The organism is Streptomyces sp. NPDC006430, from assembly GCF_040612395.1.
GTDB lineage: Bacteria > Actinomycetota > Actinomycetes > Streptomycetales > Streptomycetaceae > Streptomyces.
In genome coordinates this window covers 1-43,835 of sequence record NZ_JBEXQA010000042.1, presented here as the reverse complement: position 1 = coordinate 43,835, position 43,835 = coordinate 1, and the positions used below count along the sequence as shown (strand labels likewise).

33 protein-coding genes, 1 tRNA gene and 11 pseudogenes are annotated in these 43,835 nt (G+C 70.5%); 27 read left to right on the top strand and 18 right to left on the bottom strand.

All coding sequences use genetic code 11. The annotated features are described in order from the left end of the window. Positions 1-114: 114 nt before the first annotated feature. The gene (locus ABZZ20_RS33445; protein WP_356876182.1) at positions 115-471 is read right to left on the bottom strand and encodes a RacP protein; all 357 of its coding nucleotides are present in this window, start codon (positions 469-471) and stop codon (positions 115-117) included. On the opposite strand from ABZZ20_RS33445, the gene ABZZ20_RS33440 reads away from it, so the two are divergent. Next, entirely contained in the window at positions 443-898 is a 456-nt protein-coding gene (locus ABZZ20_RS33440) for a Tn3 family transposase (protein WP_356876180.1), read from the top strand. The genes ABZZ20_RS33445 and ABZZ20_RS33440 overlap by 29 nt on opposite strands. A 108-nt stretch (positions 899-1,006) precedes the next feature. On the opposite strand, the gene ABZZ20_RS33435 is transcribed toward ABZZ20_RS33440, so the two are convergent. The 3 genes from ABZZ20_RS33435 to ABZZ20_RS33425 are packed head-to-tail and all read right to left on the bottom strand — an operon-like array spanning position 1,007 to position 4,346. Then, positions 1,007-1,843 carry an ABC transporter permease subunit gene (locus tag ABZZ20_RS33435; protein WP_356876178.1) on the bottom strand — a complete coding sequence of 279 codons (837 nt, stop codon included), beginning with the start codon at positions 1,841-1,843 and terminating at the stop codon, positions 1,007-1,009. Next, positions 1,840-3,402, bottom strand: a complete 1,563-nt coding sequence (locus tag ABZZ20_RS33430) for a hypothetical protein (protein WP_356876176.1) — start codon at positions 3,400-3,402, stop codon at positions 1,840-1,842. Before ABZZ20_RS33430 ends, ABZZ20_RS33435 begins: the two co-directional genes overlap by 4 nt. Further along, complete coding sequence (locus tag ABZZ20_RS33425; protein ID WP_356876174.1) at positions 3,399-4,346, bottom strand: ATP-binding cassette domain-containing protein; 948 nt, start codon at positions 4,344-4,346, stop codon at positions 3,399-3,401. Before ABZZ20_RS33425 ends, ABZZ20_RS33430 begins: the two co-directional genes overlap by 4 nt. A gap of 125 nt (positions 4,347-4,471) precedes the next feature. Here ABZZ20_RS33425 and ABZZ20_RS33420 point away from each other — a divergent pair, with 125 nt between their 5' ends. The 3 genes from ABZZ20_RS33420 (at position 4,472) to ABZZ20_RS33410 (ending at position 7,793) form a co-directional block, all read left to right on the top strand. Then, a complete protein-coding gene (locus ABZZ20_RS33420) occupies positions 4,472-5,725 on the top strand; it encodes a HAMP domain-containing sensor histidine kinase (protein ID WP_356876172.1) in 1,254 nt (417 codons plus the stop codon). After that, positions 5,722-6,399, top strand: a complete 678-nt coding sequence (locus ABZZ20_RS33415; protein WP_356876170.1) for a response regulator transcription factor — start codon at positions 5,722-5,724, stop codon at positions 6,397-6,399. The genes ABZZ20_RS33420 and ABZZ20_RS33415 overlap by 4 nt, the downstream gene beginning before the upstream one ends. A gap of 143 nt (positions 6,400-6,542) precedes the next feature. Further along, a complete protein-coding gene (locus ABZZ20_RS33410; RefSeq protein ID WP_356876168.1) occupies positions 6,543-7,793 on the top strand; it encodes an MFS transporter in 1,251 nt (416 codons plus the stop codon). A 180-nt stretch (positions 7,794-7,973) separates the two neighbouring features. On the opposite strand, the pseudogene ABZZ20_RS33405 reads toward ABZZ20_RS33410, so the two are convergent. Beyond that, positions 7,974-8,669, bottom strand: a pseudogene (locus ABZZ20_RS33405) (Tn3 family transposase); the annotation flags it as partial. A gap of 430 nt (positions 8,670-9,099) precedes the next feature. Next, complete coding sequence (locus ABZZ20_RS33400) at positions 9,100-12,138, bottom strand: BTAD domain-containing putative transcriptional regulator (protein ID WP_356876166.1); 3,039 nt, start codon at positions 12,136-12,138, stop codon at positions 9,100-9,102. 30 nt (positions 12,139-12,168) lie between these two features. Here ABZZ20_RS33400 and ABZZ20_RS33395 point away from each other — a divergent pair. Both ABZZ20_RS33395 and ABZZ20_RS33390 read left to right on the top strand, forming a co-directional pair. Next, positions 12,169-12,912 (top strand): annotated as a pseudogene (locus ABZZ20_RS33395) (transposase); the annotation flags it as partial. 227 nt (positions 12,913-13,139) lie between these two features. Next, positions 13,140-13,952, top strand: a complete 813-nt coding sequence (locus tag ABZZ20_RS33390) for a hypothetical protein (protein WP_356876164.1) — start codon at positions 13,140-13,142, stop codon at positions 13,950-13,952. 178 nt (positions 13,953-14,130) lie between these two features. Here the strand turns inward: ABZZ20_RS33390 and ABZZ20_RS33385 are convergent. Both ABZZ20_RS33385 and ABZZ20_RS33380 read right to left on the bottom strand, forming a co-directional pair. Beyond that, positions 14,131-14,319 (bottom strand): annotated as a pseudogene (locus tag ABZZ20_RS33385) (hydrolase); the annotation flags it as partial. 74 nt (positions 14,320-14,393) lie between these two features. Next, positions 14,394-14,636 (bottom strand): hypothetical protein, encoded by a 243-nt coding sequence (locus ABZZ20_RS33380; protein WP_356876162.1) that lies wholly within the window; start codon positions 14,634-14,636, stop codon positions 14,394-14,396. A gap of 56 nt (positions 14,637-14,692) precedes the next feature. Here ABZZ20_RS33380 and ABZZ20_RS33375 point away from each other — a divergent pair, with 56 nt between their 5' ends. Beyond that, positions 14,693-14,845, top strand: a complete 153-nt coding sequence (locus tag ABZZ20_RS33375; RefSeq protein WP_356876160.1) for a hypothetical protein — start codon at positions 14,693-14,695, stop codon at positions 14,843-14,845. Positions 14,846-15,000: 155 nt separating this feature from the next. Here ABZZ20_RS33375 and ABZZ20_RS33370 read toward each other — a convergent pair whose 3' ends face one another. The 5 genes from ABZZ20_RS33370 to ABZZ20_RS33350 all read right to left on the bottom strand — a co-directional run bounded on the left by ABZZ20_RS33370 (position 15,001) and on the right by ABZZ20_RS33350 (position 20,563). Further along, entirely contained in the window at positions 15,001-15,375 is a 375-nt protein-coding gene (locus ABZZ20_RS33370) for an MFS transporter (RefSeq protein ID WP_356876158.1), read from the bottom strand. Further along, positions 15,359-16,405, bottom strand: coding sequence for a phosphotransferase (locus ABZZ20_RS33365; protein WP_356876156.1), 1,047 nt, complete (start codon positions 16,403-16,405; stop codon positions 15,359-15,361). Before ABZZ20_RS33365 ends, ABZZ20_RS33370 begins: the two co-directional genes overlap by 17 nt. Before the next feature lie 76 nt (positions 16,406-16,481). Then, complete coding sequence (locus ABZZ20_RS33360; RefSeq protein ID WP_356876154.1) at positions 16,482-17,951, bottom strand: NUDIX domain-containing protein; 1,470 nt, start codon at positions 17,949-17,951, stop codon at positions 16,482-16,484. A 71-nt stretch (positions 17,952-18,022) separates the two neighbouring features. Further along, entirely contained in the window at positions 18,023-20,050 is a 2,028-nt protein-coding gene (locus ABZZ20_RS33355; protein WP_356876190.1) for an ABC transporter ATP-binding protein, read from the bottom strand. A gap of 285 nt (positions 20,051-20,335) precedes the next feature. Then, complete coding sequence (locus ABZZ20_RS33350) at positions 20,336-20,563, bottom strand: hypothetical protein (RefSeq protein WP_356876152.1); 228 nt, start codon at positions 20,561-20,563, stop codon at positions 20,336-20,338. Between the two features lie 2 nt (positions 20,564-20,565). Here ABZZ20_RS33350 and ABZZ20_RS33345 point away from each other — a divergent pair. From ABZZ20_RS33345 to ABZZ20_RS33315, 7 genes and pseudogenes are all read left to right on the top strand, one after another. Continuing rightward, positions 20,566-20,664: pseudogene (locus ABZZ20_RS33345) on the top strand (hypothetical protein); the annotation flags it as partial. Positions 20,665-20,721: 57 nt separating this feature from the next. Continuing rightward, the gene (locus ABZZ20_RS33340) at positions 20,722-20,946 is read left to right on the top strand and encodes an RHS repeat domain-containing protein (protein WP_356876188.1); all 225 of its coding nucleotides are present in this window, start codon (positions 20,722-20,724) and stop codon (positions 20,944-20,946) included. Further along, positions 20,943-21,890 carry a hypothetical protein gene (locus tag ABZZ20_RS33335; protein WP_356876150.1) on the top strand — a complete coding sequence of 316 codons (948 nt, stop codon included), beginning with the start codon at positions 20,943-20,945 and terminating at the stop codon, positions 21,888-21,890. The genes ABZZ20_RS33340 and ABZZ20_RS33335 overlap by 4 nt, the downstream gene beginning before the upstream one ends. After that, positions 21,842-22,522, top strand: a complete 681-nt coding sequence (locus tag ABZZ20_RS33330; protein WP_356876148.1) for an RHS repeat-associated core domain-containing protein — start codon at positions 21,842-21,844, stop codon at positions 22,520-22,522. Before ABZZ20_RS33335 ends, ABZZ20_RS33330 begins: the two co-directional genes overlap by 49 nt. 625 nt (positions 22,523-23,147) lie before the next feature. Then, on the top strand, positions 23,148-23,576 hold the full coding sequence (locus tag ABZZ20_RS33325; protein ID WP_356876146.1) for a hypothetical protein: 429 nt from the start codon (positions 23,148-23,150) through the stop codon (positions 23,574-23,576). A gap of 13 nt (positions 23,577-23,589) precedes the next feature. Then, positions 23,590-25,866 carry a hypothetical protein gene (locus ABZZ20_RS33320; RefSeq protein ID WP_356876144.1) on the top strand — a complete coding sequence of 759 codons (2,277 nt, stop codon included), beginning with the start codon at positions 23,590-23,592 and terminating at the stop codon, positions 25,864-25,866. A gap of 182 nt (positions 25,867-26,048) precedes the next feature. Further along, on the top strand, positions 26,049-26,867 hold the full coding sequence (locus ABZZ20_RS33315) for a hypothetical protein (protein ID WP_356876142.1): 819 nt from the start codon (positions 26,049-26,051) through the stop codon (positions 26,865-26,867). Positions 26,868-26,940: 73 nt separating this feature from the next. Here ABZZ20_RS33315 and ABZZ20_RS33310 read toward each other — a convergent pair. Beyond that, positions 26,941-27,619 (bottom strand): annotated as a pseudogene (locus ABZZ20_RS33310) (IS630 family transposase). Between the two features lie 315 nt (positions 27,620-27,934). Between ABZZ20_RS33310 and ABZZ20_RS33305 the strand changes: the two are divergent. The 3 genes from ABZZ20_RS33305 (at position 27,935) to ABZZ20_RS33295 (ending at position 33,505) form a co-directional block, all read left to right on the top strand. Then, positions 27,935-28,408, top strand: a complete 474-nt coding sequence (locus ABZZ20_RS33305; protein WP_356876140.1) for a hypothetical protein — start codon at positions 27,935-27,937, stop codon at positions 28,406-28,408. Positions 28,409-30,059: 1,651 nt separating this feature from the next. Then, positions 30,060-32,261 carry a hypothetical protein gene (locus ABZZ20_RS33300; RefSeq protein WP_356876138.1) on the top strand — a complete coding sequence of 734 codons (2,202 nt, stop codon included), beginning with the start codon at positions 30,060-30,062 and terminating at the stop codon, positions 32,259-32,261. Positions 32,262-32,293: 32 nt separating this feature from the next. Next, the gene (locus ABZZ20_RS33295; RefSeq protein WP_356876136.1) at positions 32,294-33,505 is read left to right on the top strand and encodes a tetratricopeptide repeat protein; all 1,212 of its coding nucleotides are present in this window, start codon (positions 32,294-32,296) and stop codon (positions 33,503-33,505) included. A gap of 150 nt (positions 33,506-33,655) precedes the next feature. Here ABZZ20_RS33295 and ABZZ20_RS33290 read toward each other — a convergent pair. Beyond that, positions 33,656-34,111: pseudogene (locus ABZZ20_RS33290) on the bottom strand (transposase); the annotation flags it as partial. A gap of 324 nt (positions 34,112-34,435) precedes the next feature. Here ABZZ20_RS33290 and ABZZ20_RS33285 point away from each other — a divergent pair. From ABZZ20_RS33285 to ABZZ20_RS33255, 7 genes and pseudogenes are all read left to right on the top strand, one after another. Beyond that, a pseudogene (locus tag ABZZ20_RS33285) lies at positions 34,436-34,525 on the top strand (transposase); the annotation flags it as partial. A gap of 145 nt (positions 34,526-34,670) precedes the next feature. Further along, entirely contained in the window at positions 34,671-34,799 is a 129-nt protein-coding gene (locus tag ABZZ20_RS33280) for a hypothetical protein (RefSeq protein WP_356876192.1), read from the top strand. Continuing rightward, positions 34,796-35,095, top strand: coding sequence for an IS3 family transposase (locus ABZZ20_RS33275; RefSeq protein WP_356876186.1), 300 nt, complete (start codon positions 34,796-34,798; stop codon positions 35,093-35,095). The genes ABZZ20_RS33280 and ABZZ20_RS33275 overlap by 4 nt, the downstream gene beginning before the upstream one ends. A gap of 78 nt (positions 35,096-35,173) precedes the next feature. Further along, positions 35,174-35,371 (top strand): annotated as a pseudogene (locus tag ABZZ20_RS33270) (DDE-type integrase/transposase/recombinase); the annotation flags it as partial. Positions 35,372-35,510: 139 nt separating this feature from the next. Beyond that, on the top strand, positions 35,511-35,963 hold the full coding sequence (locus tag ABZZ20_RS33265; RefSeq protein WP_356876134.1) for a YbhB/YbcL family Raf kinase inhibitor-like protein: 453 nt from the start codon (positions 35,511-35,513) through the stop codon (positions 35,961-35,963). A 324-nt stretch (positions 35,964-36,287) separates the two neighbouring features. Further along, on the top strand, positions 36,288-37,109 hold the full coding sequence (locus tag ABZZ20_RS33260) for a hypothetical protein (protein WP_356876132.1): 822 nt from the start codon (positions 36,288-36,290) through the stop codon (positions 37,107-37,109). Positions 37,110-37,360: 251 nt separating this feature from the next. Continuing rightward, positions 37,361-37,434 (top strand) — tRNA-Met (locus ABZZ20_RS33255). 209 nt (positions 37,435-37,643) lie between these two features. On the opposite strand, the pseudogene ABZZ20_RS33250 reads toward ABZZ20_RS33255, so the two are convergent. Next, positions 37,644-38,678: pseudogene (locus ABZZ20_RS33250) on the bottom strand (CorA family divalent cation transporter). A gap of 82 nt (positions 38,679-38,760) precedes the next feature. Continuing rightward, a pseudogene (locus ABZZ20_RS33245) lies at positions 38,761-40,436 on the bottom strand (ISAzo13 family transposase). Between the two features lie 114 nt (positions 40,437-40,550). Here ABZZ20_RS33245 and ABZZ20_RS33240 point away from each other — a divergent pair. From ABZZ20_RS33240 to narI, 3 genes are read left to right on the top strand one after another with little or no spacing between them, the layout of a single operon-like run. After that, positions 40,551-42,254, top strand: coding sequence for a 4Fe-4S dicluster domain-containing protein (locus ABZZ20_RS33240; RefSeq protein ID WP_356876184.1), 1,704 nt, complete (start codon positions 40,551-40,553; stop codon positions 42,252-42,254). Between the two features lie 15 nt (positions 42,255-42,269). Continuing rightward, complete coding sequence (locus ABZZ20_RS33235; protein WP_356876130.1) at positions 42,270-42,626, top strand: molecular chaperone TorD family protein; 357 nt, start codon at positions 42,270-42,272, stop codon at positions 42,624-42,626. Next, entirely contained in the window at positions 42,623-43,390 is a 768-nt protein-coding gene (narI, locus tag ABZZ20_RS33230; protein WP_356876128.1) for a respiratory nitrate reductase subunit gamma, read from the top strand. Before ABZZ20_RS33235 ends, narI begins: the two co-directional genes overlap by 4 nt. 84 nt (positions 43,391-43,474) lie before the next feature. Here the strand turns inward: narI and ABZZ20_RS33225 are convergent. Beyond that, positions 43,475-43,666: pseudogene (locus tag ABZZ20_RS33225) on the bottom strand (helix-turn-helix domain-containing protein); the annotation flags it as partial. Positions 43,667-43,835: the final 169 nt, after the last annotated feature.

Genomic DNA, 43,835 nt, shown 5'->3' with positions numbered 1-43,835 from the left:
TGTTTTGGGTGGTTGTGGGGGTTGTCCCTTTCTTCCTGTCGTCCGTCTTCTTCCTCTTCGGGGGGGGGGCCCCCCCCCCCCCCCCCCCCCCCCGCCGCCCCCTTCGGGAATTGATCAGGCGATTGCGATGAGGTCGAGGGTGGATTCGATGGAATTGAGCTGGGCAACGATGTGCTTGACCCACTTGTCGCCCGGGCGGGCAGCGGCGTGAGGTGCGACGGTGCCGGTGATGAACCGCCGGAACGCGGTGAGCTTCTCGTTGATCACGGCTCGTTCGTAGGCTTCCAGGGCGGATCGTTCGGCTCCGAGCTGGTAGCCGTCGGCCCTGGTCCAGATCAGGGGTGGCCAGCCGTTGGCGGCGATGATGTCCCGCAGGCTGGCCAGGCCGGCTCGTACTTGGCTGGGTGAGAGTTCGTCCTGCTCGGCCTCCGAGGTCGCCGCGATGATCGAGGGCGTGCTGCGGCATTGCACGGACGTAGAGATCGACCGGCAGTACACCGGCACGCACGGCGCCTCCATCGTCGGGTTCGCCTTCGCCCACATGCTCGGCTTCAACCTGCTGCCCAGGCTGAAGAACGTCGGCTCGGCGCGGCTGTACCGGCCGGCGGCCGGGGAGGACGAGAAGTGGCCGAACCTGGCGCCGGTGCTCGCGACCGACGACCTGTTCTACGGCAAGGACGGCGACCTGACCGGCTCCGACAAGGAGTCCCAGGAGGACCGGCGGGCCCTGTCCCCGCTGTTCTGGACCCACGTGAACCCCTACGGCCGGTTCGAGCTGGACATGAACTCACACCTCGCCCTCGCCACCACGGCGTCCATGGTGCCTGGCCCTCGCACCGTGCCCGAGGCGGAAGCCGCCCGATCGGCGGCGGACAGTGGGTCCGGGTCGGCATCCTGAAGCCCCACCCGCCCGGCATCGCTCCCGATCGGCTGGATCGTTGACCGGGTGAGGCGCCGGGCCGGGGAGGGGCCTGAAGCCAACGTGCTCGCGGACCGCTCGATTCGGCTACGCGTCGCGCCTGTGCAGCAGCAGGCTGCCGACCAGCAACGCGGCCGCGGCCCACGTGGCGAGCACGCCCAAACCGGCCCATGGGCCGATGGGCAGCTCGTGCAGATGGACGGTGGCTTGGACCGCGAGTCCGGCGGTCATGGGCGAGATCTGCTGGAGGTGGCGCTGCCACTCCGGGTCGTTGACCACCTGGGCGACGACCGGGAAGAGGTAGAGCAGCCCGAGCACGATCCCGATGGCGGTCGCCGCCTCCCGTACCGCCGTCGCCACGCCGAGGCCGATCAGGGCGATCAGGACGAGGTAGAGGACCGAGCCCACGGCCGCGCGCAGGATCGGGCCGTCGGCCAGGGACAGCGGGGCATAGCCATGCGCCTCGGTGAATCCGTTGCCGGGCAGGATGTAGCGGCCGACGAGGAGGGAGGCCAGGACGGCAACCGTCCCGGTGGCCAGGACGACCGTGGTGAGAACCGTCGCCTTGGCGGTGAGGACGGTGAGCCGGTTCGGCACCGCCGTAAACGTGGTGCGGATCATGCCGGTGCCGTACTCGCCGCTGACGGCCAGCACCGCGAAGACGGCGATGACCGCCTGCCCGACGGTGACGCCGGTCAGGGCGAGCTTGACGGCGTCCTGGCCGCACCCCGCGTCCGGGCACTTCACGGCCTTGGCGGTGCCGCAGCCGACGGCCACGGTCAGTGCGACGGCGAGCAGGAGCAACCTGCCCATGTCTCCTGCGGTGCGCAGCTTCGTCCACTCCGCGTGCAGGGCGCGGCCGATGTCCCCTCGCCGCGCATCGTCCGCCGTGCTCGTGAGTCGTGGACCGCTCAGGAGACTCATACGTCCCTCCCGCGCAGCCGCACCACGGCCAGACCGAAGGCGAGCGCGGCGTATCCGCACAGCACGGCGAGGCCGGCCCATGGCGCCAGCGGGTAGTAGCCGGTCGACGGCTCGTACACGCTGAGCACCTGCGTGTACTGGGGCAGGGTCTGCTGGATGGCGAAGCTCGCAGCCGGGGTCACCCGCAGCAGCCACTCCGAGACGCCTGGGGGCAGTACGCCGGAGGTGGCAAGCAGGAAGGGCAGCACGATCGATGCGGTGACCAGGGTGACAGCCGTGCCGCTGCGCCGCAGCAGGGCACCGACGCCGAGGGCGAGCACGGTGGCGGCCGCGCAGAGCAGGCCGGTGCCGACCATGACGCGCACTTCGGTTGCCGATGTGGCGGGGAAAACGTGGAAGCCTCTGCCACGCGCGCTGTGTTCCCCGATGGGAACGGTGATCGCGGCGGCCACCAGGCCCAAGGCGAACGCGACGCCCCCAGCCACCAGCGCCTTGGCACCAAGCACCCGGCCCCGCAGGGGAGTTGCCGCCATGGTCGTACGCAGCAGACCGCGCCGGTACTCGCCAGTGATGAACACCGTGCCCACGGTGATCACCACGATCAGCCCGGCGAAGGTGCCGACGAGGAAGTTCTCGACGGAGAAGCCGACGCCCATGACGGGCCCGCCGACGACCGGTGCGATGTCACCGGCCCCGGTCACGGTGAACTCGCCGCCGTCGGTCTGGGTGAAGCCGCCCTCGGTGGTGTTCGTGTAGCTGCCGGAGGTGCCTGCGTCGCCGCCCACCTGTGTGCCGCTCCACGCCCCCTGGGACCAGTCGCCGGTGAGGGCGGGGCGGCCGAAGGTGCCGGTGGCTACGGCAGGGCTGAAGCCCGCGCCCGCCGCCGTGTCCTGCTTCGCCTCCGGTGACGTCGCGAAAAGCCCGGCCTGCACGGTGCGCGCAAGCCCAGGCAGCTTCGCATGGCCGACCTTGGTCCAGTGGGAGCCGTCGGTGGAGGTGGAACCGGTGAGACTGTCACCGGAGCGGACCAGGCGCAGCCAGCGCGGGGACTCCTGGGAGACCTTGCCGGAAGGGCCCGCCGTGTCGTGCGTGTAGTCGTACTGCATGCGTACGCCGTGGCCGCCGGTGGCCATCACCGCCGCGTACCGGGATCCCTGGGTGAGGTTCTCCTTCACGATGATCCCGGCCTTCGCCCAGGGCTGGGCGCCCTGGGCCGTCTTGCCGGTCCCGGTGTCGGCCACACCAGTCAGCGACAGCAGGGGAACGGTGAGGGCGCCGTCGCCGGTGAGTGTCTTGTGGATGAAGTAGAAGCTGTCGTTGACGGCCTCGCCGCCGGGGCCCTTCGGATACGCGACGGAGTCGGCGCCGCGACCGCCAGGGGCGGGGGCGGCCGTGCCGAGCAGGCCGACCACGATCGTCACCAGGAGCGCCCCCGCCATGGCGAGGACCCAGCCGCGTACCGTACGGAACTTCGTCCACTCGGCGTGCAGCGTCCTGAGGAACCCGCTCCGCTCAGCGCGCCTCGTGGCCGGGGGGCGAGGGGCGAGGGCGGCTGTCATCGCGTGCCCTCCCCCGCCGGGATGCCCCGGTACTCCACCGCGTCCCGGGTGAGCTCCATGTACGCCTCTTCGAGCGTCGCCCGGTGCGCGGACACCTGGGAGAACGGCACCCCGTTCCGGGCAAGCAGGGCCACGATCTCCTCGTCGGGCAGGCCCGTGACGCCGAGGGCATCGGGGCCGGTGGCGAGAACGGTGGCGCCCGCGCCGTGCAGGACCTCGGCGGCGCGCGGAGGCGCGGAGGTACGCAGGGTGACCCGGCCACTGGACGCCTCGGCGAGCAGCTCGGACACGCTGGTGTCCGCGAGGACCCGGCCGCGACCGATCACCACGAGATGATCCGCGGTGTCTTCGAGTTCGCTCATCAGGTGACTGGAGACCAGGACGGCGCGGCCCTGCTGGGCCAGCTCCGCCAGGAAGCCGCGCATCCACACGATGCCGTCGGGGTCGAGGCCGTTGAACGGCTCGTCCAGCATTACCACCGGCGGGTCACCGAGCAGCGCCGCCGCGATCCCCAGGCGCTGGCGCATGCCCAGCGAGAAGCCGCCGGCCTTGCGCCGGGCCGCCGTGCCCAGGCCGGCCTGTTCGATGACCTCGTCCACGCGCCGGGGCGGCACGCCCTGTGAGTGGGCCAGCCACAGCAGGTGGTTACGGGCGGTGCGGCTCGGCTGCAGCGCGGAGGCGTCGAGCAGTGCCCCCAGATGCCGAAGCGGGCGACGCAAGGTGCGGTACGGCACCCCGCCGACCAGGGCCTTTCCCTTCTCAGCTGCGTCAAGGCCCAAGATCACGCGCATGGTGGTGGACTTGCCCGCGCCGTTCGGGCCGACGAAGCCGGTCACCCGCCCGGGCCGCACGGTGAACGTCATCCCGTCCAGAGCCAGCTGGGGCCCGAAGCGTTTACGCAAACCGATGACCTCGATCGTCGCCTTCGTACTCTCATCGCTCATGGGCCCCACCCTGTGACGGAGCGAGTGACAGGGGCCGAACGGCCACTGTCATCTCGCTGTTAGGCGCCTCGGCTTAGCCTGGCCTGGTACGTGTCCTGGTGCGGTGGCGAGAGGGGAGCATGCGGATGAAATGGGGTCCGCCCCGACGGCTCGCGGGCCTGACCGCCCGGCTCGGCCTGCGCCGTGGCACAGTCCGTACCCGCTTCACCGCCTTGTACGTGACTCTGTTCCTGCTGTCGGGAACGGCGCTGCTGGCCATCGTGGCCGTGGTGGCATCCGGCGGATCGCGTTCCAGCCAGATCGCCCCCGATGGCGGCGCCGATCAGCCCGCCACGGGGGCACAGGCCCAGGGCCGCATCGACGAGTTGGAGCAGCAGCTGGCCCAGGCGCACGACGCCCAGTCCCGACAGATTCTGCTCGGCTCCGCCATCGCCCTCGGCGTCATGGCGGTGATCTCGGTCGGGCTCGGCTGGTTCGTCGCCGGCCGGGTGCTGCGCCCGCTGCGCGTGATGACAGCGGCCACCCGCCGGATCACCGTCGACAGTCTGCACGAACGCCTGGCCATAGGAGGCCCCGGCGACGAGGTGAAGGACCTCGCCGACACCATCGACGACCTCCTCGGCCGCCTGGAGCACTCCTTCGACACCCAGCGCCTCTTCGTCGCCAACGCCTCCCACGAGTTGCGCACCCCACTCACCACGATGCGGGCTTCCCTGGACGTGGCCCTCGCCAAGCCGGGCCCCGTACCCGAGACCACGGCCACGCTGGCCGCCCGGATGCGCGCCGAACTCGACCAGATGGACCGGCTGCTGGAGAGTTTCCTCGTCCTGGCTCGCACCCAGCACGGCGAGTTCACCGACTCGGCGCGCCTCGCCCTCGGCCAACTCGCGCTGACCGCCCTCACCGGACGAGCAAAGGAGATTGCTGCCAAGGGCCTGACTGTGCGTGAAAACCGGATCGACGACTCCGCGTGGGTGTGGGGCAGCCAGACGCTGCTGCGCCGCGTGGCCGACAACCTGGTCGACAACGCGATCGCGCACAACGACCCCGGGGGCTGGATCAGTGTCGCGGTACGGGCCGAAGGAGACGACGCAGGCGCAGTGTCCCTCGTCGTCGAGTCCAGTGGACCCTTCCTCGACCAGCGGCGGGTGGCGGACCTCGCGCGGCCCTTCCGCCGCCTTGGCGCCGACCGGACCAACACCGGCCAGGGCAGCGGCCTCGGCCTCTCCATCGTCGCGGCCATCACCCAGGCCCACCACGGCACCCTTGACCTGCGCGCCCGCCCCGACGGCGGCCTGCGCGTCACCGTCGCCCTCCCCCGCACGGACGGCAGGGCGACGGCGGAAGCCCCCGGCACAGAGACGGGCGCGGCGCGTTGAGAGTCCTGGTGGTCGAGGACGCCCGTCCCCTCGCCGAAGTCATCGCCGAGGGACTGCGCGACCAGGGCATGGCCGTGGACGTGGCCCACGACGGGCTCGACGCCGCGGCCAAGCTGGACGTCAACACGTACGACGTCATCGTGCTCGACCGCGACCTGCCAGGCATCCACGGCGACACCCTCTGCCAGATGATCACCGAGCGGGACGACCGCGTGATGGTCCTCATGCTGACCGCCGCCGTTTCGCCCGGGGACCGCGTCAGCGGCCTGACCCTGGGCGCCGACGACTACCTTGCCAAGCCCTTCCACTTTCCCGAACTCGTCCTACGCATCCGCGCCCTGGCCCGTCGCCGTCCCGCCGCCCGGTCCCGCACCCTGCGCGCTGCGGGCATCGAACTCGACCCGATGCGCCGCACCGCCAGCCGCGACGGTAACCAACTCGACCTCTCCGGCAAGGAATTCGCGGTACTCGAAGCCTTCCTGAACGCGAGCCCCGCCTTCCTCAGTGCGGAGGACCTTCTCGAACAGGTATGGGACGAACACGCCGACCCGTTCACCAACACCGTCACGGTGACCATCAGTCGCCTGCGACGCAAACTCGGCGCCCCCCCGGTCATCGCCACCACACCAGGCGTGGGGTATCGGATCATCGACGCAGGCGCCCCATCCCACTGAGCATGGTGCCAGGGGCCGACGGCCCGCGAGCGGAGGCCGCACTCAGCACCAAAAAGGATCGGCTCGGCAACACGCCTGCTCAGGCGGCCAGTGCATAGACCCTACGAACTCGTGGATCAGCGACCGCTGTTAGCCTGCCGTCCATGATCAAGGGCGGCGTGGCAGGCCGGATAGGCCGCATAGCGGGGGACAACGGGCCGGAGCGCGTGCTGATTGCCGCCAGTTTCATCAACCGTGTCGGTAATGGTCTGTTCAACGCGGCGTCGGCGCTCTATTTCACTTTGGTCATGGGCCTGCCTGCGGTGCAGGTCGGCGCCGCGCTCACCATTGCCGGAGTGATCGGCCTGTGTGCGGGGATACCAGGCGGGCATCTCGCCGACCGGCGAGGAGCGCGCACGATCATGATGTTGGCCCTCATGGTCCAGGCGGTGTCGATGGCGGCCCTCGTCCTCGTCGAGAGCTGGGCCGCGCTCACGGTCATCGCGACGGTCGACCAGATCGCCGCGGCGGTCGGAGGGGCGGCGTGGGGGGCTCTGGTGGTCAGGGTCGGGGGTGAGCGCCCGGCCCTCTTCCGTGCCAAGCTGCGCACGTTCGTCAACCTGGGCGTCGTCCTGGGAACGGTGGGTGCGGGGCTGGCGCTGGCCGCGAACACCCGCAGCGCCTATGTCACGCTGATCCTCGGCAACGCGGCGAGCTTCGCCCTGTGCGCGGTGCTTCTGCTCCTACTGCCCCGCTATCCGATACTGGCAGCGCCGCCGCAGCAGCGGCGCTGGCTCGTCTTCGCGGATCGTCCCTTCCTGGCGTTCACCGCCCTCTACGGGGCCATGGGACTGCAGTATCCCGTGGTCTCGCTGCTCCTGCCGATCTGGATCTCTGAGCACACCGAAACGCCACGCTGGACGGTGGCCGCGCTGTTCGCCGTCAACTCTCTCTTCTGTGTGCTGATGCAGACCAGGATCGGCTCGCGTATCGAGACCCCGCACGACGGCGGCCGGGCGTTTCGCACAGCGGGGCTGCTCTTCCTCGTCAGCTGCCCGATGATGGCGCTGGCGGCGTACGCCCCAGTCTGGGCCGCGGTAGGACTGGTCCTGGCTGCGATCTTCGTCCATAGCCTGGGAGAGGTCTGGGAGTCATCGGCGGGCTTCGCCCTGGGCTTCGGTCTGGCCCCCGACCACGCCCAGGGCCAGTACCAAGGTGTCCTCGGGCTCGGCTTCAGCGCGGGCCAGGCTCTCGCCCCCGCGATCCTCACCACGGTGGTGCTCGGACTCGGCACGACAGGCTGGCTGCTACTGGCGTTGTTCTTCGCGGCACTGGGCGCTGTCGGCCCGTCTCTTGCCCGCTGGGGCATGCGTACCCGGCCGCAGCCAGGCGTTGCCGCAGAAGTGACGGGATGACCAGCGAGTAGGTGTCAGGAGCCTTCTTCCTCGTCGTTCTCGTCCAGCTCCGGCGCGTCCGGGTCGCGCAGCGGGCGCAGGGCGCCGGCGGCCGGTGTCGAAGCGGTGAAGCTGTAGCGGCCCAACAGGTTCAGGTTCCGGTGCTTGAGCGGGGAGAGCCGGGCGATGTCCTCCTCGCGGATCACCCAGCAGCGCGAGGAACGGACGCACCGTGGCGTACCGGGTCGCCAGCGCGGCCCGCATCGCGACGTCGGCCGTGTTCTCGTCCTCGGGCACCAGGGTCACCACGGTGGCCGCGGCGCTCAGCACGGCGGCGCGCGGAGCGATCTCCTCCATCGCCGCCCATAGCGCGGCCACGTCCAGGTCCGTGTCGTGCTCCTCGACCAGCTCCAGTTCCAGCCGGGTGGCCATCAGGACCTGGAACAGGTCCAGGGCCTCGTCGATCGCCTTCGCCTCCAGGTGCCGCATCACCGCGGTCAGCATCGCTGTGCGCTTGAGCTCCGCCGCCCGCTCCAGCAGCGGCGCCTTCGACCCCAGCGCGTACCGGGCCAACGCCGCCATCCGGTTCGGCGGGATCTGCGACAGCTTCAGCCGTCCCAGCTGGTACGCGCCGATCTCGTCCACCCGCTCCAGCGCGCGGGCGAACGCCATCCCCGTCGGCGGCCGGCGCAGCCGCTCCAGCTCCGAGAACCGCGACCCCTCCGGCGTCTTCAACGTCGCCACCAACTCGCCCGGCAACGCCGGATCGGCGCGGCGGGCGGCACCCGCGACCGTGGTGTGCAGCCGCTTCTCCGCGGTCTTCCGGGCCTCCGACACCTGCCGGGCCAGCACGCTCACCCCCGGCAGCAGCACCCGGTGACGGCGCAGCCAGCCCACCCCGCGACACCCGGCGCGGGCGGCGGCGAGTTCGGCGCGGACATCCGTCCCGGGCCGGGCGTCGGCGGCGGCCGAGGCCCTGGCGACCGCCGTGCGCAGTTCCGCGCGCGGCGGCGCTGTCGCCGGGGAGGACGGTGACCTCGGAGGCGTCGGCCGCAGCGGCGACCAGGCGCGCCGTCTCGGCGGGGCCGGACACCGCCGAAGGGGTGTGGACGCCGAGGAGCCGGGGCGCCCATCCGGCGACGAAACCCCGGCTCCCCGCGCTACGCCACCTGGATGTCCCGCCGACGCGCCGCTCGCCGCCTGCCTCGTCGGCGGCCTGGGCCCCGTCTGACCGGCTCGACGCGACGAACGACGGGATCGCGGCAGCGGTACGAACTCCGCCCAAGACGCACTCTCGGTCGCCGGTTTGGGCCTGCCCCCTCGCAACTTAGGCAGTCGCACCCGGCTCGAGTGCATAGCAGATGGCTTGTTCGGTGGTCATGGCAGCACCACGCTTCTGCGCCTCGGCGAGGACGGATTCGTCCAGTTCGCTCTGGGCTCTCCGTTCGAGGGCATCCAGCAGCGGCTGTTCCACCGCGGCGGGTTTACGCCCCGTGGAGGTGCGGAGAGTTCCTACTGCGGCCAGAAGGGTGGCCGCCCTCTGTGAGCGTGCGGCGTCGGCCTCCTGGCGTGCTGCGGTCGTCAAGGCGTCCACGGCTGGCATCCACAGACCCTTGTCGGCGCAGTCACGCAGGACGGCGGCCAGGCCCTCGGCAGCGGACCGCCGTTCGCCGGCCGCGTGCAGGTTGCGGGCGTGCTGCGCCTGTCGGCAGACCGTTGCGAACAGGTCGTCGCCGAGGGCCGTGTCACGCAGGGCGGCGGCGGACAGCGCGGCGGCGCGTTCCGAGTCACCCGCGTGGTACGCGACCTCGGCCTGTGCCCAGCGTGTGGTGGCCAACCCCTCGCGCAGGCCGGTGCGTACGAAGACTTCCTCGGCCTGTGCCAGTTGTTCCGCGGCTCCCGCCAGCTCGCCGAGGCCGCACCGTGCGATGGCGACGGCGACCCGCGCCTCGGCCACTGACCATTCGGTTCCGTACGCGAGGACCGGTGTCAGTACGGCTTCGGCGATCCCTGCGGCCTCGGCCGCGCGGCCCTGCAGGCATCGGACGACCGACAGCTGGGCAAAGGCCTCCAACTGCAGCTTGACGTCTCCGCATTCCTCTGCAAGACGGGCCGCCTCCTGAAAGTTGCCTGCTGCCTCGTCGAGATCGAGGCTGAAGGAAATCAGTCCGGCGGCGTACAGCACGCGGCGGCGCGCCGCAGGCGGTTCCGGTTCCAGTCGGGCGAGGGCCCGGCGTACCCAGTCCAGTCCCTCGCGGGGCAGGCCGGCCCAGAGCCATGACAGGGCACCGACCAGATCGACTCCCAGGCAGGGGTCTACGGAGCCGAATGACCAGTCGAGGACGGCCCGGAGGTTGGCCATCTCCCGGCGCAGCTCCCTCTTCATGGACACAGTGTCGCCCGGGGGAACGCTCGTCCGGATGCGCGCGGCGAGCGACCGGTAGTACACGGCATGCCGCTGCCGAGTGGCGTCGGCAGAGCCGGTGAGCACCGTCTGCTCTGCCGCGAACTCCCTTACCGCACCCAGGAGCCGGTACCGGGCGGGCCGGGCGTCAGGGTCTGCCACGACGAGCGAACGGTCGACGAGGTCGCGCACGATGTCCCGCACCCCGCCGGCCGACGGGTCCGGCCCACGGTCGGCGGGTCTGCCGGGTGAATCACCGGACGGTTCGTCAGAGGGTACGTCCGCCTCGTCCGCCGCACCGGCCCCGACGGCCACAACCGCCTCTGCGGCAGACAGGGTGAATCCCCCGGCGAACACGGACAGCTCGGCGAGCACCCGTCGTTCGCGTCCGGTCAGCAGCTGGTGACTCCAGTCGATCGCCGCCCTCAACGAACTGTGGCGCGCGGGCCTGGCGCGCCGCCGCACCAGTAGGTCCAGCTGTCGGTCGATCCGGTCCGCGACCTCGTTGAGGGGCAGTGCGCGCAGTTGTGCGGCAACCAGCTCCAGGGCGAGCGGCACACCTTCAGTGGCCCGGCACACGGAGGCAGCCAGCGGCGCCACCTCGTCGGTCATCGTGAAGGCGGGCAGTCGGGCCGCGGCCCTGTCCATCAGCATGCGGCCTGATGCCGAGCCGAGCAACGCCTCGGCGGAGTCCCCCGGTGGCAGGTCCAGGGGCCCCACGGTGCGGACAGTCTCACCGGCCACGGCCAAAGGCTCCCGACTGGTCGCCAGGAGATGCAGACCCTCGCACCGGGCGAGCAGGGTGTCGGCAAGGTCGGCGCACGCGTCGAGAACGTGCTCGCAGTTGTCCAGGACGAGCAGAGCGACCCGCGGGCCCAGGCCGGCGGTCAGCGCCTCAGTGAGGGTCTTGCCCGGGCCTGCGGCCACGCCAAGAGCGGCCGCCACGGCCGCCGGGACGAGATCGGGCCTGCTCACGCCCTCCAGCTCAACGACCCATGTGCCGTCCGGCATGTCGGCACCCAACCGTTGGGCGACCACCAGCGACACGCTCGTCTTGCCGATGCCGGGCGGGCCGACCAGAGTCACGAGCCGCCGGGTGGCCACGAGCGCCACGAGCTCCTCCACGTCCCGATCCCGGCCGAACAGCGGCGCCCGCGCCGCCGGAATCCGACCCGGTGAACCCGGTCGTGCATCGGGAGCGGGCGGTTCCGGCCAGGGAGCGGCTGAACCGTCGGCCAAGATCTCCTGGTACAGGGTGCGGAGAGCCGGGCCGGGCTCGACTCCGAGTTCGTCCACCAGGACCCGCCGGGCATCCTGGTACGCGGTCAACGCCTCCGCGTGGCGGCCCGCATGGCGCAACGCCGTCATGAGCAGCCGGTGCCCGGTCTCCCGCAGGGGGTGGGAGGTGGCCAATAGGCGGATCTCCGCGATGAGATCCGGCCGTGCTCCCAAAGAGAGTTCGAGGCCGATGCACTCCTCGAGCACCCCCAGCCTGGTCTCGTCGAGGCGTGCGGCCTCGGCCTCCAAGTACGCGGAGGGCAACCCGTCGAACGCGGGGCCCCGCCATTGGCCCAGCGCCGTCCGCAGCAGGCGCGCCGCTTCGGTCGGGTCTCCTTCGGCGGCCTCCCGGCGGCCTTCGGCGACCCACCGTACGAAGATGTCCAGATCGGTACGCACCGCGTCGGCGGACAGCGCGTAGCCGGGCTGCCGGGTTCGTATCGCCTGCGGCCGCAGGGTACCGCCGAGGGCCCGGCGCAGCGCCGAGACCATCGCCTGGACCTGGGCCCGGGCCGTCACTGGCGCGTCGTCTCCCCAGGCGGCAGCCACCAGCCGCTCTACGGACACGGCGTGCCCGTGGTGCAGTGCGAGAGCGGCAAGCACCGTACGTGCCCTTCCGCCGGGCAGAGGGACCGCCTCGCCCTGGTCCGTCACCTCGATTGGCCCGAGCACCTTCAACTCCACTGCCACACGATGCCAGAGGCTGTACCGCCCCAGTTCCACCCCAGCCTGGAACGCGTCCTCGGCCCACGCCTGGACCACCAGGCCGTCACCTGGCTGCTCGAACGCTACGGCTCCCCGGCCGCCCTGCGGAAAGCCGGCCGCCGCAGACTCGTCGAACTGATCCGTCCCAAGGCCCCGCGCATGGCCGCCCGGCTCATCGACGACGTCTTCGACGCGCTCGACGAACAGACCGTCGTCGTCCCCGGCACCGGCACCCTCGACATCGTCATCCCCACCCTGGCCCGCTCCCTGGCCCGCTCCCTGGCCACCGTCCACGCCCAGCGCCGGACCCTGGAAGCCCAGATCAACACCCTGCTGGACGCCCACCCTCTTTCCCAGGTCCTGACGTCGATGCCGGGCGTCGGCGTCAGGACCGCCGCAGTCCTGCTGGTCACCGTCGGCGACGGCACCAACTTCCCCACCGCCGCCCACCTCGCCTCCTACGCCGGACTCGCCCCCACCACAAAGCAGTCCGGGACCTCAATCCACGGCGAACACGCACCACGAGGCGGAAACCGGCAGCTCAAACGCGCCATGTTTCTCTCCGCCTTCGCCTGCATGAACGCCGACCCGGCCTCCCGCACCTACTACGACAAGCAACGCGCCCGCGGCAAGACCCACACCCAGGCCCTCCTCCGCCTCGCCCGCCAACGCATCAGCGTCCTGCTCGCCATGCTCCGCGACGGCACCTTCTACGAACCCCGCACCCCCAACGACGTCGAACTCGCCGCATGACCCCACGCAGCCAAACCACCCCAAACCCAACCCGGACGCCTTGACGAAAGACAATAGAGGCACCCCCCGTCGGCCGCTCCTGGAACGCGGCTCACCGCGGACCCGACGCCGACCCGCCCGGGCCCCCAGGCCCCCGCACCGGGCTGACACCACCACCCGCTCGGTGGGGCGGGCCGTGTTCCACGCCGAACCGTGGTTCCGGGAGGTGCCCGACGTGGCGCGGGGGCATGCTGGATTCCACGGTGCGGACCATCCCGAGCGAGGTGACCGCCATGATCGACCTGGCGTCGCGACTGTCCGGCCTGCCGGAATCCCGCGGACAAGCACCCTGGCCGGGCCACGAGTACGTCAAGGGCTGGGGCGTGTTCGGCCAGCCCTTCGACTCCGGGCACGTCCTCGCGCTGCGGGTCTTCCCGGAGAGCTCCTTCGGCCCCTACCGGACGGTGTGGCACCGCACCCCCGACGGCGACTGGTCCATCCACGTAGACGGGCAGGGCCTGGACACCTCCTGTCCCCGCTACTACGGGCCGGCCTGTCAGCACACCGGCTTCGCCCGCATCCAGCTCGCCTGGACCGGGCCCGCCTCGCTGCGGGTGACGATGGACTCGCCCTCCCTGGACTGGACACTCACCGCGCGCTCCACGCCCGTCCTCACCGTGATGAACGCCGTCAGCTCGGCCCTGCCCCTCGCGACCTGGCGCCCGCGACTTCTGCTACGAAGCCGAGAGCTGATGGCCCGCGCGCTCGGACTGGGCAGCGTGCAGATGGCTGGCGTGATGCCCAGTGGGCACACAGGCACCCTGATGCCCGAGCGGATGTACTACATCGCCGACGCCCGAGCCGTTCTCGACGGCGTGGACCTCGGACGCCCGGTCCGGCTGAATCGCAATCCCCGCATCGGCGAGGTGCCGCTCCCGGCCCGCGGCATCTTGGCCATCGGCCAGGCGGCCTGGCAGATCCGGGATCGCGCCGAGTACGAGCGTACCCGGGCCCAGTCTGCCCACCCGGATCCGAAGACCGATGATCCGGGGCCGGGCTGACATCGCGTCTTCTACTGACCGGTATCCTTCGCCTGCCGACGGCTCGCGCAGCGGCCGACGGCCAGCCTCGGTCCGGGGGCCTCCAGGGCGCTGATCAGTTCGCCGGGAGCAGGGCGGTCCGGACGCTGCGGTCCAGGTACAGGCTGAACGGTGCCATCAACCCCTCGCCTGGTCTCGGTCAGCCGTACATCGCCACGCGGCACAGAGTCGCCACTGCGTCGTCGATGGGATGGGGCTGTGGCTTGCCAGAGGAGTCGAGCCTGTTCCACCTCTGGAGGTTCAGCGCGACGGCCATCTGCCGCATGCCGTCGGCGCGGGTCATGGCCAGCGCTCCGCCACCCCAGACCATGCCTCCGCGGCCCCAGAACTCCGGCCGGCCGCCCGTCGTGAGGGGCACTGGCCGACAGAACGGGCCCGCGGTCAAAGTTCGCTGGCACACGCTCAAGACACAGGACACGGCGGCTGGACGAGTACGCGGCCGGGGCGCGGAAGGCCGGAGACGAGCAGCTCGCCGCGCGGATCGCGGCATTGCGCAGGCCAGCGCTCCCGGCGTGGGCGGCCGCGCTGCTGGCCCGCAGCCGGCCCAAGGAAGCGCATGGCCTGGCCGAGCTTGGTGAGGCGCTCCGTGCGGCGCACCAGACGCTGCACGCCGGGCAGCTGCGGAAGCTCTCGCATAATCAGCATGTGGTGATCGGACGCCTCGCGCGTACGGCGCGAGGCGCCCCCGGTCGGCCGCCGGAATGGGATCACCTGGCTCGGACGCCTCGCGCGTACGGCGCGAGGCGTCCGAGGCCGGGCAGGCGGTGAGTGAGCCGGTGCTGCCCGAGGTCCTGGAGATGACGGGCGTGCTGGTCCTCTTCACGATCTGCGACGGTCAGACCCCGACAGCCTGACCGCCCTGAAGGCCGGCCTCCCCGTCTCAGGAGGTCTCGGCTGCCCGGTGGAGGACGACCGGCAGCCATTCGTCGCCCCGCACCTCCACGGTCAGGCCGGCTGCGCGGAGTGCTGCCGCCATGGCCAGTGCGAAGGCGTACGCAGCCCCGGCAAATCAGCAGGGGCTGGCCGGCGGCCGCGGCAGGGTCAGCGTGCCCAGCGCGGCCGCAACCGGCACCGTGGTGAGCACGGCGGCGCTGACCAGGTCACCGGTGATCATCTGCCGGCGCTTGGAGTACCGGTCGGCGAGCCCGCCGGCGTGCAGGGCGAGCAGCGCGGGCGGGAGCTGCCCAAGGAACGCCAGCGACGCGACCTGGGCGGTCGTGGCGTCCAGGTGGAGCACGGCCAGAACCGGCAGCGCCATCTGGGTGATCGAGCTGCCGGCCACGCTCGCGGCCTGGCCGGTCAGATACCGGCGGAAGTTCCGGTGCCGCCACAGCGAGTCGCCGGAGGGAGCGGCTGTGGCAGGGGGCTCAGAGCAGGACGTCACGGAGCACCCCCTCGGCTTCCTCCAGGCGCTCCCACAGCACGCCCACGGCCTCATGCCGAGCGCGCCCGTACGCCTCCAGGGCCGGAGTGACCGAGGCAGGGTCGTCCAGCGGCTCGGACAGGGGATAGACCGAGCAGGCCAGGTACCCGGCGGCGACGCGCGGCACGGCAAGGAGGTCCTCGGCCGCAAGCTCCGGGTTCGCCGCACGGTAGGCGCCAACGGCGCGGGCCAGGCCCGGGATCCATTCGTCCGGGCGGGCCAGCACGGTGCGCGGGTCCAGCACGATCCGGCCGAGCTCCCAGACGGCACTACGATGCCCCGGGGGCCGGAAGTCGATCACCGCGGCGACCGCCTCGCCGCGCAGCAACAGGTTGGGAGAGGCCAGGTCCCCGTGCACGACCTGCGCCGTCAGCGTGACCGGCAGCTTCTCCAGGCGGGCCGCCACCTCGGGAAGGGCGGCAAGCCGCTGTTTCGCGGTCTGGGCGCACCAGGCGGCGAACCCTGCCGCTGCCGGTGCAGGCGGAACGGCGGCCCAACGGGCGAGCAGTTCCTCCAGCCTCCGCCCGGCCCGCGCGACGTCGCACACCTCGCGAGTCGCCACCGGGCGCGGGGGTCCGACGGGGTGCCGGGCGAGGACCCGGTGCAGGCGGCCGACGGCCTCGCCGACCGCATCCCACCGGCCGCCGGACAGCCCGCCCTCGGCCGTCTCCGCGCCCGCGACGTACTCCGTCACGGATACCGACAGCCCGCCGGCCGACGCGATCACCTCACCCGTCACCGTCCGCCGCACGGCCGGCACCGGAACCCCGGCCGCCCTGGCCGCCTCGCCCAGGGCCAAGGCCTGCCGCTCCGCCTCCATGTCGGTCCCATGGGGGTACGCCTTCACGAACCACCGTCGGCCCTCGCGGTCCTCGGCCAGGTAGTTGCAGGTCGCCGTTCCCGCCGGGCCCTCGCTCACGTCGGTCGGCGTGATCCGGTACAGCAGCGCCAGGATCCCGGCCACGACCATGACGTCGGACTCGGCACTCATCTCGCTGCCCGCGACGGTGCCGGCCTGCGGACGGACGGGACTCGCCGCCCGTCCCCGGTAGATGTGCTCATGCCGTTCACCAGCCCAACTGGGAGTAGGTGCGGCCTTCGGAGATCGCGGCGATGGCCGTTCGGGTGTAGGGGACGATCCGGTCCGGCAGCTCATGCCGCGGCCACCACTTCCAGGTCAGGCACTTGTCGGGCTCAAGGACCTTCGGTACCCCCTCCCACCGGCGGGCCTTGAAGACCAGCTGCATCAACGGCAGCGCGCCTGCGGCGTCGACAACGTGGACGACGTGCGCGAGCTCCACGTCCGCGGGGTCGATGACGAGACCGGCCTCCTCCCTCGCCTCGCGGACCAGGCAGGCGAGGGCGGACTCCTGCTCGCACCGACCGGCGAGGTAGTGCCAGGTGTCGCCCGCGTACTTCGAGTCGGGGTGACGCAGCCCGAGAAGCACCCGGCCTTCGGCGTCTTCGAGGTGGAGGTGGACTCCGATGCCGTTCAGCACCGTCCGGCTGCCCCCGTCCCACACGGCAGGAGCCGCGACCTGCTTGTTGTCCGGAGGGTTCTCGGCCGCGTGCCGGCGAATCAGGTCCCGGGTGGCGGAGCTCAGGCGCAGCCGGTCCAGGTCATCGGGGGCGAACCAGCGCAGCAGCACACCCTCGTGCAATGCGAGGCGGTCAGCGTTGCCGCGCCACCGGGCGGCGAAGACCTGGACGGGGACGCTGAGGCCGTCGATGCTTGTGGCGGCCTCCACGGCGTAGGGCTTCAAGTCCTCGAGGCGGAGGTCGGGCACCTCCTCGGACAGCTCCCGCAGCAGCGTGCCCTCCAGGCTCTGGTCGTCGTGCGTGCGGCCGCCTCCGAGAAGAGCGAACGCCCCCGACTGCCAGATGAGGCCAGGCTTGTGGTCGCGCAGATGGAGCAGGTAGCGGCCGTGCCCGTCGTGGACGAGCGCGGAAGCGTTCACCGGCTCCGGCCGGCCGTCCAGCCGCGCCGCGAGGAGTTTCGCGCGCAGTGTCGGCGAGGTGACCTCCGGCTGCGGGAGCCACTGGGCTCCGGACACCTCCTCGTCCTGCAACGCGATCGCGGGCGGCTCCTCACCGGCGAGGTAGAAGACGTAGCGGACGTCGTAGTCGCGGTGGGCCGGTTCTCCTTTCGCCGGGTTGGCGTCGATGTCGTGGACGTCGATGTCGATCGGAGAGCCGAGCAGCTGCCGGGTCAGGCACAGGGCACCCGGCGCGATCCCAGCCTCCTCCGACACCTCCCGCAGCGCCGCGGCGAGCAGCGTGCGGTCCCGAGGCTCGATGTGGCCGCCGGGAGTGAGCACGAGGCCGCCGGTAGCCCGGTGCCGGATGTGCAGGACCCGGCCCTGCCGGTCGATGACGACAGCGCTGCACGTGACGTGCCCGGGAAGCGTCGTCCGGGCGGTCGCGTCGACGGGCCGGTCCAGCGCGGCGAAGAGCCCGGCCAGGGCGTCACGCTCGCCGGGGTGCCGGCCGAGGTACGTCTCGACGGACTTGCGGATCGCGGTGGAACTGGGTGACATGGGCGTCGTCTCGCCTTCGAGGGAGTGGGGACGGGGTGGCAGGCCGGGCTGGAGGTAGTCGCTCCGGTGGATCAGCTTGCTGTTTCGTGGCCGGACGGCTGGGCGCCGCGGGGGCCGGGAACGCCGCCGGGTGCCGGCGCGATCCCGTACTGGGCGGCCTGGGCGGTGAACATGCCCTGATACAGGCCGCCCTCGCAGGCCATCAGGTCCTCGTGGGTGCCGTCCTCGACGACGCTTCCCTTGTCGAGGACGTAGATGTGGTCGGCGTGCATGGTCGCGGCGAGCCGGTGGGTGACGAGCACGACCGCGTGCCCCTCCTCGGCCAGGGACCACAGCCTCTCGAACGCGGCGATTTCCGCATGGGGGTCCAGCGCACTGGTCGGCTCGTCGACCAGCAGGAACGGCGCCTGCCTGTACCTCGTTCGAGCTGTCCCCAGCTTCTGCCACTGGCCTCCCGAGAGCTGGACGCCCCGCTCGTAGCCCTTGAAAACGATCGAGTCCCAGCCGTGCGGCAGGCCCTCGACCAGCTCGAGCACGTCCGCCTCGCCGGCGGCCTTGCGGACGCGGTCCATGTCCCGGGGACGGTCGCCGGCACCGATGGCCACGTTCGCGGCCGCCGTCATCTCCCAGCGCGGGAAGTCCTGCGCCAACAACCCGACTTCGGCGAAGACCTCGGCGCGGTCCGCCTCACGCAGCTCGACCCGCTCGCCCGATTCACCCACCCACCACACGTCTCCCTCAGACGGCAGCAGTAGCCCGGCCAGCACCTTCGTCAGTGTGGTCTTCCCCGACCCGTTCGCACCCACCAGGGCCGTCACCTTCCCCCGTGGTACGCGCACGCTCACACCCTTCAGGGAGGGGCCGTCGGCACCCGGATAGGTGAAGGACACCGCCTCCGTCCGCACCTCCCGGACCGGCACGGGCAGCGGCGTGCCGGTGAGCGGGATCGCGTTCTCGCCCGCCACCGCGATGGCATCCTCGGTGTCGGTAAGGAACAGCAGCTCTTCGTACAGCCGGTTGACCTGCTGCACCAGCGACGTAAGCCGCGCCGTCGACGTACGGATGGCGATCACCGCGGTCCCGCCGACGGCGAGCGGCAGACCGCCGGTCGACAGCAGCCACCACAGCACTCCGTAGCAGGCCAGCGACGCCACGCCGGCGAACGCTCCCGCGATCAGGTCCGTCGATGCCTGGGCCCGGGCCAGGCGCCGCTGCTCTGCCTCCGTCTGCCGGGACATCTCCTCGTAGCTGGAGAGCAGTTTCGTGCCGGCGGCGTGCACGCGGAGCTCACCGGCGGCGTGCGGGCGGGTCAGGTAGGCCAGCAGGGAAGCGATCGCCCTGCGGTGGTCAACCCAGTTCATCCGGGAGAGGTAGTCGCGGCGGGCCGAGCGGACCGCGCCCCACCCCTTGGGCAGGGCGATCGCCAGCAGCATCGGCAGCAGAGCCCAGTGCAGCGCCGCGAGCACGACCGCGGCTGCCGCCATGCCGATCACCACATTGCCGACGCCGACCGACAGCCGCAGCATGCTGCGGGCCGAGTCCGTGCCGAACTTCCCCGCTTCCAGGATCCGCTGGACCTCCGGCCGTTCGGTCGCCTCCACCTCCACCCCGGTGACGGCCGTGTAGTAACGGGCGGAGACCGCCCGCTCCACCTGCGGCTCCAGCCGGCCCGACATGGCCGTCGACCATGCCGACAGGACGGCGCCTGCGACCGCTGCGATCGCGAGTGCCACCAAGGACGGCAGAGCGTCGCGGAGCTTGTCCACGGTCGGGCCGTCGGCGAACAACCGCGCGAGAACGCCGTTGACCGCCACCAGCCCCCACCCAGCCGTCACGCCCTGCCCGAGCTCGGCCGCAACAACCCCCATCAGCGCGCGCCGGTCCGCCCTCCAGCCGGTGCGCAGCACCATGCCCACCATCCGCGGCAGCGCGGCCGCCATGTGCCCGAACTTCAGCCGGGTCAGCGGACCTTCGTGGCGGACATAGGCCTGGTCGTAACGCAGCCGGCCCCCGTACAGCTCTCGCTCGGCGTCCGAGATGTTGTCCGTGGCTGCGGCCTTCGGGCCGCTCCCGGTCTTATCGCTGTCTGGTTCGACCAGCGTCAATGTGTTCCCCCTCGTGGACGGGATGGTGGAGTCGACGTACTCAACGACGCCGCGCGATTTCGAGCACCTGTTCCTTTCGGACGGGTTGTGCGCCCTGTGATTCCGCGGTTTTCCGAAGGTGCGTGGTGCATCGACCCTTGCCGCGCAAGGGCGCGCGGCTCGGGGGTGGTTGGCCGAAACGCCGACGTTCGGGCGCTGCGGCAGTCGGCTGTCAGCCAGGGCTCGTAGCTGGGGTCTCACGCTGCCCGCCTGGGGTGGACTGCAGTCCCAGGCGCAGCGTCATGACCGCGTGGTCGGCAGCCCCGCTTCGCGGGCTTCCTGGTGGTAGTCGCAGGCGAAGACGCGGTTGGCGTGGGGTGTGGAGACGAAGAGGTGGTCGAAGCGGAAGCCGTTGCCGCTGCGCCCGTACCAGGAGTGAGCGGCCTCGTCCGGGTGTAGATGCGGGAAGGCGTCGGCGAAGCCCGCGTCTTTGAAGCTGTCGTAGAAGGTGTACTCCCATTCTCTCATCGGTGACCGACGCGCAGGGGAACACGACGGCGGTCCGTTGCAATGCTGGGGGGCTTCTCGTCGAGTCTGTGGACCCGCTGGGCAACGTCACCCGCTGGGAGTACGACCCCTTTGGCCGCCCAAGTGCACTGACGGATCCCCTCGGCCACACCGTGCGCATGGAGTGGAGCGTGGAGGGCCGGCTGCTGCGCCGCACGACCCCGGCCGGCGGCTCGGAGATCTGGACGTACGACGGCGAGGGCAACTGCGTCCGGTTCACCGATGCGGAGGCGCCACCACCGAATCCGAATACGGCGACTTCGACCTGCTCACCGCCCGCACCGGCCCGGACGGGGCGCGGTACACCTTCGTCCACGATGCCGAACTTCGACTCACCGGGGTGACCAATCCGCAGGGTTTGACCTGGTCGTACATGTACGACCAGGCCGGGGGCGTGATAGGCGAGACGGACTTCGACGTGGGGACCACTGGCTACACGTATGACGCGGCGGGTCGTCTCACTGCCCGTACGACTGCCGCGGGCGAGCAGATCGTTTACACGTACAACGAACTGGGCCAGGTCGTTCGCAAGGATGCTGCCGGCGCCGTGACGACCTACGAGTACGACGTGTCGGGCAAGCCGGTCCGGATCACCGGTCCGGACTCAGAGGTCACCCGGCTGAGGGACCGTGCCGGACGGCTGTGTTCCGAGACAGTCGACGGGCGTACGCTGGCCTTCACTTATGACCAGTTGGGGCGCCGTACCGGGCGTACCACCCCCACGGGCGAGCGGGCCGAGTGGACGCATGATGCGGCTGGCCGCAGGACCGCCCTTACGACCGCGGGGCGAACGGTAACCTTCCAACGGGACGCCGCCGGCCGCATCTTGTCGCGTTCCCTGAGCGGTGGTGCGGTCCTCTCCCATACGTTCGATGAAGGTGGCCGTCTCACCGGTCAGCAGGCGACCGGCCACGACGGCCGTACCCTGCGGCGCCGCGGACATTCATACCGTGGGGACGGCGCTCCCATCGGGATCGACGACAGCCTGACCGGAACCCGCACCATCACCCTCGACGCAGCATCCCGGGTCACATCGGTGGATGCTGATGGCTGGTCCGAGCGGTACGCCTACGACGAAGTCGGCAATCAGACCTCGGCCTCATGGCCACTCTCCCGCCCCGGAGGACAGGCCCAGGGGGAGCGGGAATACGAAGGCACGCGGATTCGACGTGCCGGCTCGGTCCGCTATGAGTACGACGAGGCGGGCCGGGTCACCCTCCGCCAGAAGCCCCGTCTGTCGTGCAAGCCGACACGCGGCGGTACACGTGGGATGCCGAGGACCGGCTGACCTCGCTGATCACACCGGACGACACAACCTGGCGCTACCGATACGACCCGCTGGGCCGACGCACCTCCAAGCAACGCCTCACCGCATCCGGCGAGGTGATGGAGGAGACCTTCTTCGCCTGGGACGGCCCCGTCCTGTGTGAACAGACCACGGTCTCGTCGGACCTGCCGCACCCGGTGACGTTGACCTGGACCTATGGGGGCGCACATCCTCTGACCCAGACGGAACGCATCCACTCGGATTCCTCACAGTCCGAGATCGACAGCCGGTTCTTCTCGATCGTCACGGACCTGGTGGGCACGCCGATCGAACTGATCGACGAAGTCGGTGAGACGGCCTGGCGCACCCAGGCCACGGTATGGGGCAAGACCACATGGAACCGGGACGCGACGGCATACACCCCGTTTCGTTTACCTGGTCAGTACTTCGACCCTGAATCCGGCCCTCACCACAATGTCTTCCGGACATACGACCCGGAGACAGCCCGGTATCTCTCGCCCGATCCCCTGGGCCTGGCTCCGGCAGCCAACCCCGTGGACTACGTCCACAACCCGCACACATGGGCCGATCCGCTGGGGCTGACACCCTGCCCTGAAGATGAGCACCTGTCCCGGGGCACCACACAGACGTAAGCTGGCGGATCTGGTCTCGGTGGTGGGCCCGGGAGCGCTCGTAGTGGTCGAGTGTGATCTCGCGCCAGGGAAGGCTTTGGACGCGGCCGAACAGGCCGGGGTGGTGCTTCCTCGCGGACCATCACGCGCAGCGTGAGACCGAGCTCCGCGGCCCGCTCCCCCTCGGCGCGGCGCGCCTCCAGCTCGGTGCGCGTCATCCGGCGCCCGGTGCTACAGGCGTCGCGCAGGCACTCGGCATACCCCATCAGCTGGTCTTGCGGTGCTTCCTACTCCGTCACGCACTCCCCCGTTCTCGTCGCGTCGGCGAACCCGTTGACGCGCAATCAGGGTGCCATGGCAGCAAAGGGTCCTTCACCGGCAGCGAATGGTGGGTAAAGACTGCCGGACGACGGCAATGCGCTGCCGCGAAGCGACGGAGAGGATCAAGGAACGCCCTGTGTCGAGGAGAGCTGCGCCGTGCCCGGTATCCGGTGGTCGCTGCCGCGCGGCAGTACTGGACGCGGCAGGCATCGACCAGCGGCCACCGCAGCTCCTCCACACCATCGTCGGTTGGTGGATGGTCCGCAAGCACGGGCCGTTTGACGGTCTGCAGGGAAGAACGGTTTGAGTTGAACGGGGGCCGGTCGTGTCGGGGGACTTCACGCAGGAGTGGGGCAGCGAGAAAGCCAGGGCCGCCGATCAGGCAGCGATGCGGCTCAACGGTGTTCCGGCGGCCGACGGCGGGGGCGGAGGCACTTTCGCGTCGACCCCGGCGCAGAAGAGGTCTGCCGCGAACACCATCGAGACGGAGCTGGAGCCGAACACCAAGAAGGCCACGGAGTACGCGGACGAGAGCACCAACACCGCGGTCAAGGGATTCGAGGGCTGGGACGCGGCCGTGGGACTGAAGAAGGTGGCGGACACATGGGACCAGCAGGTGAAGGTTCTGATGGGCCGGCTCGGTTCTGAAAAGGGTTCGTTGCGCGGTGCTTCGGGCCTGTTCGTACAGAACGACCTGGGCACGGGGGACGGATTCCGCCCCCTGGGCACCCAGTCGAAACTCAACGGTCTGTAAGGGGGGACAGTGCATGTTGACGTACCACGAAGTGATGTCGACCGACCTGGGCCTGCTGACGACGGCAGCGGGCAAGTGGGATGAGATGGCGGGCGAGCTGAAGAAGGTCGAGACCCGTTACGGCGACAGTGTCCAGAAGATCACTATGGGGCCCGACTGGAGTGGCGTCAGCGTCGGCGTGGCCCACTCGAGCTTTGCCGCCACGCGGTACGAGTACTCCGCCGCGCAGATCCAGGCCAAGGCTGTCGCGAGCCTGCTGCGCGATGCCCACACCCAGTTCACCGACCTGAAGAAGCGTGTCGAGTCTGCGCGCGACGACGCGATCAAGGCGGGGATGACCGTCTCGGAGCAAGGCACGGTCGCTTTCGACTACGCCAAGCTGACTCCAGCGGAGCGCAGCGCCTACCACCACGACCCCGACGGCCAGACCACCATCCGTGACGCGGTCAACAAGTGGCAGCAGCACATCAACGACCAGGTCAAGGCCGTCTCCGAAGCCGACCACGGCGTCAAGATCGCCCTTGAGGCGGTCGTGGTGGACAGCAACAAGGACGCCTTCGGCAAGGGCAACGACGGAACCCTCAACGGCTTCAACGCCGACGCACAGGGCGACATCGAGGTCTACGAGGCCCGCAATGCCGAGGACATCGCCACCCGTATCAACAGCGGCGACAAGGTGTCAGCAGCCGACTACGCAGAGCTGGACCGATCCTTCCGCGACAACGCCAAGAGCACCGAGTTCAACCAGACCTTCCTCAACGGGATGGGCGCGCAGAACACCCTCAAGTTCACCAATCGGCTCAACGACCTCGCCTACCAAGACGACAAGAAGGGAAAGCAGACCTACCTGAACCTGGAGAAAGGTCTCGCCAACTCTCTGTCCAACGCGATGCAGGACCCGAAGTCGAAGTTCTACAAGGACTTCCGGGAGCAGCTGAAGAAGGCTGGCGTCGAAAAGTTCGACCTCAAGGAAGCCGCCGAGGGTCCCAACACGATCAGCCGCGGACACGGGCAGCAGGTCCGGGGCTATCAGAGCCTGATCACCCTCATGCAGAACGGCGACGGCTACTCGGCGCCCTTCATGCACGACCTCGCTGACGACATCCGCACGGCGGAGGACAAGAAGCGCGGAGGCAACCCGAACATCTGGGACCTGCAAGGCGACTTCAGCGGCAAGAACGGCGGATGGTTCGCCAACGACCCGCTCGACGGCCTGCTCGGCATCATGTCCAAAGACCCTGCCGCTTCAACCTCCTACCTCGACCCCGGTGCTGACCACAAGAACGACAACCTCCAGTACCTGCTGAAGGAACGCGACTGGAAGTTCGACGACACTCCGATCTGGCACGGGAACATCGAGACGCACAGCGACACCGAGAGCGAGGGCAAGGACGCCCGAACCGGTCTGGGTCTCCTCCTCGAGTCCTCGACGACCGGCCACACGCCGCTCGGCCCCAACCAGGACCCCTGGCCGGCGACCCCTCACACCGAGGGACAGGCACGCATCATGCACGACGTGATCGGCGGGCTCGGACCCGACCAGAGCGTGCACGAGAACATGCGCGAGCCCCTGGCCCGCGCCCTGGCCACGTACACCGCGGACACCCACGAGATCCTCGGCGGCCTGGACTCCAAGTACATCTCCGCTGCCGGGACCGGATACTTCCAGGACGGCGACAAGACCCACATGGCGGTCAGCCAGAAGGACCTGGTGCAGTTCATGCGCGGCCTCTCCGAGGACCCGGAAGCCTACGGAACGCTCCACAAGGCGGAGTCCCGGTACATCGACCTCTCCCTGGAAGAGATACCCAAGGGGGCGCACGGGTCTGAGCTGACCAACCCGATCAACAAGGCGGGCACGGCACTGGGCGTCATGAGTTCCATCCGGGAAGACGTGATCAACGACGGCCGGATGGCCGGGTACAGCGAGGCCGACTGGAAGTCGAAGCTCGCCTACCACGTCATCGGCGGCGCAGTGACCCCCATGTACTTCACCACGGCCGGCGGTGTATCCATCGCCTTCGGCGACTCGATCCAGCGCGGCGTCGACACCTGGGCCTGGGAGTGGGGCAACCGGATGAAGGGCGAGATCGACGCCAAGGTCAACCCCCAGATCGCGGACGAGTACCTTTCCGTGAACACCCAAGCACCGATCCTGATCCGTGAATGGGCCAACGACCGGGCGGACATCTCGGAGAGCGACATCCAGGACTACACCCGCGATGTCCTCGAAGGCCGGGTCCGCGGTACGGAGACAGCACACAAGTACCTGACCGATACGACCAACTGATCGGGCAGCGAGGCAGCGAAGTGGGGACATCGATGACGGGGAGCACAGGACGCCGAGCCGTACCGGCGAAAGCTTGGGCTGCGGCAGGAGTATGCCTGACGCTGCTGGGCGGACTCGCGGCATGGTTCCTACTCGGGCGTGAGACGTCCTCGCCCTGTAACGGCCTGGCCGGAGACACGAGGGTGCAGAAGTCGGTGGGGCAGGATGTCCACCCCGGCATGAGCTGCCCGGGACTCGGCCAGGCCATCGTCAACGCCACGGCCGGCAGCGAGCCGGGACGCCACACCCAGGCACAGGCGCAGGCGATGAAAGACGTCCTCTTCGCAGTCGGGTTCGGGCAGTCGAAGGAACTCAACCTCGATCCTGCGCTACGTGTCCCGATCGCAACCGCGCTGGTCGACTACGCCCCCGACCTGCACGAAATGCTCGCGGGCCTCGACAGCACATACGTGACCAAAGCGGACCGCAACACTGCGCCTTGGGAAGCCGGAGGAACCCACCACCTGTCAGTCCCCACCGACGTGTTCAGGAAAACCCTGCGAGCGATAGCCGAGGACCCCCACGCATACGCCCTGCTGCGGATGGCAGAGACCCGCACCGCAGCCGGGCAGCTCGCCGCCGTCCCCGCGGACGCGACCGGCTCAGAGCGCTCGCTGCCGCCGACGAAGAACGCCCGCGCTCTCGGCATCCTGGACGGCATCGCCGACGCAGCCACAAGCCAGGATGCCCAAGATGCCGCGAAATGGCATGCCACGGTTTTCGAACGCCTACTCAAAGAACAGGCAGACCAGGCGGAGCCAGCCGGTCGCCTCACCACCACGTGGCTCCAGGAACTGAAAAACACCCCCGAAGAGCAACGCGCGGAACGCCTGCGCACCCAAGGTCTTGACATGGCCCGCACCTGGGCTCAGGCCCGCAACATGGACGAACCAACCCGCCAGGACCTGCTCGCGAAAGTAGAGAAAAGCGCCCACAGCGCCCACGAGGAAGTCAAGCACTGACCCCTTCGGCTTCTATTGATCAGAAACTCAAAGAGTTCTCTTCGAGGGTGTAGCGGACGTGCGGGCCGTGGAACTAGCCGCGGCCGATGTGCGGCTGGCGCTGACGGCGGTGGAAGAACCATCGTGCCTCGCTGGCGAGTTGGGCCTGGGTATGAACTTTGCTGCTCGCGGGAAGGCGCGTTCACGGAGATCCGGTTCCCGGTCCGCCGGACGATCGGGGTGCGGCCCCGCTCGCCCCAGGTGCGGCCGCTGACCTGGTCGGAGCGGATGCCGACCTGGTCGGCGAAGAGGACCTCGCCGCCCTCGGCCTTCGCCTTCGCGCGGATCGCCGGCCAGGTCTCCTCCAGCCAGACCCGCACCGCCTCCGGGTCCTGCTCGATCGCCCGCTTGTCGGGCCACTGGAACGACAGCCCCCACCGCTTGAGGTACTTGCCCACCCCCGGCTCGGTCAGCCGCACCCGGTACAACTTCGCGATCAGTACGCCGACCTGGCCACGCGTCCACAGCTGCCCGGATAACCCAAGCTCACAAGGGCGGTGATCGAGTACCACCCGGCGAAGGGCCGCCTGCTCGGCCTCGGACAGCACCTGATGCTCGCCCACGCCCTTGCCCCGCGGGCGAGCGGTCAGCGCATCACGCCCGCCGGCCAGCCATTTCGCCCACCAGCCGTCCACCGCCTTCAGCGAGACCTTGAACACCGCCGCAACCTCCGCACGGTCGCGGCCCTCCACCAGCGCGGCCACCGCCCGCAGCCGCAACGCTTCCTGCGCCGGCGGCGACAGGTGCCGCGCGTCCCCCAGATCGCTCACACCACTACAACGACCCAGAACCCCAACCGTTTCGGATCAATAGGGACTGTGGCCGGCACCCGGATTCACTACTGTGCCCGATGTGGACACTCACGCCGGCATCGACGGCGTCACGAAGGCACTGACCGAGGCCTCGCCGGAACGCCCGGCGGCCTTCCGCGGCTGAGCACGCGCCCTGCCCGCCCGGCTAACCTGGTTCCAGGACATGGGAGTTCGGCATCACGGGGGCTGCCCGGGGCACGGGACTTAGGAGGACGGATGCTGGCCGAGTCACTGACCGCGCTCGCCGGCGCGGGCGCCACTGCGCTGATCGGAGCCATGGCCACCGACGTGTGGCAGGGGGCCCGCGGCGGGGTCGTCCGGCTCTTCGGGCGGGGCGGCGAGGCCCGCGGGGCGGCGATCGGCGCGCAGCTCGACGAGGACGCCGACCTCGTCGTCCGCGCCGAACCGGCCGGGGCGGACGAGATCCGGGCGGAGCTGCTGCCGGTGTGGCGCCGGCGGCTGCTCCTGCTGCTGGAAGAACACCCCGACTCCGAGGGCGAACTGCGCGAGCTGGTCGCCCGCATGCAGAACGGCCTGCCGACCGGGCGGCAGGTGTGGACGCAGTCGAACACCGCCCGCGACCACGGCACCCTCTTCGCCGTCCAGGGCGGCAGCCTCCACTACCACCAGGCGACCGGAGGGCGGGTACCACCGCCCGCCGACGAGGACGGCGCGGACGGGACCGGCTGACCGTGGACCTCCCCGACGAGGTCCACCAGGAGGTTCGCGCCGTCGCCGGTTTCGCCTACGGCGCGGTCGGCGCGGACATCCACGTCTTCGGCGACGGCACCCCCGTCTACCTGCTGTACGCGCGCGACACCCAAGGCGCCGCGGACGCCCTGCGGCGGGACTCCGCCTGGCTGCGCGCCCAGCCGAGCCGGATGCTCGACGCCCGCAGCGAGGTCGTGGAGTTCACCGGTCGCGAAGCCGAGCTGGCCCGGCTGCGGGAGTGGCGCGTGCAGCCCGCCCGGTTGGCCGCACGCTGGCTGCACGGACCCGGCGGTGCGGGCAAGTCCCGCCTCGCCGCCCGCTTCGCCGCCGAATGCGCCGACGCCGGCTGGCTCGTGGTCGACGCCGTACACGGCACGGACACCCACCCGCCCGCCCGGGGCAGCCAGGACCTGCGCACCGACCACCGCGCCGGGGTGTTGGTCCTCGTCGACTACGCCGACCGCTGGCCGGACGCCCACCTCAGATGGCTGTTCCACAACGGCTTGCTCCTCGGCGACCTCCCCGCACGGATCCTCCTCATCGCCCGCTCGGTGCGGCCCTGGCCCGCTCTGCGGGCGCAGCTGAGCCGCCAGGGGCGCGCGACCGACCTCTCCGACCAGCCGCTGGAACCGCTCTCCGTTCAACACGGCGGACGTGGGCGGATGTTCGAGGCCGCCCGCCGCGGCTTCGCCGCCCACTACCCGGACCCCGCCGCCCTCACTGACCTGCGCCCTGCGTACCAGGACCTCGCCCGCCCTGACTTCGGCCTCACCCTCGCCGTCCACATGGCCGCGCTCACCGCCGTCGACGCCCGGGCCGGCGGCCGGGAACCGCCCGCCGACCTCGTCGGGATGACCGCGTACCTGCTGGACCGCGAACACGACAACTGGCGCCGGGCGGGCGAACACGACACGGCCGGCAGCGGAGGCACCACCGGAGCCGAGGACGAGGACCGCCGCGCCCTCGACCTCGCGCGCACCGTCTTCACCGCCGTCCTCACCGGCCCGATGCGCCGCGACACCGCCCGCCCGCTCCTGGACCGGCTCCTGCTGCGCACCCCCGCGGACCGGGCCCTGACCGCCCACGCAGTCCACTACCCGCCCACCGACCCCGCGGCCGCCCACGTACTCGAACCGCTGCTCCCCGACCGTCTCGCCGAGGACTACCTGGCCCTCACCCTCCCCGGCAGCCCCGTAACCGGCTACCCGACCGACCTGTGGTCCGTCACCGCGACCACCCGCATCCTGCGGCGCGACGGAGGGGCCGCGCCCGCCTGGACCCCGCGTGCCCTCACCTTCCTCATCGCCGCGGGCGAACGCTGGCCGCACATCGGCCCCTCCGTGCTCTTCCCGCTGCTGCGCCGCGACCCCGCCCTCGCCGTCCGGGGCGGCGACGCGGTGCTGACCTCGATCGCCGCCCTGGACTCCGTGGACCTCGACGTGCTGGAGGCCATCGAACCCCTGCTGCCCGCGGGCGACGTACGCGTGCAGGGCGGCGCCGCGGACCTGGCCGTACGGCTCGCCACCCACCGCCTCGAAGGCGCCGCGGACGCCACGGAACGCGCCCGGCTCTCCATGGAACTGGTCACCGCCCACCTCACCGGGGGCCGCAGGGACGAGGCCCTCCCTACATGGAGGAGGCCGTACGACTCACCCGGGAGGCCGCCGAGGCGGATCCGGGGCAGCGGTCCGCCTACGCCGACGCCCTCCTCAACCTCGGTGGCCTCTTCCTGGAGGAGATCACCGCGGAGCACCGGGTCGCACTCCTCCGGCAGGCGATCGGGCTGATGCGCGGGCGCGGGGAGGACGGAGGAGGAGGAACGGGCGGGGAGGACGGCGGGCCGGCGCCGACCCTCTTGGGTGCGCTGGCCCAGGCGCACACCCGGCTGGCGCTCGCGCTCTGGGAGACCGGGGCCCGGCAGCAGGCGCATGCGGCCCTGGCGGAGGCCGAACGGCTCTTCGGCGAGGTGCTTGACCGCGACTTCTTCCTGTGGTGGTCCCTGTCCTCGGAGGTGAACCGCCTGGAGATGGTGAAGAGCTTCCTGGCGGCGAGGTCGGGGCGCCCGCAGGAGGCGGCCGAGGGTGCCGGGGAGGTGGTGGCGTACGTACGCCAGATGGCGGAGCTCAGTCCCGCGCACTTCGGAGACGACCTGGCGGAGAGCCTCGACATCCAGAGCCTGCACCTGTGGAACGCGGGGCGGTACGCCGCATCCGTCGAGGCGCTCCTGGAGGCGCTCCACCTCTACCGCCAGCTCGGCGAGGTGCGCCCCCACTACCGGGACGTCCTCGTCGCCCGCCTCGATGGCGCCGCGGCCAAGCTCATCGCGCTGGGACGGCACCCGGAGGCCGTCGCGATCGTCGAGGAGAGCCTTGCCCTGCACCGGGAGCGCCTCGCCCTCGATCCCGGCACCGCCGCGACCGCCGGGACCGTCGAAGCCGAACGCGGCGCCGTCGGCCGTGCGCTGCTCTACCTGCGGGAGCGGCGAGGCGCCGACCGTCTGCCCTGGGGCACGCCGTCGGAGATCGACGAGGCTGCCGAGCGGCTCGTACGGGACGCCGACCGCGCGGGGCTGTGGGATCTCATGCGCCGGATCCCCGTCACCGATTCGATCCGGCTCGCCCACCGCCACCGGCCCGAACACTGGGCCCCGCCGGCGGACGGCCCCGGCGGGCGCCTGGCCGCCCGGCTGACCTCGCGGCGCCACCGGCCGCAGGCCGCCGAGCGCACGGCCCGGGCCGCCGCCGGGCGGGCGGTGTGGCAACTGCCCCACCGCGGCGGCCCCGTAGCCCCGGACCGGATCTCCTTCGCTCCCGGCGCGCCGGTCATGACGAGGGAGACCTACCTGCCGCCGAGCCGGGGGCGGTCGCGCTACGAGTGCGCCACCCGCATTGACGTGTACGACCTCGTCTCCCGCTCCCGCCTATGGTCCGCCGACCACGTCAGGGTCGGCACGGAGGCCGTGACCTGCCTGGGGCCCGACGCGGTGCTCGCCCTCCGCACGGAGCTGTGGCCGGCTCCCGAGCTCGTCGTGTACCGGCCGGGCCGGGCGGAGGTCCTGGCCGGCGGCCCGGACCTCCTCGTCGGTGCCCGGACCTTCGCCACCGCCCGCGGGTTCGTCGTCCTCCTGCGGAGCGAGCCCGTGGCCCTGGTCGGCGCGGTGGGGCGACCGCTGGAGCGGATCGACATGCGGGAGCTGGGGCTGGAACGCTGCACCGTCCACGCCGTCGACCCCTCCGGGGACCGTCTCCTGCTGGCCGGCGGCCGCCGTGTGATCCTTACCGACGCGGGTCTGGCGCCGCTGATCGCCCACGGCTGGTGGGAGGTGCCCGATCAGCACGGCACGGTGGAGGCCGCCGCCTTCCTCTCCCCGGACGAGTTCGTGACCGCCGCGTCGAGCGGCGGTGTCTACCTCGTCCAACAGGACTCCGGGCACCCCATGGTGACCGCTTGGAACACGGCCGGACCCCGCCTGGAGGACCTGTTCGCCGTACCGGGGTGGCGGGTCGTCGGCGGGCGACCGCGGGGCGAGGGGACGGCGACCTCCTTCCACGACGCCGTGGGCCTCGCCGCGGTGCCGCAGCCGCGCCCGCTCACCGTGACCTCCAGGGGCGGCCCGTACACCGTGACCGCCTCACCCGGCGGCCGCCACGTGGTCCACGGGTACGCCGTCTACGACCTCGGCGACCCGCTCTCCTTCACTGGACGTCCGCTCGCCTCGCTGACTGCGGCCGACCGGGCGGCCCTGAACGCCTACCTCGACGACGGGCGGGCACCGCACGCCGCGATCCGGGAGCTCCTGGAGCTCGTACGGGATCTCGGGTCTCCCCTGTGACCGCCACCGACCGAGGAGAGTGACCGACCGCCATGTTCCGAAGGAAGCGCGCCAGGAACAGCAGCCAGGGGGATGCGGAGAACCGGGAGAACGGGCATCACGGGGTGAACCCGCCGCCGGATCCCGGGCCGCCGGCGGATCCGCTCGACCTGCGGCTGAACGAGCCCGACGACACGCCGATCCACCTGACCATGGACGCCACCATCAGGATGCGCGACGAACTCGCGGAGGCGGAGCGACGGCTGGGCGCGGACCACGAGGACGTCCTGCTGCTGCGCCACAACTACGCCTTCACCCTGTCCGTCTGGTCCGCGGCGGCTCCACCCGGGGACACGTACATGCAGGACCAGGCGATCCCCCTGCTGCTGGAGAACCTGGCCCACCAGTCGGCGGCCCTGGGCCCGCACGCCCGCGACACCCTGGTCACCCTCCAGCTGATCGGATCCGCACACCTGTCGGCGGGGCGCCCCGCCGAGGCCGTCCCCTACCTCGAACAAGCCCTGGAAGGCAGCGAATCAGGCCCCGACCGCGACGCGGAGCGGACCCTGACCTGGCGCGAGAAGCTGTCCGACGCCTACGCGGCGGCAGGCGGCACCGACCGGGCGATCGCCCTGCTGGAGGAGACCGTGGCCGGCAGCAGGCACCTCCTGCCGCCGGGCTCGGAGCAGCTGGAGGCCCGCAAGCAGAAGCTTTTCAATGCCTACCACGCGGCGGGCGGCCGGCTGCCCGCCGCGACCGCGCTGTGCCGGGAGATCGTCTCCGACAAGGAGCGCTTCTACGGACCCGACCACCTCGACACGTACATCTGGTGGGACAACCTGGCGCACCTGTACCACGACGCCCGGGACCTCGACGCGGCCGTCACCTGCTACGAACGGGCCATCGGCGGCTTCGAGCGCATCCACGGAGCTGACAGCGAAGAGATCGCCTACCGCTACCACAACCTCGCCATCGCCCACCTGGAAGCCGGCCGCCCGGAGCGGGCCCTGCCGTACCTGAAAGCTGCCCTCGCCGCGCGCGAGCACGCCCTGGGGCCGGACCACGTGGGGACGCTGGACGCGCTGATCGCCCTCATCTCGGGCTACGACCAGGCCAGGCGGATCGACGAGGCGATCGCGGCGACCGAGCGGCTGATCACCGACCTGCTGCGCATCGGCGGCCCCGCGCACCCCAAGCTCCCCGAAGTGCGCACCTACCTCGACCGGCTGAGGCAGGCCCTCGCCGAGGACCGGCCGGCCGGCTAGAACGCTCCTGAACTTGGCGTGGACGCTGAAGACACGGCCGGTCTTGGACCCCCGGGTGCAGCGGTCCTTGAGCGGGCAGGCGGCGCACAGTTTCTTGAACTGGGCCTGGCGTGCTCCGTTGGCCAGTGGCCGGCCGAGCCGTGCGGTGTGCCCGGCGGGGCAGGTGACCTGGCCCTGTTCGGTATCGACGGTGAACTCGTCGGCGGTGAAGCCGCCAGGGACGGCCGGTTTGAGCGGCGGAGGCTTCAGGACCAGGTCATGGCCCAGGTCATGGAGGTGTTCGCGCAGGTCGCCGGTGCCGTAGGCGGCATCACCCAGGGGAGCGACCAGGGCGTTCTCGGCGGCCAGGAGGTCGCGGGCGACAGCGGCCTCGTGGTTCTCCGTCCCGCTGCCGGCGGTCAGGGCGACCTCGGTGAACAGTCCCGCCTCGGGCTCGAAGGCCACATGCGCGTGGAACCCTTCCTGGTGGCGGGTCCGGTTCTTGTGGATGTGACGGGCTTCGGGGTCGACGGTGGACACCGTGCGGTCGTGGACGGTCCCCCGGGCGATGCGCCAGCGGCCGTCGCGGCCGTCGGAGTCGTCGGCGGGTTCCACGTCCTGGCCCGAGCCTCTGCCCAGGTCGACGGCGCCCCGGCCGCGTGGCAGCTGCGCCTGCGCAACGACGACGACGGCCAGGGCCTGAACGAGATGGGTGCAGCCCTCAAAGCCGGGCACGTCTACACCCTGGCCCGGGTCCGTACCAGCGAAGGCCCGGACGGCGACGTCGTCTTCGAGCGGTCCGCGGAGCGGCCGATGGGGTTGTGGGCCGAGGCCGGGCAGAACCTCCTGCGGATCGTGCCGCTGCTCGGCCCGGACGCGCCGCCGGCGGACGAAGTCGATGACCATCCCCTCGTAGCGTGGAGCCCGTGATTGCAGGGGAAGTTGGGATTCATGGGGTCCAAGAAGAAGCCGCCGTACGACGCCGATTTCCGTGAGGGCGCGGTGCGCATCGTGGTCGAGACCGGGAGGTCGGCCGGGGACGTCGCCGAGGAACTCGGCATCAACCCGGGCACCCTGCACAGCTGGGTGTCGCGGTGGCGGCGCAACGGGACGACCTGGCTCGGACCGGCCCGTACAACCGACAGCCGCCAGTGGCGGTGGCAGTGGCGGTGGCAGTGGCGGTCGGGTGCGGGAGGCCGAGCGGGCCGAGCTGGAGCGGCTGCGCCGGGAGATCAGGGAGAAGGACAAGCGGATCCGGGAGCTGGAGATGGAGCGTCATGTCTTCAAGCGATGCATGGCCCTCTGGGTGAAGTGACCGAGAACGCTCCGGAGGCGGTGGCCGCCTTCATCCGTAACCAAAGGGTCGAGCATGGCGTCCCGCACCGGGTGTCCCGCCGGGTGGTCGGGGTGAGCCAGACATGGTTCTACAAGTGGCGCCGGCGCCCTGACGAGCCGACGAAACGCGAGGTCAGGAGGGCCAGGCTGGAGGAGCGGATCATCCACTTCTTCACCGAGTCCGGCGGCACGTACGGCTCGCCGAGGATCACCTTGGACCTGTGGGCGGAGAACTGGAAGGTGTCGGTGAACACCGTCGCGGAGATCACGGCCTAGCTCGCTCTGCAGGGCCGCAAGCCGCCCAGGCGGCGGTCGCCGACCCGGCAGGGCAAGCGGAAGGCTGCCCCTGACCTGGTGAATCGCCGTTTCGACGCGGTGGCCCCGGACGTGCTCTGGTACGGGGATATGACGGAGATCGAGACCGGTGAGGGCCAGATCTATCTGGCCACGGTCCTGGATGCGTTCTCGCGCCGTTGCCTCGGCTACGCCCTGGGCGAGCACCATGACGCGGCCTTGGTCGGAGCGTCGTTGAAGATGGCCACCGCGACGCGCGGCGGCCCTCCAGCAGGATCCTCATCGGCACACTGCCATGTTCATCCCCGCTCCGGAGGGCGGCAGGGTGGGCTCGGCCGAACGGGGGTTTTGGCGTGCGGACCGGTGCCGGCGCCGCTGTTGCGGGTAGGCGGCGCGCATGAGCGGAATGAACCTCAGCAGCACCGCGTTCGACGACAAGACGGTGATCCCCCGCCGGTACAGCGGGGAGGGAGAGAACATCTCACCACCCCTGACCTGGTCGGGGGTGCCCGACGAGGCCACGGAGCTGGTGCTCCTGTGCGAGGACCCGGACGCGCCGGGGGCGACCTTCCTGCACTGGCTGGTGACCGGCATCGATCCGGGGATGACAGGTGTGGTGGAGGGCCAGAAGCCCCAGGGCGGCCTGCCCTGGCCCAACGGCTTCGGGCGCGTGGGCTGGGGAGGGCCGATGCCTCCACCGGGCCACGGGCCGCACCGGTACTTCTTCCGCGTGTACGCCCTGTCCGAGCCGCTGCCGCTGCACGACCGCCCGGGCGTCGAGGACGTGCACCGTGCCCTGAAAGGCAGGGAGCTGGCCTCGGGCACGCTGGTCGGGACCTATCAGCGCTGAGTGCGGCGCCGGTGGTAGCCGTGGGCGCCGTACATCCGGACGCGCCGGGCCGCGCAGGCCGTCCTGCGGTGTACTAGGCCGAGGGCCCGCCGCTCGTACCGCCCGGCGCGGCCCGGCGCGGTATCCCGGGGCGCCGACGCCGCCGGGCGCGCGTCCTCCTGCTGTTCGAGGCGCCAGAGCGGCCTGGTCGGCGACGGTCCAGCCGAGGCGCTCGTGGCCGAGATGCCACCACCGCCTGGCGGCTGATGATTGCAGCCGGCAGAGACGGGGCAGGCAGCTCCAATCGATCGGAGAGGCAGGGCACTCCTGATGACCGCGCCAGGCATGACCGCATTTGACGAGGTTTACCAACTTCCCGACCCGCGCGGCTATTTCACCCTGTTGTCCGAATACCGGACGCCGCATCACGCGCAGGTACCTTTCCGGCGCATCATCGAGGCTCGGCGCGCACAGCTGTCAGGCCCGGCGGAACCGTTCACGGTGTTGGACCTCTGCAGCTCGTACGGCATTAACGCGGCGCTGATCAACCATGACCTCACACTGGACGAGCTGAACGAGCACTACACCTCGGCCGAGGCCGCCAAGTTGAGCACCGACGAACTCATCGAATGGGACCGGTACTTCTATGCGGCCCGCCGCCGTCCCGACGCCGTACGGTTTCTAGGGCTCGACAAATCTGCGCCCGCCCTCTCGTACGCGCGAGCGGTCGGCCTTTTGGACGAGTGCTTCCCCGAGAACCTGGAGGCTGCGGAGCCCAGTGCCGGGTTGCTCCGCGCCGCGCGGACCATCCAGCTGATCACTCTCACCGGAGGTGCCAGCTTCCTGACCCCGCGGACCTTCCACTCGCTCCTCGGCACCGCTCCGGCGCAGGTCTGGGTAGCCGCCTTCGTGCTGCGGACCGTCTCGTACCAGGACATCGAGGCCTGCCTGGAGTCCTATGGCCTGACCACCGAAAGGGCAGAGGCCACCCATCCGCAGCGTCCCTTCACGGATCTTGCGGAGCAGCGGTACGCGATCCGCGCGGTGACCGCACTTGGCGAGGACCCTTCGGGGAAGGAGGCCGACGGATACTTCCACGCCCGGCTGCACCTGTCGCGTCCAGTGGGCGAGAAGGGGGTCGGTCTCGAGGAGTTCGTCAGTGTCTGAGCCGAGGGCCGCGGTCCGACTTCGCCCGCGCCATGTCTCGGGGCGTGGCCAGGGGTATGGCGGGCGGCAGCGTGCCGTCGAGCGTGGAGCCGTGCGCGGGCGGCTCCGGGGCAGACGGTCGCGGTCGGCGGCGGTATGCAGGGGGATCGCCTCCGGGAGGCGGAGTGTGGGGGCGACACGTCAAACCTGCGACCGCAAGCGACCGCCGTGGCCATCGTGCGCGCCGGAGTGCCGTAGGGTGGTGCTACCGACGCGGGGTGGAGCAGCTCGGTAGCTCGCTGGGCTCATAACCCAGAGGTCGCAGGTTCAAATCCTGTCCCCGCTACTGCTGGAAGAGGCCCGGATCTCATGGATCCGGGCCTCTTCTGTGTCCGGCACCAACCCAACCAAGACATCGGCATCGGTCGGACCCCTGGCCACCCTGAGCGTGCCGTTGCGTCAGCCAGGATGTGTCCTTGACCGTTTCGCGGGAGGATGCCAGGTCAGCAGACCTTTCTGCGTCGGTCCACCAGATTCAACGAACAGCTGGCGGGTTCAGTGCGCCGAAGTCGCCATGACTCTGCCGTGCTCACTCCGTGGGGGGGCGCCGGAACGTGCGGGACGGCGTTGCTCACATCCTGCGTCTGCGGTGCTGAGTGGCGGCGCTGCCGGCGCAGCCAGACCTACAGCACCAGCAGGGCAGCAGCACTCCGCAGACGCGAGGGTGAGAAACGCGGTGAAGCCGCTGATGTGACCGACCAGCCAGTCGAAGTTCTGCCCGAAGAAGCCGACCACGAAGGACAGGGGGAGAGACACGGTCGCGATGATCGTCAGCCGCTCCATCGTGGCGCTCTACCTGAGATTGATCTTGTTCTGCTCGACGGAAATCACCGCGATGTTCGCTTCCAGGACGGTGGTCAGAAGGTCTCGCTGCGCGGCGACCTCCTCGTTGACCAGCAGCAAGTGGTCGTGAACGTCGCGGAAGTAGGGCAGGAGTCCGGTCGGTGACTTGCCGGGCAGCAACCGTCGGGCGAGCACGGCGAGCAGCGGGTGCACGGCGCGGTAGAAGTCGGTGGCCTCGCGGCGGAGGGAGTAGATCCGCTCGGTCGGGGCGACCGTCCCGGAGAACACCGCGGCCTCGCTCTGTTCGATGTCGCGTTCGAGCTCCGCCACGACGGGCGCGTAGCTGTCGACGACCTGGTCGAGGATCGCCCACAGTGTCGAGACGCTGCTGGTCTGTAGCAGTTCGGGTCGGCGTTCGAGTCTCATGCGGGCGCCCGTCAGTTCGCTGGCGATGCCCTGGCGAACAGTGATCACGAAGTGCTCGGCGAGGAAGACGCTGATCTCGCCGGTATCGATCTCCTCGCGCTCATTGTCGTAGCGTGCTGTGCGCAGGATGATCAGCTCTGTGCCGTCCTCGTATTGCTCGGCCTTCGGCCGCAGGTGGAAGGCCTGGGCATCCTCGACCGCGAGATCGTGCAGTCCGAAGCTCTCACGTACGCGGGTCAATTCCTCGGGACCTGGTTCGAACATGCCCAGCCAGACGAATCCGCCCTGCTTGCAGTGGGCGGCCGCCTCCTCCAGCGGCACGGGGCCCTCGTGCTATCGGCGCCCGTCCAGGTAGTGTGCGCAGTCGACGGTCATGGTCTTCCTCCTAAGGGCCCGTAAAGAATCAAGGTGTGGGTTTCGCCTGTGGTGTGAGGGTGGCGCCGTGTGCAGTGGCGTAGACGAGGAGGCCGGCGAGGGTGGTCAGGTGTGCCGCCGCGGGTTCGAGGGTGTGCCCGTGCTGGTCCATCAGCTGCCTGATCTCGCCGGTGGCCTGGCGGATGGTGTCCTTGCTGACGGTGAACAGGCTGGCGAGCGCGGCGGGCGACAGGCCAAGGCGCTGGTGCAGCACGGTGGCCAGGACGCGGTCGGCCAGGTCCAGTTTGGCTCTGCGGCCGCCGCCCGGGGCCCGGCGTCGGGTGCCGCCGTCGCGCCGGGCGGTGCGGTCCGGGGCATGCAGCGCCTGCCAGGGAGCGGCCAAGGCCGTGGTCAGCCCGGTCAGTTCGGTGCCGGTCATGCCGGTCAGGCGGGATGCGACAGGGCCTCACGGCCGAGACTGGCGGCCGGTCCGCCGGGACCCGCGGGTTGGATGGGCTGGGGGTGCACGGTGTAGTTCCATTCGCCGTGGAAGGCGTGGCCGGTCAGCGGCACCGCGTTCAACTCGGCGTCGCTGATCTTCACCCCGGTGGGGTAGCGGCCGGGGTCCAGTTCGGCGTGGACGGTGAGCCCGGTGCGTGTGGTGGTCGCGGCGATGCTCTGCACGATGACCTCGTAGCTGGTCAGAGGGCGGCCGCGCCAGTTCATCGTGATCGCGGAGAACAGTCGGTGCTCGATCCGGTTCCATTTCGATGTGCCCGGAGGCATGTGACAGACGGTGACGGCCAGGCCGGTCTCGGCGGCGAAGGCTGCGAGTTCGGTCTTCCAGGCCCGGGTGCGGTAGCCGTTGGAGCCTCCGGCATCGGCGGTGATCAGCAGACGGGCGGCGCCGGGGTAGTCGAGGCGCCCTTGCCCGTTCCACCAGCGGCGGATCGACTCGACCGCGAACGCGGCGGTGTCGTGGTCGCATCCGATGCTGACCCAGCCGGTGTTCGCGGTGATGTCGTAAATCCCGTAGGGGGCAGCCCGGCCGAGCTCCTGATCGGGGAAGTCATGGGTGTCGACCCGCACCGGATCGCCCGTCGGCCGCCATTCGCGGCCCGCGTTCTTGAACTGGCCGACGTCCTTCTTTTTCGTGTCCACGCTGACCACCGGCCCACCGTCCGCCTGATGGTTCTTGGCCTGGTCGTTGATGTACTGGAACTGCGCATCCCTGTCGGGGTGCTGAGCACCCTCAAGGGTCTTCGCGTTGGCCTGCAGGCTGAAGCCGCTCTCCCGTAGCAGCCGACCCACGGTCGGCGCTGACACGTCACGCCCCTGCCGCGTCAGCTCCCCGGCCAGGCATCGCAGCGACTTCGTCGTCCACCGCAGCGGCGACATCGGATCGCCCCGCTCATCCGGCTCGACCAGCGCCAGCAACGCCGGAACGAGCAGCGGGTCAAGCTCCTCGGCGCTCTTGCGACCGCCGCCGTCACGGCGGACCCGGCCATCGGGCAGCGGGCCCTCACCGCCCTCCAACTCGAAGACACCCTTCCGCACCGTCGTCTCGCTCACCCCTGCCGCCCGCGCGACAGCCCGGACCCCGCCGTGCCCCAGCAGCCGGGCCTCGGTGGCCAGCGCCAGCCGTTGCTGCCGCTCATTCAGATGAGGCAACAACACCCTGAATCGCAGGGCAAGTTGGTCACGAACCTCGCTCGGCATGCGCATACCACACCAACGACAGAGAGACCGTGAAGCAACGCGTTGATTCTTTACGGGCCCTTAGCCGCGTTCATCAACCTCCGTGTCCTGAACCCCTAACACGAACACTGGCGGCGCGGCATCGAGGCCGCCGTCATCTACGCCCGCGAGCACGGCGACCTCAAGGTGCCGTTCACGTTCCGCGTCCCAGCCGCCGAAGACGCCGAGAAGCCTGGGTGGCCGGCCTCGCTCGCCTCGTTCCCGCTCGAGCAGTGGACCGCCGACGCCCGCCGCTTCTTCAACCACGGCGACATGGACGAGGAGCGCGTCGCCCAGCTGGAGAAACTCGGCATGGAGTTCGAGCAGACCTTCATGTTCTACCTGCCGCGGATCTGCGAACACTGCCTCAACCCGTCCTGCGCGGCCTCCTGCCCCTCCGGCGCCATCTACAAGCGGGAAGAGGACGGCATCGTCCTGGTCGACCAGGACCGCTGCCGCGGCTGGCGGATGTGCGTGACCGGCTGTCCCTACAAGAAGGTCTACTTCAACCACCGCACCGGCAAGGCCGAGAAGTGCACGCTCTGCTTCCCGCGCGTCGAGGTCGGCCTGCCCACAGGCTGCTCCGAGACCTGCGTCGGCCGGCTGCGCTACATCGGCCTCGTCCTCTACGACGCCGACAAGGTGCTGGAGGCCGCCTCCACCCCGAACGACACCGATCTGTACGAAGCCCAGCCTGGCGTCTTCCTCGACCCGAACGCCCCAGAGGTCGTGCGCGATGCGGAGAAGGCGGGCATCCCCCGGGACTGGATCGAGGCCGCCCAGCGCTCCCCGATCCACGCGCTGATCAACACGTACAAGGTGGCCCTGCCGCTGCACCCGGAGTACCGCACCCTGCCCATGGTCTGGTACATCCCCCCGCTTTCCCCGGTCGTCGACGCCGTCCGCGACACCGGCAAGGACGCCGAGGACCACCGCAACCTCTTCGCCGCCGTCGACGCCCTACGCATCCCCGTCGACTACCTCGCCCAGCTGTTCACCGCCGGCGACCCCGCCCCCGTCGACGCGGTCCTGCGCCGCCTGGCGGCCATGCGCGCCTACATGCGCGACATCAACCTCGGCCGCGAGCCGAACGCCGCGATCCCGGAGGCGGTCGGGATGGGAGAGGAGCAGATGTACGACATGTACAGGCTCCTGGCGCTGGCCAAGTACGACGAGCGGTACGTTATCCCGCCGGCGCACGCCGAACAGGCACACCAGCTGGAGGAACTGGCCACCGAGTGCAGCCTGGACTACGAGGGCGGCCCCGGCATGGGCGGCTCGGGCCCCTTCGGTGAGAGCTCCGGCGGCGCCGCACCCATCGCGGTGGAGAACTTCCAAGCCCTGCGCGACCGCCAGACCTCCGACACCCCCGCCACTCCCACCGACAAGGCCCACCCGCGTCAACCTGCTCATCTGGGACGGCAAGGGCGCCCCGCCCGGCCTGTTCCCGGACAAACCATCCGGCGGTGGCAGCGGTGCCACCGGGGGCAGTGGCGGGCAGGTCGAGCCGAAGCCATGAAAAGGAAGACGACGCGCGCAGCCCGCACCCAGCCCTGGCACTCCCACGTCTGGCAGGCCCAGTCCCTGCTGCTCGCCTACCCCGACCAACGGTTCGATCAGCGCCTGGCCCTGGCCGGCCGGGTCGCCTCCACCCTGCCGGAACCGGTCGCCCGCCCCCTGCTCCACTTCACTGCACATGCGGGGCAGAGCGCCACCACCGACCTGGCCACCGCCTACGTCGCCACCTTCGACCACCGCAAACGCTTCTGCCCGTACCTGACGTACTACGCCCACGGCGACACCTGAAAGCGCGGCGTCGCCATGCTGCAGCTGAAGCAGACATACGCGGCGGCCGGATGGCGCCTCGGCGACGACGAACTGCCCGACCACCTCGCCGTCGTCCTCGAGTTCGCCGCAGCAGACCCGGAAGCCGGACACCGTCTGCTCACCGAACACCGCGCCGGCCTGGAACTTCTGCGCCTGGCCCTGACCGACGACGGCTCCCCCTGGGCGCACGTCCTGGACTCCGTCTCCGCCACCCTGCCCCCGCTCGCCGGCGACGAGAGAGAAGCCGTCATGCGCCTCGCCGCCCAGGGCCCGCCCGAGGAACAGGTCGGTCTCGACCCGTACGCGTCTCCTGTGTTCCTGCCCGACCCCGTCGTAGGAGGTCCCCGATGACCGCACCCGCGCAGTACTTCACCCTCGCGGCCGAGACGGGCACCGGCGGCATCCTGCTCTGGGTCGTCCTGCCCTACCTCGCCCTTGCGGTCTTCGTTCTCGGTCACGTCTGGCGATACCGCTACGACAAGTTCGGCTGGACCACCCGCTCCTCCCAGCTCTACGAGAAGCGGCTGCTGCACATGGGCAGCCCGCTGTTCCACTTCGGCATCCTCGTTGTGCTCCTTGGCCATATCGGCGGCCTCGTCATCCCCGAGAGCTGGACCGATGGGGCCGGGATCAGCGAGCACATGTACCACGTCGGCGCGGTCGTTCTCGGCACGATCGCCGGCGGCGCCACCCTCGGCGGGCTCGCCATTCTGATCTACCGCCGCCGCACGGTCGGCCCGGTCTTCTCCGCCACCACCCGCAACGACAAGGCCATGTACGTCTCCCTGACGGTGACCATCGTGCTCGGCCTGTCCGCCACGGTGGTCGCGAACATCATCGGTGGAGGGTACAACTACCGCGAAACCATCTCCCCCTGGTTCCGCTCCATCTTCTACTTCCAGCCCGACCCGGCCCTGATGGCCGGAGCCCCGGTGCTGTTCCAGCTCCACGCGATCAGCGCGCTACTGCTGTTCGCGGCCTGGCCCTTCACCCGGCTCGTACACATGCTCACGGCCCCGCTGGGCTATCTGACCCGCCCCTACATCGTCTACCGCAGCCGCGACACGCAGCTCGGCGCCCGAAGCCCCCACCGCGGCTGGGAGCGCATCGGGTAGTTCAACGCCCCGCACGAGCGAAGGCCGCGAGCTCGGGTGTGGCAGCGCGTCCAGGGAGTACGGGGAGTTCACCGGGCCCGTCGAGCGCAAGGCCTCCATGCCGCCCTCGCGCCAGGCACGACGCCAGCGCTCCACCGACCGCACGCTCACCCGCAGCTCTTTCGCGATCAACGCGGTCTTCCCACCCGCCGCGAACCTCTCGCCTGCCTGGAGCCGGATCCCCTCACGAAACGCCCGACGCTCAGCGGTCAGGCCCCCACCCTCCGGATACCTCACCCACCGGCATACCGAAGGGATCACCAACCATCACGACCCGAGACAACCCGAAAACCTCAGTAACAAAGCACTACTAGCCTCGATCTTTCGTGACGGTCCGTCGGATTCTCCGGCGGGCCGTTTCGGGGTTGTGTGCTGGTCGTGGGTAGGCCGGTGGCCCGGCTGTCGC

Bases quoted from the DNA above. Each gene is read 5' to 3' on its own strand.
- ABZZ20_RS33440 (WP_356876180.1), top strand. From the start codon at position 443: ATGATCGAGGGCGTGCTGCGGCATTGCACGGACGTAGAGATCGACCGG.
- ABZZ20_RS33435 (WP_356876178.1), bottom strand. From the start codon at position 1,843: ATGAGTCTCCTGAGCGGTCCACGACTCACGAGCACGGCGGACGATGCG.
- ABZZ20_RS33430 (WP_356876176.1), bottom strand. From the start codon at position 3,402: ATGACAGCCGCCCTCGCCCCTCGCCCCCCGGCCACGAGGCGCGCTGAG.
- ABZZ20_RS33425 (WP_356876174.1), bottom strand. From the start codon at position 4,346: ATGAGCGATGAGAGTACGAAGGCGACGATCGAGGTCATCGGTTTGCGT.
- ABZZ20_RS33420 (WP_356876172.1), top strand. From the start codon at position 4,472: ATGAAATGGGGTCCGCCCCGACGGCTCGCGGGCCTGACCGCCCGGCTC.
- ABZZ20_RS33410 (WP_356876168.1), top strand. From the start codon at position 6,543: ATGATCAAGGGCGGCGTGGCAGGCCGGATAGGCCGCATAGCGGGGGAC.
- ABZZ20_RS33390 (WP_356876164.1), top strand. From the start codon at position 13,140: ATGCTGGATTCCACGGTGCGGACCATCCCGAGCGAGGTGACCGCCATG.
- ABZZ20_RS33380 (WP_356876162.1), bottom strand. From the start codon at position 14,636: ATGCTGATTATGCGAGAGCTTCCGCAGCTGCCCGGCGTGCAGCGTCTG.
- ABZZ20_RS33375 (WP_356876160.1), top strand. From the start codon at position 14,693: ATGGGATCACCTGGCTCGGACGCCTCGCGCGTACGGCGCGAGGCGTCC.
- ABZZ20_RS33365 (WP_356876156.1), bottom strand. From the start codon at position 16,405: ATGAGTGCCGAGTCCGACGTCATGGTCGTGGCCGGGATCCTGGCGCTG.
- ABZZ20_RS33360 (WP_356876154.1), bottom strand. From the start codon at position 17,951: ATGTCACCCAGTTCCACCGCGATCCGCAAGTCCGTCGAGACGTACCTC.
- ABZZ20_RS33350 (WP_356876152.1), bottom strand. From the start codon at position 20,563: ATGAGAGAATGGGAGTACACCTTCTACGACAGCTTCAAAGACGCGGGC.
- ABZZ20_RS33340 (WP_356876188.1), top strand. From the start codon at position 20,722: ATGGAGTGGAGCGTGGAGGGCCGGCTGCTGCGCCGCACGACCCCGGCC.
- ABZZ20_RS33320 (WP_356876144.1), top strand. From the start codon at position 23,590: ATGTTGACGTACCACGAAGTGATGTCGACCGACCTGGGCCTGCTGACG.
- ABZZ20_RS33305 (WP_356876140.1), top strand. From the start codon at position 27,935: ATGCTGGCCGAGTCACTGACCGCGCTCGCCGGCGCGGGCGCCACTGCG.
- ABZZ20_RS33300 (WP_356876138.1), top strand. From the start codon at position 30,060: ATGGAGGAGGCCGTACGACTCACCCGGGAGGCCGCCGAGGCGGATCCG.
- ABZZ20_RS33295 (WP_356876136.1), top strand. From the start codon at position 32,294: ATGTTCCGAAGGAAGCGCGCCAGGAACAGCAGCCAGGGGGATGCGGAG.
- ABZZ20_RS33265 (WP_356876134.1), top strand. From the start codon at position 35,511: ATGAGCGGAATGAACCTCAGCAGCACCGCGTTCGACGACAAGACGGTG.
- ABZZ20_RS33260 (WP_356876132.1), top strand. From the start codon at position 36,288: ATGACCGCATTTGACGAGGTTTACCAACTTCCCGACCCGCGCGGCTAT.
- ABZZ20_RS33235 (WP_356876130.1), top strand. From the start codon at position 42,270: ATGCTGCAGCTGAAGCAGACATACGCGGCGGCCGGATGGCGCCTCGGC.
- narI (WP_356876128.1), top strand. From the start codon at position 42,623: ATGACCGCACCCGCGCAGTACTTCACCCTCGCGGCCGAGACGGGCACC.